Raw genomic sequence first — 45174 nt, 5'->3', positions numbered from 1 at the left:
CTCAAATTCTTCTACTTTGAGTCCAGTCAAGCTTTGAAACACATGAGGTTTATTGTGGATAGCGCCGTAGCTCAACATCGTAAACACCTCGGTCTTCGAGCAACAACCCTTCACTTCTAAACTACTCTATTTCCGATTAAGTCTATTATGTAGGGATTTGTTACACTCGCAAAGGCACCTTCTACGTGGGTCGTGCGAAGAATGGCAAAGGTAGCATTCTTCTCCCTGTTTCTTCTCCAAAGAGGAATGTTTATGTCGCCAAAAACGGTCGGTACACTTATACTCTAAATTTGAATACGAATCAGTTAATTATTACCTTGCCTAATGGCAGACGTTCTATCGAAAGGGTAGTCAAAATTATCGATTCCTAATTTTTTACCTGATGACTTTTTAATTTTGATTGAATCCCTGCCTTTTCACACCCAAATGTCCTCATTTGGGTGTTTTTTCACGATTACGAATGAGTTTCCCGCGTCTGTCCCTCGATGACAGCACTCCAGTCGTCGTTATTCACTGCCGCTTCTAGCTTTTGCTGCCTCTTGGCATCACTTTCCTCGGCATCTGCAAGATCCTTAGTGAGCGTGCTATCTGCCATCGCCTTGCGAAGTTTGAGCTTTTTCTCCTCATAGGCGTTGCGCTCTTCGGGCGACATGGCTGCTTTTGCAACTTCGCCCACCGTGCTAGCCCACATCTCACTGACCTCAGCGTTACCAGGCGGAACGCTGCCGAGTTCGGAAATCCACGCCTCTCGCAAATTTTCCATGTCCGTGCGTTTCGGGAACTTGAACGCCTGCACCCGCACAAACGCGCAAGTTTCTCTCCCATTTTGAGCGACATGACCATTCAGGGAAAGCAGTACATTCCGCGAGTAGCCAATATATTGCGTCTGGTATTGGGTATCTAACACAGCGTACACCCCAGCGATTTTCGCATTCTGGACGCGATCGCACCAATTCTGAAGCGGTAGCACTTCAGTTCCATCGTTTTCAAGATCGACAAGAGTCGCTATCTCTGGGGCAGCGTGTTCGTCGTCGGAGCTATACAAAAAGTCGTGCAGCCCCCGGTGCCCTTCGGGTACATTTTGGTGTTCAACGGGCACATTCTGGTTTGTCTCCACCTGAATTAGTCTCCATTCAATGAATTTGCTGCCGGGAGTCAGCCAATCCTGGGATTTATCCACTCCCGATAACTTGTTTATAGTTTAGGGCGTGGGCAGTGGTGATTTGAGTCCCGCTTAGTATGACTTAGTTCAACGGGTGGTTTGCATATAGCTCAACAGCCAATTCGCCGCTGTTGCCCGACGAGTCTGCCTGGGACCAAATTCACCCAATTTGTAGCCTTTAAAGCCGAGTTGTTCTTTTAGTAGCTGCTTGTTCTCTGCCGGAATCGAGCGAGTCAGCTTCACCGTTGGTGGGCGGTTCTCAATAAAATCAGGCGGTTGTGGATATTCATCTCGCCATTCTGGGGGAACTTCGCTCGCGTCCCATTGATTCGCCCCTGTGTCGTAGCGATAACCCAAGCATTGCCACACCAGTTGGTTCACTGTGGCATCATCAATTTCATCGTTCAGGATAGCCCAAATCGTTTCGGTATTCAGCGGCGGTAAGTTAGACATGAGAATGAACAATTAACAATAAAAGCTGTATCAATAAAATACAACTTTTTTCCTGTAGCAAATATCTCTTGAGAATTCCATTCGCACTTTTTACAAAAATGGTGCGCTCTCACGGCTGTTAACTTGCCAAAAGTTGATTTCTTCTGTTAAGCGTTGATTCTTCCTGGGTGTGCCACACGGGAATCTCAATACAAAATTCTGTTCCTTGTCCAGGTACCGATACGCAATTAAGCGAACCTTTGTGCTTCTCTACTACAATCTGATAGCTAATGGATAACCCTAGCCCAGTACCTTTACCGACAGGCTTGGTGGTAAAAAATGGCTCAAATAATCGGGCTTTAACATCTTCATTCATGCCCTGTCCGTTATCAGCAATCCGCACAAGAATTGTATTAGAAGGAGTAAGTTCTGTGCGAATCGAAATTTGACTGGGTTTGTTGCAAAATTCATCCAAACTGCGAATCCCCGAAATAGAACCTTCCTTGGGGGATTCGCTACTGTAACGCTCTAGCTCATCAATCGCATTACCGAGCAAATTCATAAATACCTGGCTCATTTGCCCTGGGTAACATTCCACCAAAGGTAAATCAGCATACTCTTTAATCACTTCAATTTCTGCATGGTTGCCATGTGCTTTTAGTCGGTTTTGCAAAATCAGCAGGGTATTATCAATCCCTTCGTGAAGGTTCACTTGCTGCATAACCTGTTCATCATTGCGAGAAAAATTCCGCAACGATAGCACAATCTGATGAATACGCTTTGCCCCTATTTCCATTGAAGACATCACTTTAGGCAAGTCTTCTCTGAGAAAATCTATGTCGAGTTCTGCGATTTTTTCTTGCATCAAGCAGCTAGGATTGGGGCACTCTTGCTCGTAAAGCGTCACTAAATCAAGCAAATTTTGCACATAGTCAACTGCATAATTTAGGTTCCCATAGATAAAGCTAACAGGGTTGTTGATTTCGTGAGCCACCCCTGCTACCAAACATCCCAAATTGGACATTTTTTCTTTTTCAACGAGTTGGGATTGGACTTGTTGCAGGTCGTGCAAAGCTTGCTCTAAATGCTTTGATTGAGCAACAGCTTGGGCAGCGGTGGCACAACTTTGCTCGTAGAGTTCCGCTTGATGAATATTAAGGGCGAGTTGTTCAATATCACTTTCTTGTTGATATTGGCTCACCACTGCATCTAGAGCCTCAAGCAGGTTGGTAGAAGACTCTGTAAGAATGTAACGTAGATGCGGATTGTCTGAGGTTAGTTCTTCAGGGGTTGCTTGGGCGATCGCTCTTGCTTGCGCGATATATTGGCGTATGTGCTGGTCTAAATTTAGCGGTGGCTTAAAGTACATTGACCAAACAACGGGTGATGGTTGACCCGGTAGTTTCATCTCCGGATTGCCCTCGATTAAACCACTATGCGACCGTTCCATCAAATCCAGATCAGCTTGCAAAGTAGAGCGCAATTTCTCTTGCTCGGCAATATCTTTTGTACAGACTAGTCTTAAGGCGAACAGTGCCGTGCGTTGAGATAACATCCGCTGACGACCACTGATATTAACCACCGCTGCGTTAATTTCCCGCACTGTATTAATTTCGTTTAAATGTAAATAATTAGCCAAGACAAGTACCGGCAATAATTCAAATAACCTTAAAGATTGCGGAATTATACCATTAGCCGTTTTTTTTGTCATGGTACTTGTTAGATTTTTTTGAAGTGAAAAGCAAAAAAACCGCGAATCTACTGTATAGTCACGTAAATCTATGACTAAGTTCCAGTTTACTTGTAATTTAAAGATGCAGCTTTGACTTCCTCCGAATTGTTGCTTGGCTATTACTGAAAAACTATGAACCAAAGCGGTGCAAACTTTAGTGCATTTTTATACGGATCTAAAAAATTAGCGTCACTTAAAGGCCTTCGTGCATCTCAACCAGCTTCATCTCAGCTTCATCTAATCGTGAGAAGTTTCACAAACTCAGGACAATTTGCTGAATTCTATCTGCTTTTAAATTCATGGAATTGAGAAGATTGGGCAAGCCCTCAATCAAGAATTCCAGATCGATGGCTTCAGCTTTTTCCTAAGTTTCGGTTGTTGGGTTGGCGTAGTGCTGTTGATAGAGGCGTAAGATTTCAAGAAGGTCTTGGATATAATTATTGGTCTGAAGCAGGTTGCCACCGATAAAATTTACCGAGTCGTTAATTTCGTAGGCGATACCGACAACTAGACAGCCGAGGCTGGGCATTTTTTCGGTTTAAATTCAGTTGCGTTTGGGTTCGTTGTAACTGTTTTACTGACTACAAACAAGGCTTGGCGAGCAAAACGGGACTGGCAGTTCAAGAAGACTTATGTATACACAGTAGCCCAAAGAATAAAGAACCCCAAGAGATAGCTTTCTTGGGGTTCCGGGAAATTATGGAAATTTAGTGGACATGATATGACTCAGCAGCGGGGGAAGCGGGAAGTTTTTAGCGATTACCGATTACCGATTCCCTTTCCCCAACTCGGATGTGCGAATCATTCCTCAGCCTTAGCACCTAGACGGAGGAAGACTTTACTGCGGCGAACCCCGTCATCGCTGCCGTAGCTGCTAAAGGCAAGCGAATTTAGCTCGTTAAATAACGGTTTTGCCACCAGTTCCACTACTCTGACAATGGGCAGCTGACGCTCTAAAAACGCCTGACTAGATGCCCAGTCTAGATACAAATAGCCGTTATTTGGCTGGGGTAAAGAGGTGATGTTTGCCTGGAAGCGATCGCTCTTGACGAGAGAATTATCAGGAGCCTTAATCGCTTGATTCATTGCTTCGATCGAAGTGGTGAAAATCTCGTACTTGCCGATACTGGCGTGAACTCCTTTCACCTGTGCCTCTAGCTTGACTGAATCTTGGTCTTCACCCTGATTCTTATCGGCAGTGGTTGTGAGTTGTGTCCAGGCAGAGATCGGTTGATTCTCCAGGGTAAATGAGCTAACGCTCAACCCTTGCTGTTTGGCAACAGCATCTAGACGATCGATTGCCGCTTCTGCCTTTGTCGTTGCTGATTTCTCGGCGACAAAAATCCAATCTGAATCTTTGCGGTCGGCACGAGGTAGCATTCCTAAAGCGTACTCGCCTTGCACCCAACTAAAGATATCTTGCTTTAAATCAATGCCCCAACGAGCTTGGAGATTCGCGATGGGTTGATCGATCAGTTGGACAAGGCTATCATCGCTATCTAATCCAGAAGTGAGTTGAGTCCACAGTTGCTCTAAGTTACTACCAGAAGCTGCGATCGCTATTTTCTCTGGTAGATACTGCAACGCTCCGACTGGTTGAGATAGGCTGGGAGTTGTCGGGGGGATTTCCTGTCCGGTAGCCGCTAATAAAGCGGTTTCTGCCAGCAATCCTTGAGTTTTTGGAGAGATGGCGATGGCTAAACTCTCATAGGTTGGGTCAATTTCCATCTGTGAATTGTTCCCCAGCAACTTCGCCAGCGCGGGTAGATTTACATAAGTCAGACCAATTTTCGGCTGAGAGATGCTTTCGATTGCCCGCTGATAAGAAGTTGAATCGCTGAGGCTGAGATTGGGCGCTTGCACATTATTAATGGCTTCTTTCAGCACCCTAGGATTATTGGCAAACAACACAAAGCGATCGCCAACAACTGCGGTAGCAACCGAGTTTTGAGCTGAGGCGCGGTTTATTGCGTCTTTTGGCAATGCCGATCTATCGCGGTTGTAAAAGCCTTTATTTCCAGCATCTTGAGTTTTGACGACCGACTCTTGATTCTTATAAATCAGCTTGACACCTTTATAAGTCTCAAAGACTAAATCTGTCTCAACATTTGCTTGCTTCTGCCAGAACAAATCCACAAACTCGCGGCTGCGTTGCGGATTTTTGGTGGTGACAGCCAGTAGCAGCCCGCGCTGCTCTCCATTGTCACGGGTGCGATCGATATCCAAGCTGGTGAGAGCCAGCGTGATTTCATCCCCCAGCCAGGGTTGGATATCTCGGCGATAGTCCAGATCCGTGTTCGCGAGTAAGCTTTGTTTAAATTGGTTGAGTTCTGCACGCGATCGCTTGCGGTTCGCGGGACGCGCTACAGCCTGCCGCAACCCTTCCAACCGATCTGGATTCACAAGCAATGACACCATTACGGGTGCCTTTTTCGGCACAAATATGGTGGCAGATGGGTTCGTCACCTCCCCACCCCCTAGAAGGGCGAGAGGACTGTTTGCCCTCAGCCAGTAAAAGCCACCGGCACCAATTAACAGCAGCACTAAAACGCCAGCTGCCAGAACGTAGAAAAACGAGCGTCGCTTCATGGTGAAATGTAGACCTTGGGTGAGCGCGATTCAGCTAAGAACACTAATCCCGATGCCAGAACCTATTATTTCAGCTCATCGGACTGCCAACTATTAAAATCTTAGTTAATCTCCAGCGTTGCACAACCTCATGTCTGCTCAATCTTTTCGCCAAGATATTCCCCAGATTAGCGTAGAAGAACTTGCCAGCCGTCTTGCCGATTCCCCTGAGAGTCTGCAATTGGTGGATGTGCGAGAACCACAGGAAGTTGCGATCGCCAGCATTGAGGGTTTTGAAAACCTCCCCTTGTCGGAATTTGCCGACTGGGCTGACCAAATCCAGACCCAGTTCGATCCGCACGCCGAGACGCTGGTTCTCTGTCATCATGGCATCCGTTCGGCGCAGATGTGCCAGTGGCTACAAATGCAAGGCTTCACCAATGTCAAAAATATTGCTGGTGGCATCGATGCCTACTCAATCCGAGTCGATCCGACAATTTCCCAATACTAATGATCCCAGTACAAAACTATCTTGAAGCTGGAACCTCTTCCCCAACCCCGCTCCTGCAACAAGAGGGCAGAAATTCTCTTTCTTCCCTACTAAGGAAAAAGGCTGGGGTTAGATTTTTTAATTAAATACGGTTCACGATATTGTTTTAATTTTTACTAGCGAAATAAGTATTTAGAGGTTTTGGCTGACAAACTTCGATGCAGTCGAGTAGACTACAGACAATCCTGATAGAGACTGTGGACTCTAGAGTTACGGGTAGCGATAATGTCCTAACTCTGCGCTCGATCGTCATGGTATGTCTAAGGTTGGAGTTCGGCGGCTGTTATGCTTCTACTGGCTGGGTGTGGCGAACCGGCAGGCAGAAGGCAGCATCTGCTATTCTGTTTTAACCTATCCTATATTTAATCGGCTGCTTGCTTGACAAGAGCGCCGGACTTACTGAGAAATTCATCATCAGAAGTCCAGGAATTTCCAATTGTTTTTAAAACCCTATCCAATTCGGCTTTCGTTTAAATGGCTAGGCAAGTAAGTCTGACTGACCGTCAACAACGTATTCTCTGGGCAACTGTCCGTCACTATATTGCGACGGCTGAGCCAGTCGGCTCAAAAGCTTTGGTAGACGAGTATAATCTGTGCGTCAGTCCAGCGACGATTCGCAATGCAATGGGCGTCTTAGAGAAAGCGGGGTTGCTCTATCAACCCCATACCTCGGCTGGACGGGTTCCCTCTGACTCTGGCTATCGAATTTATGTCGATCAATTAATTAAGCCTTCTGAAGCCTTGGGGCGTCAGGTAGAGCAGTTATTCACAAACCGTTTGAGCTTGGAACATCAAAGCTTCGAGACTGTGTTGCGGGGTGCAGCGCAAATTCTGGCAACGCTCAGCGGTTATATTACCCTGATCACGATGCCGCAGACTCGAACTAATCGTTTGCGGCATTTGCAACTGGTGCAGCTCGATCCGGGAAGGGTGATGCTGATTGTGGTGACGGATTCTTATGAGACGACTAGCGTCTTAATGGAGTTACCGCTCTCAGAATCGGAGGATGAGCAACCGGATGCAGAAATTGTAGATCGGGAGTTGCAAATTTTATCGAATTTTTTGAATAGCCACTTGCGGGGGCGATCGCTCAGTGAACTGGCAACTTTAGACTGGAGCGAACTAGACCGAGAATTTCAACGATATGTTGATTCTTTGCGAAATCTCCTCTCCGACTTGATCCGTCGCACTTCCCAACCTGCCACAACTCAAATTATGGTTCGTGGCGTCGCTGAAGTATTGCGTCAGCCAGAATTTTCCGAATTACAGCAAGTGCAGACGCTTATACACCTATTGGAAGAGGAACAAGACCAGTTGTGGCCTTTAATCTTTGAATGGCCTAGACCAGATGTCACGGCTATTTCAGATGTCACCTCTGGTTCGCGAGTGACAGTGCGGATTGGTTCGGAAAATCCTTTAGAACCGATGCGTACCTGTACGCTGATTTCTGCAACTTATCAGCAGGGTTCAGTACCCGTGGGAAGTGTAGGTGTTTTGGGGCCAACGCGGATGGTGTACGAAAATGCGATCGCACTCGTTGAAGCTGCCGCCGATTATCTCTCTGATGCTCTTACGCAACCCGCTTAATTTAGAAAATGGCTAATAGCTAATCGCGATTAGCTAATGGGTAGCCGTTCACTACGAACCACGAACGATAAACATGGCTAATTTCGATTAGCTCTAATTTTTACTTTTCATTTTTCATTGATATTGATATGGTTAGAAAAGTTGGCTTTTGGTCGCTTTGGGCAGCATTTATTACCTATGCCTTTCTATTAGCACCTCCTGAACAACCAGGCACGTTTGAACTGATAAAAAACCTCTCTACAGGTCAATGGGCGGGGATTAACCCCCTAGTTGTCGCTCTATTCAATCTGCTGGGCATCGTACCGATGATTTACGCCTGCCTAATGTTGATTGATGGCAAACAGCAAAAGGTAAAAGCTTGGCCTTTTTCGGCGTTCTCTTTTGGAGTCGGAGCGTTTGCTTTGCTACCTTATTTAGCATTGCGAGAACCCAACCAAGAATTTCACGGACAAAAGAATTTATTTCTGAAAATACTCGATTCCCGGTGGCTTGGTCTTTTGCTGACATTGGGCGCTGGGAGTTTGGTTGTTTATGGCTTGTTGGGCGGTAATTGGGCAGATTATATTCACCAGTTCCAGACAAATCGCTTCGTTCATGTCATGAGCTTGGATTTCTGCTTGCTGTGGTTAATATTTCCTGCACTTCTGGGAGATGACATGGCGCGTCGGGGAATCAAGAATTCTGCACTTTTTTGGATAGTGGCACTGATTCCTTTGTTTGGCGCTTTAGCTTATCTTTGCCTGCGTCCTCCCTTACCAGAAACTAATGCCGAAGCTTTCTCCACGGAACGGCAACCCGCACAATCTAGAAATTAAAATTTGATGGAAATATGGCTAGAAAAACAGCACTTTGGTTATTATGGGCTGGATTTATCTCCTATGTTTTGCTGCTGGCACCGCCAATTACGCCAGACACACTGAGGCTCATTAAAAATATATTGACGGGTCAGTGGACCCAGGTCAACCCAATTATCCTTTCTATATTTTCCCTGATTGGCATCTGGATACTCATCTATAGCTGTCTTTTGTTCGTCGATGGGAGGATGCAAAAGATTCGTTTCTGGCCTTTTGCTTTGGGTTCAGCGGGAACGGGAGTGATTAGCCTAATACCTTATTTAGCATTGAGGGAACCGAATCAAGAGTTTTCCGGGCAAAAGGATACCTTGCTGAAAGTTTTTGATTCTCGCTGGACGGGTATTATCCTCAATTTCAGCACGCTTTTCTTGCTAGCATTTGGCTTGCTTGCGGGTGATTGGGCAGGGTTTATTCAACAATTCCAAAGCGATCGCTTTGTCAATGGCATGAGTTTGGCTTTTTGCCTGTTCTGTCTGTTGTTTCCGACCGTTCTCGGCGATGATATGGCGCGTCGAGGGTTCAATATTCCCCCAGTTTTTTGGGCAGTATCGCTGGTTCCTCTGTTGGGACCCCTTGCCTATCTCTGTATTCGTCCACCTTTACCAGAAGCCGGTGCTGGTTCAGCACCAGAGTCTGTTGCGAACACTACACGAGTGTGAACAATTTTCGAGGTTTTTAGGAGAGAACAAACCGCGGAGGTCGCAGAGGACGCGGAGGAAAGAAAGGAGAGGCTGTGGCTTTCTTTTGAATGCAAGTTGGTGTGACTTAAGACGGAGGTAAGTGCTGTTATCGGACTTTTAAAGTTAAATAATTGATGTATAAAGTTATGGGTCAAGATTATGGGCAGAAAAATTGCCTTGTTCTTGATATGGATTACATTTCTTGTCTATACCGTATGGTTAGATCCACTTGCTCAACCAGAGACGTTTTCACTGGTTTGGAAGTTGTTAACATTCCAGTTGGCAGATGTGAATGCAATTCTTGTGGCTATCTTCTGGCTCATGGGCGTTTGGCCTATGATTTATGCTTGTCTGATGTTTGCTGATGGCACAACGCAACCGTTTCGCTCATGGCCTTATTTCATTGGGGCAAATGGAACGGGTGTGATTTGCTTTATCCCCTATTTAATTTTCCGAAAATCGAATCAAGAATTTCCTGGACGGAAGGATAAATTACTAAAAATTCTAGATTCCCGTTGGACAGGAATTTTCCTACTGTTAACAACGATTGGCTTACTTGCCTACGCAATATTTGCTGGAGATTGGGGAGATTATATTCAACAGTTTAAAACCAGGGAATTCGTTCACCTCATCAGTTTGGATTTTTGTCTGATGTGCCTGGTGTTTCCATTAACGTCACTGTTTGACGATGATATGGCTCGTCGGGACATAAAGGATGCTCGAATTTTCTGGGCGGTGGCGCTAGTACCATTATTTGGACCACTTGCTTATCTTTGCCTGCGTCCACCTTTGCCAGAATCAAGTGCTGACGTCAGCTTTCAAGCGTCTGATTTGACAGCTTAGCTTGCGAGTTGTGCCAGGAGAATGTGAAAGGAGAAAATGAAAATATAGAGGGGTGCTGTAGCGTCTCTGGGAGGTGGAAAGCATGATTGCCACTTTTCCTGTATTTTCTTTTATAGCAATTCTCGTTTGGACGCAGTACCGTTTAACCCCACCCCTGCCCCTCCCCTCAAGCAGGAAGAGGTTCAATACTGTCCCCTCACCGAAAAGTGGAGAGAAGGGTTTGGGGGTGAGGTTCCGAGTATATTGCAACAAAGTGAGAATTGCTATACAGGCAAGTTAAAGGTGCTATAGCCGATCGAAATGCCAAAGAATCCTTACGCTTGGGTAGAGCAATCCCTCGCCACCATTCACCGCGCAGATTGGTATCGGTCGGTGCAAGCGATCGCTAGTCGTCCGGGTGCGACGGTGTTGCTGGAGGGGCGTGAAGTCATCAATTTTGCCAGTAATGATTACTTGGGACTCGCGGGGGATGAACGCCTCATCCAAGCCGCAGTAGCGGCTACTCAGACATTTGGCACGGGTAGCACGGGTTCTCGGTTACTCAGCGGACATCGGGAACTGCATCGGGAATTGGAAAAAGCGATCGCATCCCTCAAACAAACTGAAGATGCCTTAGTTTTTAGTTCTGGATATCTGGCAAACTTAGGTGCGATCGCTGCTTTAGTCGGAAAACGCGATCTGATTGTGTCTGATGGGTACAATCACTCCAGTCTGAAAAATGGGGCGATTCTTAGCGGTGCAATGGTTATTGAATACCCTCACTGCAAGGTTGAGGAGTTAAAAACCCAACTGAATTTACACCGAGAAAAATACCGTCGATGCCTGATTCTCACAGATAGCGTCTTCAGTATGGATGGCGATTTGTGCCCCTTACCGGGACTGTTAGAGCTGGCGGAGGAATTTAGCTGTATGCTGCTCGTTGATGAAGCTCATGCCACAGGGGTACTCGGAGCAACGGGTGCTGGGTGTGTAGAACATTTTCGCTGTAGCAATGTCCCGTTGATTCAAATCGGCACCCTCAGCAAAGCTTTAGGCAGTTTGGGTGGATATGTCGCAGGCAACTCGGCTGTGATTGACTTTTTGCGGAATCGGGCACCTAGTTGGATTTATACGACGGCTCTTTCCCCCGCTGATACCGCTGCGGCATTGGAAGCCGTTCGGATCGTTCAAAAAGAACCGGAACGTCGCGCTAGCTTGTGGCGTAATGTCAATTTTCTCAAACAGCAGATTGCCCAGAAGTTACCACTACAATTACTGCCTTCTGAATCACCCATTCTCTGCTTTCCCTTGGAAAGTGCAGAAGCAGCGCTAAAAATGGGACATCAACTAAAAACATCCGGCATTTTCGCCCCAGCGATTCGTCCTCCCACGGTGCCTACGAGTCGAATTCGGCTCTCGGTAATGGCAACCCATGAAACTGCCCATCTTCAACGATTGGTGGAGGCGTTAATGGGTAATATTCAGCCTGGTTGATTCCCCGTAATATAAGAACCCCTCCCTGCCATCGCCTGCGGCTCCGGTTCCCGTCCCCGTACGCGGGGAGGGTTGGGGGTGGGGTTCCAGGTGGAAAAACTATTGCCGATGGTCAACGATGGTAACGCGATCGCTTACTTGGGTCACGTTATCCTGAGACTTAATCTCATTCACAGCCGTCAGATTCTCCTGAGGTTCGACGATGCGGTTAGTGGAATCGCTTCTCGAAGTTGTAGAAGGCGGTACATCGTAGATAGCCCACTCTTGAATGCCGCGATTGCTCAGAACTGATTCGGCACGTTCGATATCGTCTTCGGTGCCATCTACCATAACCAGATAATCACCGCGAGCCACAAGATTGTTATAAACTTGCGCTCGATCTTCAGGAATTCCTAAACCCAGCAGTGCGCCAATCAAGCCACCTGCGGCTGCGCCGATTCCACTCCCCGCCAGGGTGGTTGCGATCGCAGTTGCGGTAGCACCAGCCAACAAAATCGGGCCAACTCCGGGAATCGCCAATACACCCAAACCGAGTAATAAGCCAGTCAGACCGCCTAAAGCACCCCCTGCGATCGCCCCTGTGGTTGCGCTTTCATCAACGTTATTGTCATCAACGCGATCGCTCATTTCAACGCCAGCAATTTGATCCTGGGGGTCTGCATCTCTGGCAACGACGGAAACTTTACTCATCGGAAAGCCAGAATTACTCAGCTCGTGAAGCGCATCTTCCGTATCCTGACGGCTGACAAAGGCACCAACGGCTCGCTTGTGTCGGCTGAAATCGCTGTCATTGACATTATCTTCTGTAGGAACATAGGTGACGGGAGAGGCGGCACCCAGCGGATTCATTCCTAACGAAGAGGAATAACCCGTCGCCAGGGGATCGAGTCCTAACGGGGAAGGATACGTGCTGCTGATCGGATCGAAGGGGGTTGAGGAAGAAGCGCCATAATTGTCAGGAACCGCCGAAACCCCCGTCACATCGTAGACACCCCAATGCTGAATACCTTGCCGGTTCAAAATCGATTCAGCACGATTAATTTCGTCTTGCGTACCCTCGACAATTACTAAATAATCTCCTTGGGAGACTCGGTGGTTGTAAACTTTGGCTTGTTCTTCAGGAATTCCTAAACCCATCAGTGTGCCGACAATGCCACCTGTCGCAGCGCCAACCGCACCCCCGATTAAAGCATCTCCCAGAATAGAAGCGATCGCACCTCCTGCGATAACCGGACCAAATCCCGGAACTGCCAACGCACTTAAGGCTCCTAGGACGCCAACTAAACCGCCGACCGCACCGCCTGCTAAGGCACCCGCCCCTGCACCCCCACCGGCTTCATTGCCACCTCCGTAAGGGTTGACTTCAACACCAGCTACCTCATCTTGCCGAGTGCTATCCCGTGCCACCACAGAAACTGTGTTCATGGCAAAACCAGAGTCCCTAAGCTCGTTGAGCGCATATTCCGCCTGTTCAGGTGTAGAAAATACGCCGACAGCTCGCTTGTTTTGGTCGAGGGTCATTTTTTTCCTCCTAGAAGTATTCAATAACTTCCGTCAGCACAAATACAGAATCAATTTTTTATTTATGCACTTTGCTTATCTTTCTGTTTTTTTCTACACTTTTCATCAGCCTGGAGATGTAAAATTTTCTCTATCAACAGATGGGTAAAAGATATTCTTCTATCAGCTCCTAATGCATTTTTTGCATCAGTTTTTTTGACGAAAAACTCTTTTTGGTTTTTGCTCATTTTTTTGTATGCCTTTATTCCTTGCCCCTTAGCATGAGTGGAAAGACACTTATACTTTGTCTTATACAGTAAACTTAACCCCAAAACAGAAGCAGCTTCGGGGAAGGGGAAAGAACTTATCTTTTATGAACTTACTTTTATAAGGAGAGGAGTTGCCAAGAGATTAACGGACCTTTATCAGGGAGAACCGGCTCCTAGAGCATGAATGGGGAGATTCTGCCCCGATGACCCTGAGAAATTTTTCCGAACAGAGCGCGGGAATTGCCACTGATTCGTTCGGTTATACCACCACCGATAGAGGGCAACTATCGGTACGCTCATAATCAGAAGTAGTTTAAAGACGCACCGCCAGTTGATTGCCGTTAAAGGGGTGGATCTTTGTGCAAAAAAAGTGGTTACTACCAACCATCAGTGAAATATTAGCCCAGAGCGAACACAGCGAACAAACTGGGGCAAATTCTGTTATGCCTTCTGTAGAGCAGACAGCAGAAAAAGCGCATGGATTGCGCCCTGCCAGCCGGACGGCACGAGAGTACGCCCGTGCCTCGCGGGAGTGGTGTGGAGCGATCGCTGCCTTGGAACAGTTGCTGCTGCAAGTTCTAGAACCTGCCACTGATTCGCTACAAGATTCGCCACAAACCTTGGGCTTAATTTTAGCGGGTCCTGTGCCGGTTCTGAGCCACCCAGCGGTAATGACTCGCGTTCATACCGGAATTTTTACAGCAGAGCGATTTAATCCTCTGGCATTAATGCCATTTCTGCTGCCTCCCGCAACAACTCAGCAAAAGGAAAACGAACCTCAATCCACTTCCAACTTCCCGTTAATCCCTGCCGATCCCTTAACAAGCGAACAGTTTTGCGTAATTTTCACACCACGGTTTAGTTTGGTGATGGTTGTTGGAGAAGATATTACAGGTGCCCCAGCTTTCCAATATTCTTTTGATCCGCAAGTGGTAGAGCAAGCGTGGCAAACTTTGCGATCGCGCTTGTTGCTGACTAGCCTTCATCAGGTGAGTCAGTTAGAAACTTTAGTCGAACGCTTTGCACCCCAAGCGCCCGATTATCGAACCGTTATGCAATTTAGCCGGTTGCTGTTGAAACATTTGCCCGAAGAAATCAGAGGCGATCGGAAAGACGCCGATTTATCCCGTCTTGGGTGTGGGCAAGAAGCAAAAGGTAAAGAGCTAGAAGATAATTCCGAACTGCCAATTTTGAATCCTAAATTAATTGAAAATTCAAAATTTAAAATTCAAAATTCTAATGATGTGGAATTACTTCAAGCGTTTGCCCACGAAGTACGGACGCCCCTGAGTACCATACGCACCTTAACGCGGCTGTTGCTGAAGCGCCGCAACGAATTAGCACCGGACATCATCAGGCGTTTGGAAGCGATCGATCGCGAGTGTACCGAGCAAATTGACCGCATGGAGTTGTTTTTCCGGGCGGTGGAATTAGAAACAGAAACCGTTAAGCGCTCGCCCGTTCACCTGACTGCGATGTCGGTAGCGCAGGTCTTCCAAAACAGCATTCCTCGCTGGCAAAAACAAGCAAATCGTCGCAACTTAACCCTAGAGGTGGTATTACCGCAAAAGCTCCCCGCTGTTGTCAGTAATCCCGCCATGCTGGATCAGGTACTAACTGGGTTAATTGAAAACTTCACTCGCAGCATCCCCGCAGGCGGTCATATTCAGGTGGAGGTGACACCCGCCGGAGACCAGCTAAAATTGCAACTCCAGTCTCAAAACCAACCTGACGAAAGCGGCAACTCGCTAGCCGCAGACAACAACCCACCAACGTGCAAGTCAATTGGTCAGCTATTGATGTTTCAGCCAGAAACCGGATGTTTGAGCCTCAATCTCAACGTCACCAAAAATCTCTTCCAAGCGTTAGGAGGAAAACTGATTGTACGGCAACGACCCCAGCAAGGTGAGGTCATGACGGTTTTCCTACCGTTAGATGTGGATGGTTCCGGCATTTGGAATGCTTAATTGGTAATCGCGGGATAGCGATCGCTATCCCGCCACCAATGCGAGTCTTAACATCTAGCATCCGCTCTTCGTTACAGCCGCGATCGCTGGACAGTATCTTTGTGTCTGGGCTATGACAGTGTAGCTAGTGCCACACATCTACACCTGTTGACCCAGCCATGCGACGCCCAAAAATCGGAGTGATGCTATTCGCCATGCTTCTTGCCAATGGCGTGACGCCAGTTGCCAATCTTCCAGCACCCTTAACAGCACCCCAAGCGTTGGCTCAAACCCCAAATGCAAGGAAAGCGGAAGCAGAACGACTGGATGGGCAAGCATTTGCCCAGTATCTTGCCAATCAACTTGAAGCAGCATTACAGTCTTGGCAACAGGCACTCTTGATCTACCAGGAACTCAAAGACCGCCGAGGCGAGGAGATGGCGCTAGTAGGGATTGAAATGGTTTATGAGACTCAAGCAGACCGCCTACGTAAACAAGGAGCTGGGCAGTATTTTACCAGTCAATGGGAAGCGGCATTACAGTCTTTGGAACAGTCACTCTTAATCTACCGGGACATCAAAAACCGAAAAGGCGAGGCATTGGCGCTAGGAGCGATAGGACTAGTTCATGACTCTTTAGGTGACTATGCCAAAGCGATTGATTACACTCAGCAGCAGTTGGGGATCGGACGAGAAATAGAAGACCCACTTAATGAAAGGGCGGCATTGGCTAATCTGGGAGGGATTTACCTTAACTTGGAAAACTACCCTAAGGGGATTGAGTATTCTCAGCAAGTATTGGCGCTCGTCGCAGCAGATGGATTTCCAGATCCACAAGCTGAGGGAAAGGCACTAGCCAATCTAGGAGCAGCTTACGTTTCCCTGGGAGACTATGCCAAGGCGATTGGCTACCTTCAGCAGCAGTTAGCCAACGCACGGGAAATAGAAGACCGACGAAGCGAGGGGGCGGCACTGGGCAATCTGGGAGCGGCTTACAGTAACCTTGGAGATTATGCTAAAGCGATTGAATACTCTCAGCAGCAGTTAGCGATTGTCCGGGAAATAAAAAATCGACGAAGTGAGGGGTTGGCACTAGCCAATCTGGCAACAGCTTATATTTTTTTAGATGACTATACCAAGGCGATTGATTATACTCAGCAGAGTTTGGCGATCGCACGAGAAATCAAAGATCGACGCAATGAGGGAGCTTTACTGGGTAATCTGGGAGTGGCTTACCGTCGCCTTGGAGACTATGCTAAAGCGATTGAATACTCTCAGCAACAGTTAGCGATCGCACAGGAAATTCAAAACCGTGAAAGCGAAGGGATAGCTCTGCAAAATTTAGGTTTTACTCTCTTTAAACAAGGCAATTTCGTAACCGCAGAGCCAATTTTAATGGATGGAATTAAGGTTCTGGAATCTATTCGAGCGGGCTTAGGCAGTAACGATGCGAATAAGGTGTCAATCTTTGAAAGGCAAATTGGCACGTACCAGATATTACAAAAAGTCCTCATTGCCCAGAATAAAACTGAGCCAGCACTGGAAATTGCGGAGCGGGGAAGGGCACGAGCCTTTGTGGAGTTACTCGCTGCTAGGTTGCAGGATGACAGGTTACAGGTTGAAGGTTCAGCTCCACCTTCTAACCTTCAACCTCCTACCATTGAGCAAATTAAACAAATTGCTAAAGCGCAAACCTCGACACTCGTTCAATATTCGATTATTTACGACACATTCAAAGTTCAAGGTAAACAACAAGCTCAAGAATCAGAACTCTATATTTGGGTCATCAAGCCTACAGGTGAAGTAACGTTTCGCACAGCTGACCTGAAACCTCTGTGGCAAAAACAAAATATTTCTCTAGAAGAACTTGTTACTAGCAGCCGTGATTCCATCGGCGTTAGAGGTCGTGGCCTTGCCGTTGCCTCTAAAGTGGATAAAACCATCACTAATAAACGATTACAGCAACTGCATCAACTGCTGATTCAACCGATTGCTGACCTATTGCCAAAAGACCCCAACGACCGAATTATTTTCATCCCTCAACGTGAACTGTTCCTAGTTCCCTTCCCAGCACTCCAAGATGCCAGTGGCAAATACTTCATCGAACAACACACTATTGTGACAGCACCCGCTATTCAGGTTCTGGAGCTAACCCACAAGCAACGGCAACGTGTATCGGGAAAGGAAGTGCTAGTGGTAGGCAATCCTACAATGCCTAAAATTGCTCCTAAAATTGGGGAGAAACCGGAGCCGTTATCTCAGCTACCGGGTGCGGAACAGGAAGCAAAAGCGATCGCTTCTCTCCTCAAAACCAAACCTCTGATTGGCAAGCAAGCGACCAAAATAGCGATCGCGCAACAGATGCCCAAAGCGAAGATTATTCATCTGGCGACACATGGATTGCTGGATGATTTTCAAGGTTTGGGTGTACCGGGTGCGATCGCTCTCGCTCCATCTGAGCAGGATACTGGCTTACTCACCGCTAGCGAAATTCTAGACATGAAACTGAATGCTGAGCTAGTCGTGCTGAGTGCTTGCGACACTGGCAGAGGCAAAATTACCGGCGATGGCGTTATCGGACTATCTCGCAGCTTAATTACTGCGGGTATACCCAGTGTAATTGTGTCCCTCTGGTCGGTCCCAGACGCCCCTACAGCATCCTTAATGACCGAATTTTATCAAAACCTTCAGAAGAATCCCGACAAAGCGCAAGCGATGCGTCAGGCAATGCTGACAACAATGAAGCAACACCCCGATCCGAAAGACTGGGCGGCTTTTACTCTTATTGGAGAAGCACAATAATTAAATTAAAACAGAAAAATAGAAATTCTTCGGTTTTTAATTCCTTCTCCCATTCGCTAAGCTCCGTGTAGCTGTTGCTCTTCATTTCGCTCAATGGCAGGCTTTAGACGACGGGATGTATACATAGAATCGGCATGAGTTGTCTGTCGGATTGGAATCTGAATTACAAACTCAGTTCCCTCACCGGGTGCGGAAATACACTTCAGCTGACCGCCGTGTTTTTCCACAATCTGATAGCAAATTGATAATCCTAAGCCGGTACCTTTACCCACAGGTTTCGTTGTGAAGAAAGGGTCAAACATTTGACGCCGTACCGCTTCCGTCATCCCAATTCCGTTGTCTTCAATCCTGATAGCTACCTGATTTTTACCTACTAATTCGGTGCGTATCCAAATTGTCGGGGGTTGAGAATCGATACTGTCCTCCCCATGAGCCATCCCCCATGATTCCTTAGCAAAAACCTCTTCAAGGGCATCAATGGCATTACTGAGAATATTCATAAATACCTGGTTAATCTGCCCCCCCAAACACTCCACAGCAGGGAGATTACCATATTCTTTAATAACTTTAATCCCAGAGCGTCCCGCTTTTGCTTCTAGTTGATTTTGTAATATCAGAAGAGTACTATTTATCCCGTCGTGGATATTCACAAATTTCTGTTGCGCTTCATCCAATCGGGAGAAATTTCGTAAGGACAGTACCAAGTCCCGAATACGGTTAGCTCCCACCTTCATCGAGCCTAAAAGTTTCGGGAGGTCTGTCTTCAAAAAATCTAGGTCAATTGCCTCAATTTCTGTTTGAATTTCCGGTTCTGGTTGAGGATGATGCTTGATATAAAGTTGCAGCAGATTCAGTAAATCTTGGACATATTGACCGGCATAGCTGAGATTGCCGTAAATAAAATTAATCGGATTGTTAATTTCGTGAGCAATACCAGCTACCAGTTGCCCTAAACTGGACATTTTTTCAGTTTGAATCAGCTGGGCTTGGGTTTTTTGCAGTTGGTGTAAAGTTTGTTCCAGATGTTCGGCTTGTTGTTGTAGAGACGCGATTAATCCTGTCTTTTGCGCCTCGGATTTCCGCAAAGCCGTCTCTACTGCGACACGCTCAATAATGTCCTTTTTGAGAAGCACATTCGCTTGAGCTAATTCGGCAGTTTGTTCCTCTACTTGTCTTTTTAAGTTATCGTGCGCTTGTCGCAATGCCTTTTCAGCTCGTTTGCGCTCAGCAATTTCACAACGCAATCGTTCGTTGCTATTCTCTAATGCTTTGGTACGCTCTTCTACTGCCTGCTGCAATACCTCAATGACATTGTACATATCCGCCGGATTCAGCACTTGTAGCAGGCTGGTTTGGGAGACAATGCCGAGTAATTCGCCCTGATTGCTAGCAACTACCAGACGTCGCACGCGCCGCCGCTGCATTTCTTGATGGGCAACCCATAGGGAATCTGAGGGTTGCAGACAAAATAAGGGTGTACTCATTACGTCTTTTGCCTGCAATTTCGACAAGTCTAATTCCATCGCCTGAAACTGCACCACATCTCGCTCGGTGACAATGCCTACGGGCATTGGGAATTGAGAATTAAGCGTCTTTATTGGCTTGTTCTCAATTTTGTTTTCCCTCTGTTCTGTAATGACGACACAGCTGACTAGCTGACTCGCCATGATTTGGGCTAAATCGAGAACAGAAGCCGTTATAGGCGCATGAACGACTTGGGATGTCATCACATCCGCAACGTATCGCAATCGCGTTAGAAGATTAACGGGTTGCAACGCTTTGCGAATACTATCGTGCGTGACAATTCCGACTACCCCTGCATTATCGTCAATGATTGGCAAATGGCGAATTCGGTGCTGACGAAACAAGGAAAGAGCCGTGAAAACATCGTGAGCTTCTGATTGTCTGAGGGTAATGGCTGGTTGCGTGACGACATCGGCAATTTTGACGTTAATTAGGGAAGCTCTGGCGGCAGTCAGTCTAACAATATCGCGCTCTGTAAAGACTCCCACAAGCTGCGATCCTTGCATGACTAAGACACAATGACCTGCGGCATCGGCAGTGTCAAAATCGGTCTCCTCTTGTGACAACCAACAGGATGCAGGGTGCGGCAAGGCGGCGTTCATTCCCTCGCTCGCCTCCCAGCTTGGGTCTTCTGACGCTGCACTGGTGTCTGCTTGTGTCCCTCTGGCTTGGGTTCCTCTGGGCAACTCACAACTACTCCGTAACTGGCTCATGAGCGCCAATACATCAAGGAGAGGTGTGTCAGGCGCTACAGTCAGAGGCTGACGGTCAATAGCAGGGTCTAGAGATAGGCAAGGAAGCGGCAGGGCGTTGGGCTGCATTGTGAACCCATCCAGTAATTTCCACAGGGGTACTGTTGGCAATTGTAAACTGTGATACACCCAAACTTCTGCTAATTCTTAGTTATGTGCAATAAATCATTACTTGATTGCAATAAATATTTATGTTTTATGAAAGAAAATAAATCCCTAGATAGAGGGCTAATTCATAAATTGTCTATATAAAATCAGTACAAGTATCCTAAGAGCAAATATTTCCCTTTCTAGAAGAGAGTCCAATGAGTCCAATGGTTCTTAGCTCTTCAAAAATGAGGAATCGAGGGTTATTTTTCTTATCAAAAAAGAATAATAAAAAGGCTCCAGCAACGACTCAAAATTAGGATAACGAGCAAGAACAAATACATTAAACCCAAATTCGTGCTGGTATATTGCACCTAAAATAATTTACAAATAAGCTTAATGATTAGGGTATAGGCTAATTGCTAATTGGGCAAAAAAGGGCTTTGATTAGCGACTAGCCATTCGTTATTCAGGCTTAAACAGCACCAGTATTTTATCAACAATCGCATCACCAGCGCGGGTTTGCAGGATGGAATATGCTAATTCAATGAACGCAAAATCAGGGCGATTGTCTGTTTTAATCAGTTTGCTAGCAGGATAAAAAGTAATGTCATTGACAATGCCTTCATTCGTTATCCCTGTTTGCCAACCTGCTCGATTCCACGACAGCGATTTCCCACGTAAAGTCAACTGAAACCACTCGATATCATCTTCTCGCAGGTCAATAAACAGATCGAAATAAGGTTCTCCACCCTGATACCATACTCTTTTGACGCCATCTCCCTTGGCTGAGGTCAATAGCTTCTGATTGATCCGTCGCAACGAAGCGCCCAGTCCTGCAATCTCATCCCGATCCATAGCCATATCCATTTTTCGCATAGCAGCAAGGTTAATTACGTCACAATCAATCTGGGCGTAGGTTGACAGTTCGTTAAATAAGTAAGGCACGGATTCTCTCTTTAGAACATATTGGTGGATACGAGACTTCTGAGGGTGACTCCGGATTTGAGAATAAGGTTATAGGCTGCAAGCCAGCGATTAACACTAAAAGAGAAAGAACGACTTGTTATAGGTGCAGGTTTATCCATCTAGTTGGCTATTTACAAATATTTGGCTTCAATCCGTCCTTATGCAACTAACAAACTTCATCGTTTTATTTGTCCTGCCTGAACAGAGAGAATTTGAGAAGAATTCAACCACTGGGCATCGAAGGAACCTAAGTGAGTAGTGGTAATCAGGGTCTGAAAGCGGTCTTGGATGGCATCTAACAGTTGATTTTGGCGGTTTGGGTCTAACTCGGCTAGAACATCATCAAGTAGTAACAGTGGCGGTTCTCCAACGACTTCTTCAATCAACTTTAGCTCTGCCAGTTTCAGTGCCAAGACTAGGGTTCGCTGCTGACCTTGGGAGCCATAAATTCTTGCCGGTGTTTGGTTGATGGTAAACTCAACTTCGTCCCGGTGAGGACCGACGAGGGTTGTGCCTTGGTGACGTTCGACGACCCGACGCTGTTGAATTTTCTCTAGAAAAGCTTGTTGCACCGCTTCGGGTTCTTCCTTCTCCAGGGTGACATTGGGGGCATATTTTAATTCCAGCACTTCAGCTCTACCGCTAATGCTAGCGTGCCAAGCCTGAGCGAGAGGTGCCAGCCGTGTCAGGACTCTGGCTCGACGACGGGTAACGCGAGAACCCGCGATCGCTAATTGGACATCCCACAACGCCAATTCTGAGTCACGATTCAAGTCCCCATCGGTGGAAATTTCCTCTTGCCTGTTACTAGAAGAAGGTTGGGCTTTTCTCGCTTCTTGTCTTAATAAGGCGTTGCGCTGCCGTAATACTTGGTTATATTGCTGCAAAATGTGGGCGTAGACGGGTTCCAACTGGGTGAGGATGGAATCTAGCCAGTTGCGGCGTTGTTCGGGGGCACCTCGCACTAGATCTAAATCTAAACTGGAGAATTCTACAGCGTTGAGGACGCCGAGAAAATCCATTTGGCGTCGCAAAGCTTCTTGGTTAATGGCTGCGGTACGACGCCCTTGAGTGCGGAGGGTTAAAGCCAGATCCACTAAGCCGTTAGCGCGTTCCAGCGTGGCTGTAATTTTACCGTCCGCCGCGCCTTCGCGGATCAGGTCGCGATCGCGTCCGGCTCGATGGCTTTTGAGGGTTGATAGTAACTCGACTGCTTCCAAAAGATTGGATTTTCCTTGGGCATTATTCCCCACCAAAATCGTCTTAGGAGCCTCGAAATCAACTCCACAATCCAAGTAGTTGCGAAACTGGCGCAAGTGGAGGGTTTTGAGATACATAGCTAATGGATCATTAGTAATGGAATGGGTAATGGGGCATGGGTGATTATTTTCAGCCTAGATTCTTCCAATAACCAGTCCCTAATTCCCCATTACTTATTACCCATTACCGTCTGCCTTTGTAAAAAAAACGGATAAACAGTTTTTCCATCTCAACCCAAACGAACATTAAGGAACTGAAGGCGATGCAAATACCGAGTTCAGTAAGATTCAGGTAGTGAGTTCCAAAGAAAGAACGCAGAGGAGGTACGTAGACGAGCATTAGCTGCAACGCCGTGGTGACAACCACTGCTCCCCACAAATACAGGTTGGTAAAGGGATTCATCTCGATCGTCAGTCGGCTGTTAGAACGAACCGCCAAAGCGTGTCCCATCTGAGCGAGACACAAGGTTGTAAAGACCATCGTTTTCCAAACCTCTGGATCACCCTGATAGCCTGGTGCATGAGTATAGTTGTAAGCCCATGCCATTAAAGCAATACTGATAATCGCAAAGATAATCCCAATCCGAACCATGTAAGAACCCAGCCCTTGGGCAAAAATACTTTCGCGGGGATTCATGGGAGGACGGCGCATCACATCGGGTTCTGCGGGTTCTACAGCAAGGGCGAGAGCGGGTAAACCATCCGTGACGAGGTTCATCCAGAGAATCTGCAAGGGCGAGAGCGGAACGCCCCCCAAGCCAAGCAGAGGTGCGGCGGCAATGGTCAACACTTCGCCGATGTTGCTTCCCAGAATGTATTTGATAAAGCGGCGAATATTACTGTAAACCGTTCGCCCTTCTTCGGTAGCGGCGACGATGGTAGCGAAGTTGTCGTCCAGCAGCACCATATCGCTGGCTTCTTTGCTGACATCGGTGCCGGTAATGCCCATTGCGATGCCGATGTCGGCTTGTTTGAGTGCTGGGGCATCGTTGACGCCATCGCCGGTCATGGCGACAAATCTACCGCGACGCTGGAGGGCTTGAACAATGCGGAGTTTGTGTTCGGGGGCAACACGGGCGTAGATGCTAACTTCGTCAACGACTTGATCTAGCTCCTCTGGACTAAACTTTTGCAGTTGTTGACCTGTGAGGACGCGATCGCCTTCTTGGGCAATCCCTAAATCTTGGGCGATCGCTTGTGCTGTTAGCTGGTGGTCGCCAGTAATCATCATGGCTCGAATTCCAGCCGCTTTGCATTTAGCGACTGCATCCCGCACTTCCGGACGCGGAGCATCCTGCATTCCGACTAAACCCAGCCAAACTAATTCTTGCTCGTTTGTTTCCTCCGATCCTTCGGGCGGAACGGTCTCTAAAGGCTTGTAAGCAAATCCCAGTACCCGCAAGCCCTTACTTGCCATCTGGTTATTTTGCTCCAGAATTTGAGTTCGTTGCTCATCGCGCAGAACTTCGCTCTGGTCGCCTACCTGAATTTGGGTACAACGCTCCAAAATTAACTCTGGAGAACCCTTCGTAAACATCAGGTGGCTGCTAGAAAAAGGCGTGTTTTGAATCCAAGCGCCCGCTTCGCAGATCGCGCTCATCCGCTTGCGTTCGGAGGAAAAAGGAAACTCGGCAACGCGGCGCATTTGGCGGCTTAGCGGTTCCTTATCAATTCCTCCCTTCCCAGCCAGGACAATTAATGCCCCTTCTGTGGGGTCGCCGAGAATTGCCCACTCATTCTTGTCGTGCTGTAACATGGCGTCATTACAAAGCACGCAGCCAAGCATGAGGATTTGCAGATCCCGATACTGCTCTGCGGCTACCTGCCGCTCGTCGAGATAAAATTCTCCGGTAGGGATGTAACCTTCGCCGGTAACGCGGAAGGTATGGTTTGCCGTGTCTACCCGCTGCACCACCATTTTATTTTGGGTGAGGGTGCCGGTTTTATCCGAGCAGATAGTTGTGACAGAACCGAGGGTTTCTACCGCTGGGAGTTTGCGAATCAGTGCGTGGCGGCGTACCATCCGCTGGGTTCCCAGTGCCAACGTCACTGTAATGACTGCTGGCAAGCCTTCTGGCACTACCGCCACTGCCATCGATAGAGAAACTTCCACAAGGTCTTGCAAGACATTCCAGTTCCAACGCCCCTGGCTGAAGAAATTATGCAGCATTCCGCCGACGATGACGATGGCAACTAAGATCAAAGAACCCGTCACCAGCACGTTGCCCAGCTGGGTCATTCGCTGTTGCAACGGGGTGTCTTCAGCTTCGACGGATTGCAGCATATCGGCAATTTTGCCGAGTTCCGTCTTCATACCAGTGCCGGTGACGATGACCTTGCCGCGCCCTTGGACGACTTCAGTGCCTTGAAAGACTAAGTTAATGCGATCGCCCAATGCGGTTTCTTCACTCAGATGCACCGCTGCCTGCTTACTTGATGGATGAGCTTCGCCGGTTAGTGCCGATTCCCGCACTTGCAGATTTGACTCTTCAATTAGACGCCCGTCGGCGGAAACCTGCACCCCTGCTTCGAGGAGCATGATGTCTCCTGGAACAAGATCCTTGCCGTCCACCTCTAATTGTCTGCCATCGCGGATCGTTCGCACTTTCGGAGAGGAAAGCTTCTTGAGGGCGGCAAGTGCTTTTTCGGCGCGGCTTTCCTGGAGATAGCCCAAGACGCCGTTAAGGATGACAATCAGTAAAATTGCAATTGTGTCCTTGAAGGGAATTTCACCAGGGGCTAATCTGCCAGCGCGTAAATCCACCAGGTCTAGAATCCCGGAAATCAGTGCTACTAGAATCAGCATCAACAACATGATGTTCTTGAACTGATCGAGCAAGATTTCCCAGGTACTTCGACCCGCAGTTTCTTGCAGTTCGTTGGGGCCGTATTGCTGCAACCGCTGTTTGGCTTCCTGGGTCGTCAGACCAACTTCTGGGTCGCTTGCTAGCTGCTCCAGTGTCTTGTCCACTGGTAGAGTATGCCAGACGCTTGCTAGATCGGGTTTTGAATGTGAAGGAGATGGGGTCACGGGAAATGCTTTAACACCTACTAGCACTTAATCATAGGGCTTAAATCCGGTGACTGGGAGGTATTTTAAGGAGTGCGTAGGGGTGATTGTGGAACTAAAACCGATATTGCTTTAGGAATTAGGCGAAATTTGGCAGGGGTGTAAGTGGTGATTTCACCATCAGTATTAATCGGGAGAGGTTTTAGCGTGGATACCTCAATTTCCCGCCCTTGAAGACTTCGCACCTCAGGCCATTCTGCTTGTTTTCCTTTTAGCATGGAAGGTAGCAATCGGACGATCTGCCATGCATTTTGAACTTCCAAGCTGTACAGATCCAAGCGCTGATCGTCAATGGTAGCATCGTCAGCAACGGTCATGCCACCGCCGTAATATCGTCCGTTGCCTACGGCAATCTGAACGGTTCTCACCTGAATAGATTCGCCATTGAGACGAATTTTTGCTAGAAAAGGACGCGATCGCCCAACTACCTGGATGGCGGTGACTGCATAGGCGAAGACTCCCCAGCGTTGCTTAGTTTCTTTGGTTAGCTGCTGAGTAATTTGCACGCTCAATCCGAGACTAGCAACATTGAAGAAGTGCTTTCCATTCACCCAACCTAAGTCAATTCGCTGTTTTTGACCTGTTGCAATTACCTCGCAAGCTTCGGGGAGGGAGACAGGAATTGAAAGGGTTCGTGCCAGGTCGTTGGCTGTTCCTAAAGGCAGGATGCCCAACGGGAGTTGCGTGTCAATCAGACCCTCGGCGGCGGCATTTAGGGTGCCATCTCCGCCACCGATGATAACGAGATCGACGCGATCGCGGTAACGACGGATAATTTCTGGTATCTGCTGGGGCTTTTGTGTGGACTCTTCTTGCAGGTCAAAGCCTAACTCCTGCAATTTGGCAACCGCCTCTGATAGACCTTCTTTTCCTCGGCGTGCGTGGCGATTTAGCAGCAACAATGCTCGCCGGTTCATGCTGAGCCTCTTCCATTAATTGTCAATTATCTTGACAAACCTTTGATAAAAAGAAATCTACCTGGGGAGGCAAGAGGAATTGAAGCTTGAAGGAGAATCTTGAGCTGACCCCCAATCTTAACTTGACAATTTGCCACTTTGTAATTTTGATGATTTTCGCTGTGGTTACAAATATCGCTGAAGGACTTGAGCAGTCGCTTGTCCAGTTTTTGTCCAGCTAAATTGACTGGCTCTAGCAAGACTAGCTTGACGAAGACGCGATCGCAACCCTGAATCCGTCGCTACAGCTTGCATGGCTTCGGCAATTTCCCCCACGTTATAGGGATTGACTAAAAGGGCAGCGTCACCTGCGACTTCTGGCAGCGAGGAGAGGTTGGAAGTAATCACGGGAGTGCCGCACGCCATTGCTTCTAAGACGGGCAGCCCAAAGCCCTCCCAGAGGCTAGGGAAGACGAGAGCGATCGCTTGATTGATTAGCGTCGGCAATACCTCGTAGGAAACGTAATCTAGAAATTTTACTTGATTCTTTATACCTAGCTGTTCCACCTGCACCATCAACACAGGCGTATAACGCTTATCCCCAGCTCCAGCTATCCATAATTCATTGTCACGGCAACTTGGTAAAGTAGCGAATGCGTCAATTAACCGAGCAATATTTTTGTAGGGATCTTGGCGACCAATGTAGAGGAAATAATTGCTTCTAGGAATATCTAGAAACCGAAAATGATTGACGTCATAAGCCAAATGAATTGGCGTAATTTTATCTTCTGGAATGTGGAAGAAATCAATAATATCCTGAGCGGTGGAGCTAGAGTTACAAATAATATGCTCAGCTTGCGCTAAAACCTGGGGAATATAGTAGCGGAAGTAGGGCGTTAGGGGAGAAAAGCGTTTAGGAAACCGCAGCGGGATGAGATCGTGAACCATTACCACTGAACGGCAACCCGCATACAACGGCGCTTCAGGAACTGGGGAAAATATTAAACTAGAATTCAATTTTTTGTAAATTTCGGGCAACTGCCGCTGCGTCCACAGCAGACGGCGAAAATGCCCTTTTGACCCTTGTGCGGGGGTTAGATCCGACGGAACTGGATAGCAGCGATAGTTGGGAAAATTTTGGGCTGTCAGTAAGGTTGGTTCGAGAGGCTGGAGGTGCGGAAAAAGATTTATGGCATAGGTGCTGATGCCAGTCGGTTGGGAAAAAATGAAGGAAAGATTGACTAGGAGTGGAGACAGCAAGGTTAGTATCGCTTTTTTAAATAGAGGAAGACGCCGTAAAGTTTACCAAGGGCGACCGACGGTTTTACTACAAGTAACATAAACGCATGGAAAATAAGACGGAGAAACCGTAGCGATCGCACAGGTTATCCTACCCTATACACATCTTTTGATTTGACACAACAGCAGGTCGTTGAGTCAAGAATAAACGTTTCAAACCTTATCGCGGAGATAGTTTAGTAGCTATTTTGTATTTGAATGAGGAAAATAATAATTATGAAATCAAAAAGACTGAAGTTGAAACTAGGTGTAGGTAATGCTTTACCAATAGCATAGCTTGTCTTCCTATATTACGTAAATATGCGAACTAAATTACACACTAAATGCTATTGAAAGACTTATTTAGCAAGAAAATGTTGTACAAGTAATTGTGCATATATACTTACCCTCTTGGCTATAATTTATTTTACATATTTATTTAAAAATCAGGTTTATTTTTTACAGATAAATGCTTTACCCATATAGATGAGAAAGTAATTCTTTGGCCGATTCTTGCCAAGAGAAAGGTTTATACTCCGTCCTGAGCCGAGTTACTAACTGATTGTAGTACGTGTCTGAACTAAGCAGTTGGCTTAAAGATTTATACAGTTCTTCTGGTTGATTTGGGTCAAAGTAGATACAGAAGTCTCCCCCCACTTCGGGTAAAGATCCACCAGTGCTTGCAATTACAGGTTTGTAATTTTGCAATGCTTCTACGACCGGTAATCCATATCCTTCATAGAAAGATGCTTGAACTAGACAGTAGCAGTTTTCATATAGAAGTCGTAGCTGAGAATCACTAATTGAACCGAAGATGTGTATAAGTTTTCCATAGTTCTTATTTGATTCAATTAGTCTGTCTGTCTCTAAATCCCACCCCCGATTTCCTGCAAAGACTAAATGGACGTTTTCATTTGATTCTACTAATAAGTCAAAAGCTGTAATAGTAGTTTTGATATTTTTATGAGGAACTAAGCTACCCACTACCAGAATATATCGTTTATTCAGAACAGACTTAAGCTGTGTATTCTCACTGTTGTTATCGTTATCATCCATATTCTGAAATTTCTGATGTTTAATAGAGTCGGCTCCCAGGCGAAAACTTGTTACTACTTGATTGGAATTCGTATTAGGCAGTATACCTTTTTCCTTTGCCTCAATGTAATCTTTAGCACTTTGTCTAGATATACCTATAACTTTATCGAATAAAGGAGAATACTGAATAAAAAATTCACTAAAAGTTTTACAAAAATCCTTTGAGCAAAACTCTGGGAATTTTATTGGAATCAAATCGTAGCATACTAATATAATAGTTACACCGTGGCTTTTCAACCGTTGCAAAAAGTTGTAGTACGAATTAGGTAAATCCCAATTTGAATCAACAATCAGGTAAACATCTTCTGGCGAAAGCTTAGTTCCTTCAAATTCATCAGGTTCTTTTGATGTTGAAATTGAAGGTTTGTAAAGCAAATATTTAAAAGGCCACACTCTTCTAATTTTATTATTAGCTTTATAAACTAAAAAATTAAATTTATTAATTATTTTAGTAAGAATTGCGCTACTAGCTTGATTGCTTTCAGCAGGCTGACTGTCATTTTCCGGATATAGAGAAGTTACTCTACTAATAAAGTTTCCGTCAAATTTAACTGAAATCGCTTTTACATCAGAGTTAGCCAAACTAAGTTTTGTTAACTCTAATGTAAGTTGGCGAACTACTCGATGGATACCCGTATTCTTATATGTATGATTAGCTGTATGGGTGCAGTCTATAAAAACTCTCATTTGAACACCAAATTATAAGCAAATAGAACTTTAAATTTTTGAATGAGTTTGTTTAATCTAGATATTATGATATTTCCTGGTTCATTAAATTGCGCTTTTAAATTTGAACCAGGCCTTCCTTAACTTCCAGAATTTGCTACTTTCCATGCCTTCTATTTTACCTTCCAACTCAGCATTTTTTATTTCTATTGCTGTAATCTTGCTTTCTAGCGCAGAAATTAAAACCCTACGCTGCTCGGAAAGTTCTTGGATTTTATGAATAAATTCTTGTAATTCTATAATGCCATCTTGTAATTTTGAAATTCTCTTTTTAACCCAGTAATCGGTTTGAAATAATGGAACTTGATTTTGAATTTTAAACATTTCACTAAGCGTTGCTTTTATATCGCTAGATAATCCTCCTTGATAATAAGAGAAAATTGTTCTAGGATAGTAACATACATTTATTTCTGTATGCTGTATAAGCCTAGCAAACCATTCATAATCTGCTGATATCTTGTAAGTTTCGTTAAACAAGCCTAATTTTGTAAATAAATCTGCATTAAAAAAAATAGCACCTTGAAGAAATAAAGCGCCGTATATCATTGCTTCAGGAATATCGTCTGGAAGCGGAGACTTCCAAACGCTAGTCGCTGTCTCTGTATGTAATTGAGGATTAGGTCGGAGATGTGTATCCCCATAAAGAAATTCACACTTAGGATGTGCTGAGATAAAATCTACTACATCACTAACTACATTAGCGTCGTATAAGTAATCATCTGAATTTAGAAAGTGTATAAAGCAACCTGTGGATAAATTGATTCCTTTATTCATGGCTTCATACAATCCATTATCAGGTTCACTGATGATTTTTGTAATGCTACTATCATAACGAGCAATGATTTCTTTAGTTTTATCTTCTGAATCACCATCAATAACAATATATTCAATATCTTTATAAGTTTGATATATTACACTTTGAATAGTTTGCTCTATGGATTCTTCAGAATTTTTGCAGACTGTAATAATCGAAATTTTCATATTATGTTATTGATAAATGATCTAACTCCTAAATTAATTGTTAAAAATTTTACCCACTAGCATGGATTCAATTCTCAACTGATTAAAAATATTAAACTTTATTAAGCTTAATGACTAATCCTCCCCCTATATAGTTGATTTTAACAGTATATTCCACTCGACCTTTCAAATCTTCATTTAAAAACTTCTCTACCGCCAGTCTTACTTCGTCTCCTTCCACGTCATCAACGAAAATAAATTCAGGTCTAGCTGTAAGAGCTAACTTCAAATCTGCATACTGGTTTTCAAAATCATGAGCAGCATCAACTACTACAAAATCAGAGAAACTAGGCAGATGCACTAATGTTCGTAGATTTACTTTGATTAGCTCATATTTATTAAATCCTCGCTCTTGAAATAACTGCTTGGCGACCTCATAAGGTTGCCAAGGTAAGCCGTTATCGTGCCGTATACCTTCCCCAAACATATCAAGACCAATATACGATGCACTAGGACTAGCGCTTATATAAGCATCAGCACTGGAACCAGCATGCGTTCCTATCTCTAAAATCTTTTCAGGCAATATTGTTTTGGAAACAGCAAAAAAGCAACGATACTTGTGTTTAAAAGCTTCTTCTTGTTTTAAGTAGTATTCTTGATCGTACTGCGTGAAAACACTATATTTGGAATTAGGCAGCCAATCACAAATAAAATAGTTTTCGTAGAATCTATTCAGGAAAATTTCTGAGCTTGTAGGGTTTCTTGTTAGGCCTAAATCTTTAATTTTTTTGCCTATCTTCTTAATGCTTGAGATCATGGTTTAAACTTTGATACTACTTGGAATTGGGTTAAATAGAGTAGCTGAGGTTGCTAAAATCTTCGCTCTTTCTATCAATTAGGGTGTTCATCATTGTCCCGAAAATTATTTTACTCTTTATTGTCTTAATCAAATTTAGCAAAAGATTCCTTTCTTGCTGAAGCTTTTGCCGCAACGCCTAATGCATCAGTTTTCTCAAGTTGTACTACACGTTTCAGGTAATCTATCCAACGTTCACCCTGAGCTTTAAGCGTAAACTCCTCTTCTACTATCGTTCTTCCTGCCCTACCAAATTCTTGACATTTAGCTGGACTTTTCATAAAAAAATCAATTTCATTAAGCAATGCTTTGGCGCTAATCTCATTTGCTAATCGTGCATTGACATCATGCCGCGCTATTTCAGGTATACCCCCAATATTGAAGGCTACTACAGGTAAGGAGCAGGCTGCCGCTTCGCAGAAAGTTTGACCAAATGCTTCTTCCAAAGAAGTTCCCACAAAAATATCAGCAGCACTGTAAATGAGCGGCATTTTTCGGTAGTCTCGTAGTAGGCCAGTGCCCTGAACACCCTTAATTTGATGAGATTTAGCACCAAAAACGACAAAATGTGCTTTCTGTTGAAGTTGGGATACTATTTCACAAAAGAGCTGTCCACCTTTACGATTGTCACTCATATTGACTGCTCCACCCAAAATAACAAAGCAGTCTTGGGGAATCCCCAGTAACTGACGAGCTAAGGACTTATCTATTTTCCTAAACAGCTGCTCATCCAATCCATAGTAGACACAATCAGCATAGTGAAGCCCTGTCAGAGCTTGTCGTGCCATCTTGAGAGTCCACTGGCTATTGGCTGCTAAAGGAACTCCCTGAGAACCGCAAAATATTTCTCGCCGCAAAACCCATTCATCAAAAATTTTGTCTGGAGCAAGAGACGGGTACTGCTCCCAGGTAGGGCAGTTGTCATTACAACCAATTTCGTAGCGATGGCACTCTCCAGGGTAGGCACATCGACCCGTCATTAGATAACAGTCGTGCAAAAATGCAATTACTACGCACCCAAGTGATTGTAGTGCGGGAAGTAGCCTAAGCGACCACCCAGCACCGTGAAGGTTCCCTAAAATTATCACATCAGGATATCTAAGACTTGCTTCCAGTACAATACTATCGATAATCGATGACTGACTTACACCGTAATGGGAGTGCAGGTAAGGTAAACCACTCATGCCTAGCCAAGAACCAGTTGCTTTAGCTGGGATAAAAGGCACATTCTCTTCTTCAGCACCAGGCGTCCAGCAGAGAGCTGCAACATCATGACCCATTAGAAGAAACGATTGAATTTGACGTAAGAGAGCAAGCCCTGCTCCATACTGAAAACCTAAATCGTTAATGAATAGTATACGCAGACTCTGACCACTCGAAAGTTTATTTTTAATACTCTGTAGGCTCATCATTCAGTTAGATATCCTGTTCTTTTTCAAAGAAAATGAGAGTAATAACTTAATTTAAGATTCCCTTAACCTATAAACTTTTATAATTAATCTTGATAAATGACTTAATTTTTTTTATATTAATACTGGTTGAATGAGTTGCCTGCTAATTCAATCAATTGAGGAACAAATTGAGCTATTACTTCTATTAATATAGCCCTCTATACAAGGTTCTTCAAAAAGTAATATTCCTCTTTTGGAGAATGCCACACTAGGAGCGAATATTTTTTATACATTATTTACATGATGTAAAAATGAGCGCCTAAGTATGGCTGATAAGACACCTTCTGGAAATATAGAGACTAACTTACACCTTGATTAGCATTTAGGTAGGGTAAGCCAGTCATATCTAGCCAAGAACCAGTTGTTTTAGCTGAGATAAACGGCACGTTCTCTTCTTCAGTGTTTTTGGGTTTTCATCTGAGGTTTGTAGGCGTTTTAAACTTTAATTCAACTATTTGTCTGAGATATTCTGGATAGCCAATTTTTTGACGATTCTGTTCGATCTCTGTCGTGTCAATTGCGTAAAGAATATGATAATGGTCAGATGGAGCTTTATAGCGTTTGACTTTGTAAGGCGGTATTCCTACTAAATTGAGAAAATCCATTATCAGCCCATCTGTCATCTGAAAGCTGTGATAAACTAGGTTGCCACTTTGGCTTTTCCAACCCGAGTGGAGATCCAAACGATGCTCGTTTATGTCTACAGCACCTGTATCAAAAATGACCATTTCTTTGGCTAAGTTAATAACTCGGAGCAACCCGAAAAAGGGAAACAAAAAATGGTTATGCACTTCTGATAAGAAAACAATATCGTGCTTGGGAATAGTCAAGTCTAGTAAAGCATCTGTATTAATGAATGAAACGTTTTTGTGTCCTAGTATATCGGCTGACCATACGGCACTTTCATATTGACGCTGAATGATTTCTACTCCGGTTACGTGAGATGCACCCAGCTCAGCAAATCGAAAACTAAAAAATCCATTTGAACTACCTAGTTCTAGTATCGATTTTCCGACAACATTGGGCAATATATCTTTGATGTATAACCATTTAGGCCAAGGACGCAAAATAGAAGCTTCCTGACTAGTGAGTTTTTTCCCTAGAGTATTAACACCCCCTTCATCTATAAAAGCCCAATTATGATTGGAAGTGGACGTTATGTTGTGATTTGGATAATCGATTCTTTGAAACCAATGAGGACAAAAAGATTGAATGCGTCTTGCTATTTCTCCTTTTAGGGCCTCCTTTGTTTGAGGAAAATCATCTTTTTCCAAGATTTTCCTAAGGGTTACTACAGCCTCTTCTAATTTCTCTTCGGAGAATAGAGGTATTACTGGACTATCTTCAAAAGGCTCACTTTGGTTGCTTGTATTAACTGCTCCAGTACGATGTATATAATTCCCAAAGTCTAACTCCTCTCTAGTCATATTTTTTTACTCTTGCAAGATTTTGTTTGAATTTAGCATTGAATTCTTTTAGCTCATCTATAAAAGGTAGATGATCACCATATGTTTTCTGCTGTTCGTGGCGTCTAAAAAGTGACAGGGAATCTGGAATGTGAACTATATTAGCTCCATAATAGGCCATTCGCACCCAAAGTTCATAGTCCATGCTGTAAAACAGGCTTTCATCAACTTGGGCACCGGAGCGTTCCCAAATTTCTCGTGTAAAAAAAACTTCTGGTTGATAGAAAAAGTCTGCTTTTTGCCAAGAACCATCAATGTCTAGTAGTCGCTCAAGAGGCAGAGAAACTACCTTGCCAACTGGCATAGCGTTATGATGCGTTTTGAAGGGTCTTTGGTTATTTCCTAGAGTAAGCAGACAGCCTCCAGCTACTATGTCTGTAGTATAAGTGTCAAAAGCCATAGCTACTCGGAAAAGCGCCCCCGGTAAATATCGATCATCACTATTAAGCCATGCCAAGATATTACCAGTGGCACGACTAAAACCTTTATTAAGAGCATGAGATTGCCCTCGATCGGGTTCGCTTACACAATAAGCTAGTTCACAACGGTATCGCTCTAGAATAGTCGGAGTATTATCGCTAGATCCACCATCAATCACTATGTATTCAAGGTTGGGATATCCTTGCAAAAGTACAGAGCGCAAGGTTTCTTCTAGATAAGCTCCTTGATTGAGGCTGACTGTAACAACGGATATTTTGGGCCAAGGTTTTCCAGACGGCAAGGTTGAAGGAACTTGAGGAACGGAGTAATTCCAAGGCCACTGTAACAACTGTGCATCTAAGGTTGATTCTTCACGAAATGCATTTAGCCAAGCCTCTGGGGGGGTGTCATAAAGGTGTAATCCTTTGACTATAGTATGTGGAGATTCCCATCCTAATTTAAGTAGGCGATCGTTTGAAGTAACACCAAAAACCATAACTTTATTTTTGGGCGACAAACGGCCTTTAAGCAGCAGGAGAGTTTCTTCTGGAATCTGTGTATTTAGCAACAAGCAGTCATAATCACCAAAATTTATTCTGTCTGTTGCAATCATCCACTCACTTAGTTCTATAGAGAGGGTTTCAAAACCATAGGCGAGAAAATTGTTTTGATAACCTTTAGAATTTATACACGTTACCTTCGAATTGGTTTTTGAAAGTAGATTTAAAAAATGTAAAGTCTCTTCTGATGGATCGATACAAAGAACTTTATTAATTTCCGCTAAGCAGTTAGATAAAAACTCAGATGTTTCTAAATTAACATGCTCTCCAAGAATCCTGGCATTTATAAAAGCTTCAATACTAGGTGAGTCAGTCTCAATGCTAGCATTCACTAGGTCTTGTCCGGAAGTTTGAACTTCGGAAAATGGGGAAATACTGATAGAGGCGTTGGAACGAAAAATTGTAGATGGCTTCCAGCGATCGCGGAATAACAGATTATAAATAGGAACAAATAAGTTATAATTTCGGTAAATAAAATTATATAAACCAGTTTTATTCAAAAATGTCTTAATTAGTTTTCTAATAGCTGCTTTATTAGTTGTTAGAAAAGCAAGTTCTTCTAGTAAATGGTTGTTAGTAAATTGCAATCCATTAGCTGTATTCTGCAAGTGGTTGTTAGAATCTTGTAGCTGAGCAATTGTATATTTTAAGTGGTTATTCGACTGATATAATTCATCGATTAGGCGCGCTCGCACCACATTAAGTGAGTGCAGCTGTTCTTTTAGGTGACTAACTAACTGCTTTTGCTCGGCTAAGGATACTTCTAATGTAGAGTTTTTATCCTGTAACTCCTGTCGAGCAAACTTTTCCTGTGCTAAAGCTACGTCTAAACGTTGCAGCTCTTGACTACGGTATTCTATATCTACTTGAGATTGGTGCCACTGAGATTGAAAATTTTCTAACTCTGCCTGAGTCTGCTCTAGTTGTGATTGAGTCTGCTCGAGGAGGGACTGATTCTGCTGCCATTGTTCCTCAATCTGGTGCCGTAAATCAGTTGCTTGGCTAAGCGCTTTGTCACGAAACTCAATGATTTTCCAAAGAGCATCGACTTTTTGTTCAACTTCCATATTTTCATAACCTAACAACTTATCTGCTTGCTGGCAGTCTGCATCTAAACTAGCTGCAAGATAGGCTTCACACTCATGGTTGCTCTTCATGACAGTTATCTTCTCCAGTTTATTTCCTCTACTAGAAGTGAGAAGAGTGTTATCTCCCGTGCAATACTCAAATTTACTAAATTCGGTGAGAAAAGAATCATTATAGTTAATATCAAGAGTATCACATATTCGTTTCAGCTCTTTTTCCGGTTCTCGGCAAAAATTTTCGTAGTGAAAGACTGGATACGTCGATACTGCTTGTGCATAAGCTAAGTAATAAGCCCCAAATTCTTGAACGGATAAGTTTCGGAACTGTTCAAAGGTGCGTGTTATAGATTCATAAACATCAGCAGAACGACGTGTTAACACTATAGGACGACAGCTAAAACCATAATGTGAGAGATACAGTTCTTGCTCTAAAAATACGCTAGGGACGTATATGTCATTGCTGGCCTTAGCCAAAAAGTTCAAAGTTACCCAGTCTCGAATAATTAAATGGCTGCCCTGCTGTTGCACAGATGTTGTTAGCCACTGTATTTTTTCTGCATAGCTTTTCTTAGCAAACTCAGGAAAATCTATGGGTGACAACAACTTGAACCAGTCTCGTGCCTGAACTTCAATGGGGACAACTGAGGCATGAGGATTCACTTCTGAGAGAACAATATTACCTGGTATACAGCCCAAACAACGGTTGATTAAGGTTCCCCCAGAGCGGGCAAAAGCGTATATGACTGCTAGATTGATAGAAGAATCCATAACAATTAAAATAAAGCTAAAGCTATGCTTATGATATTTTGCATTCGTTCAATCATTAAACCCCTTCAACAAAATTTTAAACTTATTTGTATGTAAATTTATATTTTTTTATTCGTTGTGAAAAGCATAACAAAGATCGATCCTTCGTTATGAATTACATGACACTACAAGTATGCCAATAGCGTAAATACTGAGACCATATTTCTTGAATATTCCTTTTTTCGGCAATAGGAATGTCTTCTAGTAATGGCAGTATTTTCTCATATATGCCCTCTAAATCATGTAGGTGTTCTTCTGCTGCAAGCCTTTTAGAATCACTAGTTGGATATTCTCGCTTTTCTACAAGAGCTTCTGAAACATAGGCAAACTGAGCTTGCTTTGCTAAGCGTACAGTGAGATCAAATCCATCATATTTTGGGAACCTTTCATCCATGAAACCAACTTTTTGTAGCAGTGAGTAATCTATGACCATGCTTCGGAGTATGCCAAACGTTCCTTTTGCAACATAATGAAAAATGTCGCCCGAAGGTTGCTCCTCGCGATCGCGCAAGTTAATTGGCTTACCCTGAGCGTCAATAAAAAGTAAATTACTATACACACACTTGGCTGCTGGATTTTTTTGTAATGCTGCTAACTCCCTCTCCAGCTTGTGAGGAAAGAAACGATCGTCACCATCCAGAATAGCAACATAATTTCCCGTGACTTGTCGCAGAGCAGCGTTTCTATTTTTTGGAATTCCAAGATTCTTCTGCTGAAAGACTCCTTTGATCCACTTAGGATAGTGGTTCATGTAGTCTAAAATCAATTCTACTGAACCATCGGTTGAATAGTCATCAGCAATAATAATTTCATGGGGCTTTATTGTCTGATGAATGACGCTTTCGATAGCTTCAATCAAGTAGTTCTTTTGATTCAAGGATGTGATGATCGTACTAACACGGAAATGAGCAGGTTTTATGTTCGATGCTCTTCTGATAAACCTTTTGGATTTCCCAGCTCTCAACCAATCCAACAATCCCTGCATCTATCTTTACCTAACGATTTAATAAGAGTAGTTGGCAATTTTGACTTTGTTATAACGAGGTGTAGGCTGTTATTCTGCACAAGTAACCAATATAGCAACTCTGATAGCGTGAACTTTACGATTTAGCACTACCAGACTCTACTAAGTTATAAACTCGACGATAGGCATCATGACCCAACTCTATCTGACGCTTCGCAGATTCCAATAACTGCGGTCTTATTGTTTCCGATAACCTCCACGCATTATCAATAGCGCTCATTAGCTTGTCTCGTAGGCGCTCGTCTTCCAAAAGAATAACATCACACCCTGCCCCAAATTGATCTGCTAGTCCTAGAAACTTGTCTTTGTAGTACTGAGACTTCGCTAAACCGATAACAGGTATTCCTTGAGCTAGGGCAAAGACACCTGCATGGTAGCTTCCAGTAACGACGACACGGCAATGTTTTACTTGTTCAATAACTTTAAGGGGCGTATCAAGGCTCTGTCCCCCATCAGATGTATCATCATATTCTGCCAGTAACATCTGAATTGTCTTGGCATCAAAAACTGTGTGTGAAATAGGGACTGGAATCAATGGAGCACCTTTTTTCCTAGCGCTATCCTGTACAGATGCACGAACTATTTCCAGAAGATTGCTATTCACTTCTGAGTATTTAGCTATCCGCAGGTTAATGCCAATACCATTTTCTAGTTTTTGACTTCGTGCCTCATATGCCAACTCAATTGCATCGTCCCCGGTAGTGACAATCCGCTTAGGGGATACACCCAGTGAGTTAAGCAAGGGAATGGCAGCACGACTCTCCCGAAGGCTAATTAGATTTATATGGGGAAGCACTGCCTTTGCCTGAAGGCGTAGTTTTGGATTTTGAAGTGGCCCTAAGCCCTGCCCAAGCATGACTGTTGGCTTACCAAGTGCTGTCGCCAAACCCAAAAATCCTAAAACTGAAGTAACTTTTTCTTCAAATACATCAGTGATATAGCCACCTCCACAAGCAACTACTAGGTCAGATGCTTTAACCGTCTGTAGCAATGAATTAAAATTCTTATTTTCTATCTGTTGAGCTTTAAGATTGAATTGGATGATGGACGTCACTAATAAAGGTGATATATAACGAAGCTTCCATTCAAGTTTCAGAAAATTTTGAACAACCGAATTAGGTATATTTTCATAGAGTTTGTCAAAAAGCGGATGCGACCAAATATTATGACCAGCAGGCCATAGAGAATATGCATCCGAACAAAAGTTTGAGAGTCTATCTGGTACAGTTGTAAAAATTTCAAACACAGCACTAGGCCACAAACTCCTTAATCTTGCTACCGTAACTTGAAGCATTGCTATATCACCCATATTCCCCAAGGGATGACTGCCTTGCTCGATAAGTATCTTCATTGCAGTTATTTTAATCGAAAAAAATGTGTATTATTAGGCAAACTTTTTTTGTTTTGACTATCAAAACTAATTTCTATACTTTTACCTCCTTTTCCAAACATTCTATTTGCAAATTAAACCACCCTAAAAATGATTTGCGGCTTGAACGCATTATGTCAAACGATAGTACGTTTGCTTGTCTATCTATAATAAAAAAGCTACTGTCAGATTTGCGCTCTTCAAGTTTTATCGTTAAAAAGTAAGGACCTTCCGCCAGATTAGCGATAAAAGAGCAAATCACAGTGGATTTATATATGCCATTAATTCTGGATTGGTTATAAATATGAAATAGTTCTCCACCAACGTTAATACTTCTATGGTTTATGACGTTTAAACTGAGACAAGGATGTTTAATAGAATCGCTAAATTCGACTTCTACTTCAAACTGAATTAACTCTCCAATTGTAAAAACTGAATGTGAACCGACGATGCTTGTAAATTTTACATTTACAATTCTACCTTCATCTGTTCCATATGCAATTCCTTTAGTTTCTCTAATAGAGTGTTTTAATTTTATAGGTGAATTGCCTGATAGAGCTTGCTTCTGTTCAGCACTCACATCTAGAAAGTATAATTCAGCCATTTCATCTGTTGCTCCAGAAGCTCTCTCAATGCCTTTAGCAAGATAAAGCACATGTTCGCAAAGCAGTTTAACAGCTCCAATATCGTGAGAAACGAATAGAATTGTGACTCCGGATTTAGTTAAACGCTCTAATCTCTCAAAGCATTTAAACTGAAAAGGGGCATCGCCCACCGCCAACGCTTCATCAATAATTAAAATATCAGGTTCTATATTGACAGATACAGCAAAGGCAAGGCGCACTATCATACCGCTGGAATAGGTTTGAACTGGCTGATCGATAAAATCACCAATGTCAGCAAAAGCAGCAATTTCATCAAATCGCTGCTCCATTTCCTGGCGGCTCAGCCCCAGGATAGCTCCATTTAGGAATACATTCTCTCGACCAGTGAACTCAGGATTAAAGCCACTGCCTAATTCTAGCAATGCGCCAATCCTGCCATTTACCTCAATGCTACCCGAAGTTGGAGTCAGAGTGCCTGCAATAATTTGTAATAAGGTACTCTTACCAGAGCCATTACGACCAATAATTCCAACAGTTTGCCCCTTAAGGACCTCTAGATTAATGTCTCGCAACGCCCAAAAGTCTTGGGCATAAATGTGACCTGGTAACAAAATTTCCTTCAATCGATCTACAGGATGTGCATACCGTTTGAAACACTTTGAAATATTCTTCAAAGAAATGGCAATCTCACTCATGACACAACTGCCGCAAACACCATAACTCCTACATTCAGCTACAACTAGAGTACATCAGCAAATGCCGGACGTAATTTTCTATACACCCATAAGCCTCCAGAAAACATCACAACAGAAACTACTGTAACGACTATCCATTCTTGCCAGTGCTGCACCTCTCCTACCAGCACCAAATCTCTATATACCTCTGCGATCGCTGCCATAGGATTCAACCAAAACACCCAGCCTCGCCATTGCTCTGGAATTGCTGAAGCTGGATAGATCAGGGGTGTCATGTAAAACCAAAGATTTAAGATAACTGTCAGCGTTTGAGGAATATCCCGCAAAAACACTGTCAGTCCTGCCACTAAATAACCCAAGCCAGCCGTTAACAATAACTGCGATATCCAAATTAGAGGCAACAGTGCCAACGTCGTGTGTAGAGTTCCAGCCGACACCGCCACCAGCACAATCAATGCCATCAATCCAAGCGAAATTTCAATAAACGTTGATAAAATTGGCACCAGCGGTAATAAAGCCAGCGGAAACACTACCTTTTTCACCAAATTTGGCTGTCCTATCACTGACCTCGCTGCCTGGGTAAGCCCACTGTTAAATGCAATCCAAGGAAGCAACCCCGCAAATAGCCATAAACCATAGGTAATATTATTTGCTGGCAAACCCTTCAAGCTTAGCTTTACCTGCAAGACAATCGAAAAAACATAGGTGTAAATCAGCAACTGCGACAGCTGATTAACTAAAGGCCAAAAATTGCCTAGAACTGAACCCTTATATCGCGCTTCCAAATCCCGCCGCACCAGGGTTCTCAACAAATCCAGCTTTGCCCACCACAGGTCATTAACCGGCAGCCAACGCCTCACTCTGCCAGCTTTGCGAACAACTGCTTTCATCGACTTCAACAAATCCCGCTACTCTCTCACAACCAAAACACGAAGCCACTTTTTTCTATGAAGCTGAGTCAAACCTTAGAGTTCCCATTGTCGCTTTTTGGCATTTGTTGGATTTTGTAACAAGTCTAGTCTATTAAGTTAAAGATGATATAGGAAATTTGCTGCAATACAAGCAGAAGTTTTGCGAGTGGCAAGCTTCTGCCGAGGTAAAGCTTAGCAGCCTCAAGGTCATCTTGGTGCTATGCCAAAGCGGTAGAGCAACTAGAGTTCGGGTCTAAATACCGTCCTTGGGTATTGATTCAGAGGTGATCTGAACCAAAAGAAAACGAGGTCCTAAGAGGACGACCTTCGGTTCGCCACCACTTAAGCAAACCAATCTCCGAGGTTTTGCCCTAAACTGTGGAATGATTCGGAATGGTTCATTTGCATCGGAGCAGCAATGGAGATCGGTCAGAAAGTAAAAGTATACCGCCTCAGAGACAGGGTTTCTCCCGCCGTTGTTAATAAACTGGGGAAAGTTGGCACCATCAAAGGCTACAAAATGACGGATGGTAGTGGCGTTGGGGTCGTCGTGCAATTTGACGACAACTCGACCACTTGGTTTTTTGAAGATGAACTGAAACCCGCACAATAAGAACAGATGGCCCTGATTTTAACGTTTTTGGGCAAAGGCGGCACGGGTCGCACCACAGTCGCGATCGCCGCCGCCAAACAACTGGCAAGCAAGGGAGCGCGAGTGCTACTTGCCGGACAAGACCCCGGCCCCACCCTCGGATTGCTCCTGGGGGCGTCCCCTAGCCCTGATCCCCAGGAACTGGCTCAAAATTTACAGGTAGTACAGTTCCAGTCTGCCGTGCTACTCGAACGCAGCTGGGAAGAAGTCAAAAAACTGGAAGCGCAGTATCTACGGACGCCTCTGCTGAAAAATGTCTACGGTCAGGAGTTGGGCGTTCTGCCAGGGATGGACAGCGCCCTGGCTCTCAACGCCATCCGCGAGTACGAAGCCAGTGGCAAGTACGACGTCATTATCTACGACGGCAGCGGCGACCAGACCACCTTGCGGATGCTGGGGATGCCAGAGATACTCAGCTGGTATATTCGCCGGTTCCGAAAAGTGGTGGAAGATTCCGACCTGTGGAGAACCGTTTCACCCTTTATTCAACCCATCAGCAGCGCTGTTCTCAATGTGTCATGGACTGGGGATAACTTTGCCCAACAGCCCACCAATGAGGTGAACAATCTGCTAGAGCGAGGGAGAGCCGCAGTCGCCGATCCCAACCGCGTTGCTGCCTATTTGGTAACGACGGGTGCGCCAACTGCTGTTGCCACCGCCCAGTATTTTTGGGGCAGTGCCCAACAAGTCGGGCTGACCGTGGGAGGCGTTCTGCTCAACCAAGAATCGGTCACAGAAGCCATTTCAGAAAACTTTACCCCACTTGCGGTCAGCGCCCTTCCCAGCTCACCACTGGGTGACTGGCAACCACTAATAGACGCCCTCCCGGATTTGCGTCAAGTATCCGGGCTGCCCAAACCTATTGAGATTGACATTCCAGGTCGTCAGGTACGTCTATTCTTGCCTGGTTTTGATAAAAAGCAGGTAAAACTCACCCAGTACGGCCCTGAAGTCACCATCGAAGCGGGAGATCAGCGGCGCAATATCTCATTGCCCCCCCAGTTGAGCGGTCAACCCGTCAAAGGCGCTAAATTTCAAAATAGTTACTTGGCGATTTCGTTCTAATTGGTCATTGAGAATTGGTAATGGGTAATGGGTACTTGATAATGACCCATTACCCGTTACCCATTACCTATTACCTATTACCCATTAGCAAATGACAACCGACAAACAACAAACAACCGATAACAACCCATCTGAGCGGAGTGCGAAAACTCGGCAACTGCTGGGCATGAAAGGTGCGGCTCCTGGCGAGACTTCTATCTGGAAAATTCGCTTGCAGTTGATGAAGCCGATTACCTGGATTCCCTTGATTTGGGGCGTTGTCTGCGGTGCGGCTTCTTCGGGTGAATACACTTGGACGTTGGAAAATGTCCTGAAAGCCGCTACTTGTATGCTGCTGTCGGGACCTATTTTAGTTGGGTATACCCAAACTTTAAATGACTTTTACGATCGCGATATCGACGCGATTAACGAACCCTACCGTCCGATTCCCTCTGGTGCCATTTCTGTTCCCCAAGTGGTGACGCAAATTTTGGTACTGTTATTTGCGGGGTTAGGGCTTTCCTACGTTTTAGATAGATGGGCGGGGCATGATTTTCCTACCATCACCTGCATTGCCTTGGGCGGTACGTTTCTCGCCTATATTTACTCTGCGCCACCGCTGAAGCTGAAGAAAAATGGCTGGCTGGGCAATTACGCTCTGGGTGCCAGTTACATTGCTCTGCCTTGGTGGACTGGTCACGCGCTGTTTGGCGAGTTAAACCCTACAATTATTCTTCTGACCCTGTTCTACAGTTTGGCGGGGTTGGGAATTGCGGTGGTGAATGACTTCAAAAGCGTTGAAGGCGATCGCCAACTTGGTCTACAATCGCTTCCGGTGATGTTTGGCGTTGGCACGGCTGCTTGGATATGCGTGCTGATGATCGATATCTTTCAAGCTGGAATTGCCGCCTATTTAATTAGCATCCACCAAAATCTTTATGGGGCAATCTTGATATTACTCATCATCCCCCAAATCACTTTTCAGGATATGTATTTTCTGCGCGATCCCCTGAAAAATGATGTGAAATATCAGGCAAGCGCTCAACCTTTCCTAGTTCTAGGAATGCTTGTTGCTGGTTTGGCGTTAGGTCACGCCGCTTATTAGAGGATGTCTGAAAAGTAAAAAAGCTCTCATAACGATACCCTGTCAATAGCAATATGTTGATTCGACAGCGTTAAGAGAGCGATGTCTCAATCCTATCCCAGTGACTTAACT

General features: G+C 44.7%; 35 protein-coding genes. 12 read left to right on the top strand and 23 right to left on the bottom strand.

Translation table 11 applies throughout. The features are described 5' to 3' along the window. Window positions 1–454: 454 nt before the first annotated feature. The 5 genes from NC996_RS23445 to NC996_RS23425 form a co-directional block, all read right to left on the bottom strand. The gene (locus tag NC996_RS23445) at window positions 455–1117 is read right to left on the bottom strand and encodes a GIY-YIG nuclease family protein (protein ID WP_190684792.1); all 663 of its coding nucleotides are present in this window, start codon (window positions 1115–1117) and stop codon (window positions 455–457) included. A 132-nt stretch (window positions 1118–1249) separates the two neighbouring features. Continuing rightward, window positions 1250–1615 (bottom strand): DUF1823 family protein, encoded by a 366-nt coding sequence (locus NC996_RS23440; RefSeq protein WP_190684782.1) that lies wholly within the window; start codon window positions 1613–1615, stop codon window positions 1250–1252. Between the two features lie 118 nt (window positions 1616–1733). After that, a complete protein-coding gene (locus tag NC996_RS23435; protein ID WP_190684779.1) occupies window positions 1734–3305 on the bottom strand; it encodes an ATP-binding protein in 1572 nt (523 codons plus the stop codon). Window positions 3306–3690: 385 nt separating this feature from the next. Beyond that, entirely contained in the window at window positions 3691–3855 is a 165-nt protein-coding gene (locus NC996_RS23430; protein WP_190429114.1) for a hypothetical protein, read from the bottom strand. Window positions 3856–4127: 272 nt separating this feature from the next. Then, window positions 4128–5915: a DUF3352 domain-containing protein gene (locus NC996_RS23425; protein ID WP_190677293.1), complete on the bottom strand. Its 1788-nt coding sequence runs from the start codon at window positions 5913–5915 to the stop codon at window positions 4128–4130. 130 nt (window positions 5916–6045) lie between these two features. Here NC996_RS23425 and NC996_RS23420 point away from each other — a divergent pair, with 130 nt between their 5' ends. The 7 genes from NC996_RS23420 (at window position 6046) to bioF (ending at window position 11881) form a co-directional block, all read left to right on the top strand. Continuing rightward, on the top strand, window positions 6046–6405 hold the full coding sequence (locus NC996_RS23420; protein ID WP_190525349.1) for a rhodanese-like domain-containing protein: 360 nt from the start codon (window positions 6046–6048) through the stop codon (window positions 6403–6405). Window positions 6406–6602: 197 nt separating this feature from the next. Further along, window positions 6603–6794, top strand: a complete 192-nt coding sequence (locus tag NC996_RS23415; RefSeq protein ID WP_190531523.1) for a hypothetical protein — start codon at window positions 6603–6605, stop codon at window positions 6792–6794. A gap of 124 nt (window positions 6795–6918) precedes the next feature. After that, complete coding sequence (gene hrcA, locus NC996_RS23410) at window positions 6919–8031, top strand: heat-inducible transcriptional repressor HrcA (protein ID WP_190684776.1); 1113 nt, start codon at window positions 6919–6921, stop codon at window positions 8029–8031. A gap of 128 nt (window positions 8032–8159) precedes the next feature. Continuing rightward, window positions 8160–8846, top strand: a complete 687-nt coding sequence (locus tag NC996_RS23405; RefSeq protein ID WP_190684773.1) for a DUF2834 domain-containing protein — start codon at window positions 8160–8162, stop codon at window positions 8844–8846. Window positions 8847–8860: 14 nt separating this feature from the next. Beyond that, complete coding sequence (locus NC996_RS23400) at window positions 8861–9544, top strand: hypothetical protein (protein WP_190684771.1); 684 nt, start codon at window positions 8861–8863, stop codon at window positions 9542–9544. 180 nt (window positions 9545–9724) lie between these two features. Next, a complete protein-coding gene (locus NC996_RS23395; protein ID WP_190684768.1) occupies window positions 9725–10408 on the top strand; it encodes a DUF2834 domain-containing protein in 684 nt (227 codons plus the stop codon). Between the two features lie 300 nt (window positions 10409–10708). Further along, a complete protein-coding gene (gene bioF / locus NC996_RS23390; RefSeq protein ID WP_190684765.1) occupies window positions 10709–11881 on the top strand; it encodes an 8-amino-7-oxononanoate synthase in 1173 nt (390 codons plus the stop codon). Window positions 11882–11980: 99 nt separating this feature from the next. Here the strand turns inward: bioF and NC996_RS23385 are convergent, their stop codons facing one another. Together NC996_RS23385 and NC996_RS23380 are read right to left on the bottom strand one after the other, a co-directional pair. Then, window positions 11981–13402, bottom strand: a complete 1422-nt coding sequence (locus NC996_RS23385; protein ID WP_190684762.1) for a general stress protein — start codon at window positions 13400–13402, stop codon at window positions 11981–11983. 62 nt (window positions 13403–13464) lie between these two features. After that, window positions 13465–13629 carry a hypothetical protein gene (locus NC996_RS23380; RefSeq protein WP_190426155.1) on the bottom strand — a complete coding sequence of 55 codons (165 nt, stop codon included), beginning with the start codon at window positions 13627–13629 and terminating at the stop codon, window positions 13465–13467. A gap of 380 nt (window positions 13630–14009) precedes the next feature. Between NC996_RS23380 and NC996_RS23375 the strand changes: the two genes are divergently transcribed. Further along, window positions 14010–15617, top strand: coding sequence for a HAMP domain-containing sensor histidine kinase (locus tag NC996_RS23375; protein WP_190426159.1), 1608 nt, complete (start codon window positions 14010–14012; stop codon window positions 15615–15617). Window positions 15618–15775: 158 nt separating this feature from the next. Then, window positions 15776–18397, top strand: a complete 2622-nt coding sequence (locus tag NC996_RS23370; RefSeq protein WP_190684759.1) for a CHAT domain-containing tetratricopeptide repeat protein — start codon at window positions 15776–15778, stop codon at window positions 18395–18397. A gap of 56 nt (window positions 18398–18453) precedes the next feature. Here NC996_RS23370 and NC996_RS23365 read toward each other — a convergent pair whose 3' ends face one another. The 16 genes from NC996_RS23365 to NC996_RS23290 form a co-directional block, all read right to left on the bottom strand. After that, the gene (locus NC996_RS23365; protein ID WP_190684789.1) at window positions 18454–20742 is read right to left on the bottom strand and encodes a CBS domain-containing protein; all 2289 of its coding nucleotides are present in this window, start codon (window positions 20740–20742) and stop codon (window positions 18454–18456) included. 483 nt (window positions 20743–21225) lie between these two features. Then, window positions 21226–21708 carry a hypothetical protein gene (locus tag NC996_RS23360; RefSeq protein ID WP_339380271.1) on the bottom strand — a complete coding sequence of 161 codons (483 nt, stop codon included), beginning with the start codon at window positions 21706–21708 and terminating at the stop codon, window positions 21226–21228. Window positions 21709–21905: 197 nt separating this feature from the next. Beyond that, on the bottom strand, window positions 21906–23066 hold the full coding sequence (recF, locus tag NC996_RS23355; protein WP_190433608.1) for a DNA replication/repair protein RecF: 1161 nt from the start codon (window positions 23064–23066) through the stop codon (window positions 21906–21908). 106 nt (window positions 23067–23172) lie between these two features. Next, on the bottom strand, window positions 23173–26019 hold the full coding sequence (locus NC996_RS23350) for an HAD-IC family P-type ATPase (RefSeq protein ID WP_190684756.1): 2847 nt from the start codon (window positions 26017–26019) through the stop codon (window positions 23173–23175). Between the two features lie 65 nt (window positions 26020–26084). Continuing rightward, window positions 26085–26975: a lipid kinase gene (locus tag NC996_RS23345; protein WP_190525338.1), complete on the bottom strand. Its 891-nt coding sequence runs from the start codon at window positions 26973–26975 to the stop codon at window positions 26085–26087. 165 nt (window positions 26976–27140) lie between these two features. Then, the gene (locus NC996_RS23340) at window positions 27141–28214 is read right to left on the bottom strand and encodes a glycosyltransferase family 1 protein (protein ID WP_190684753.1); all 1074 of its coding nucleotides are present in this window, start codon (window positions 28212–28214) and stop codon (window positions 27141–27143) included. 492 nt (window positions 28215–28706) lie between these two features. Beyond that, window positions 28707–30014: a glycosyltransferase family 1 protein gene (locus NC996_RS23335; protein ID WP_190684750.1), complete on the bottom strand. Its 1308-nt coding sequence runs from the start codon at window positions 30012–30014 to the stop codon at window positions 28707–28709. An 84-nt stretch (window positions 30015–30098) separates the two neighbouring features. Beyond that, the gene (locus tag NC996_RS23330) at window positions 30099–31034 is read right to left on the bottom strand and encodes a glycosyltransferase family 2 protein (protein ID WP_190684749.1); all 936 of its coding nucleotides are present in this window, start codon (window positions 31032–31034) and stop codon (window positions 30099–30101) included. 91 nt (window positions 31035–31125) lie between these two features. Continuing rightward, on the bottom strand, window positions 31126–31830 hold the full coding sequence (locus NC996_RS23325; protein WP_190684746.1) for a hypothetical protein: 705 nt from the start codon (window positions 31828–31830) through the stop codon (window positions 31126–31128). Window positions 31831–31955: 125 nt separating this feature from the next. Further along, a complete protein-coding gene (locus NC996_RS23320) occupies window positions 31956–33281 on the bottom strand; it encodes a glycosyltransferase (protein WP_190684743.1) in 1326 nt (441 codons plus the stop codon). A 452-nt stretch (window positions 33282–33733) separates the two neighbouring features. Next, complete coding sequence (locus tag NC996_RS23315; RefSeq protein ID WP_190684740.1) at window positions 33734–34747, bottom strand: class I SAM-dependent methyltransferase; 1014 nt, start codon at window positions 34745–34747, stop codon at window positions 33734–33736. Then, a complete protein-coding gene (locus NC996_RS23310; RefSeq protein WP_199303028.1) occupies window positions 34740–37619 on the bottom strand; it encodes a glycosyltransferase family 2 protein in 2880 nt (959 codons plus the stop codon). Before NC996_RS23310 ends, NC996_RS23315 begins: the two co-directional genes overlap by 8 nt. A 154-nt stretch (window positions 37620–37773) precedes the next feature. Then, on the bottom strand, window positions 37774–38643 hold the full coding sequence (locus tag NC996_RS23305; RefSeq protein WP_190684737.1) for a glycosyltransferase family 2 protein: 870 nt from the start codon (window positions 38641–38643) through the stop codon (window positions 37774–37776). Between the two features lie 115 nt (window positions 38644–38758). Beyond that, a complete protein-coding gene (locus tag NC996_RS23300; protein WP_190684734.1) occupies window positions 38759–40033 on the bottom strand; it encodes a polysaccharide pyruvyl transferase family protein in 1275 nt (424 codons plus the stop codon). Between the two features lie 73 nt (window positions 40034–40106). Further along, on the bottom strand, window positions 40107–41351 hold the full coding sequence (locus NC996_RS23295; protein ID WP_190684731.1) for an ABC transporter ATP-binding protein: 1245 nt from the start codon (window positions 41349–41351) through the stop codon (window positions 40107–40109). 44 nt (window positions 41352–41395) lie between these two features. Beyond that, window positions 41396–42241, bottom strand: a complete 846-nt coding sequence (locus NC996_RS23290) for an ABC transporter permease (protein ID WP_190684728.1) — start codon at window positions 42239–42241, stop codon at window positions 41396–41398. A 439-nt stretch (window positions 42242–42680) separates the two neighbouring features. Between NC996_RS23290 and NC996_RS23285 the strand changes: the two genes are divergently transcribed. From NC996_RS23285 to chlG, 3 genes are all read left to right on the top strand, one after another. Continuing rightward, window positions 42681–42875 (top strand): DUF2862 domain-containing protein, encoded by a 195-nt coding sequence (locus tag NC996_RS23285; RefSeq protein ID WP_190410406.1) that lies wholly within the window; start codon window positions 42681–42683, stop codon window positions 42873–42875. A gap of 6 nt (window positions 42876–42881) precedes the next feature. Then, window positions 42882–43979: an ArsA family ATPase gene (locus NC996_RS23280; protein ID WP_190684726.1), complete on the top strand. Its 1098-nt coding sequence runs from the start codon at window positions 42882–42884 to the stop codon at window positions 43977–43979. Between the two features lie 91 nt (window positions 43980–44070). Further along, a complete protein-coding gene (gene chlG, locus NC996_RS23275; RefSeq protein WP_190684723.1) occupies window positions 44071–45063 on the top strand; it encodes a chlorophyll synthase ChlG in 993 nt (330 codons plus the stop codon). Window positions 45064–45174: the final 111 nt, after the last annotated feature.

Origin of the sequence: Trichocoleus sp. ST-U2, assembly GCF_039961875.1 — a bacterium.
GTDB lineage: Bacteria > Cyanobacteriota > Cyanobacteriia > Cyanobacteriales > FACHB-T130 > FACHB-T130.
This window is presented reverse-complemented; position numbering and strand designations above follow the sequence as displayed.

Coding starts and splice junctions, on each gene's coding strand:
- NC996_RS23440 (WP_190684782.1), bottom strand. CDS start 1,615: ATGTCTAACTTACCGCCGCTGAATACCGAAACGATTTGGGCTATCCTG.
- NC996_RS23435 (WP_190684779.1), bottom strand. CDS start 3,305: ATGACAAAAAAAACGGCTAATGGTATAATTCCGCAATCTTTAAGGTTA.
- NC996_RS23430 (WP_190429114.1), bottom strand. CDS start 3,855: ATGCCCAGCCTCGGCTGTCTAGTTGTCGGTATCGCCTACGAAATTAAC.
- NC996_RS23425 (WP_190677293.1), bottom strand. CDS start 5,915: ATGAAGCGACGCTCGTTTTTCTACGTTCTGGCAGCTGGCGTTTTAGTG.
- NC996_RS23420 (WP_190525349.1), top strand. CDS start 6,046: ATGTCTGCTCAATCTTTTCGCCAAGATATTCCCCAGATTAGCGTAGAA.
- NC996_RS23415 (WP_190531523.1), top strand. CDS start 6,603: ATGCAGTCGAGTAGACTACAGACAATCCTGATAGAGACTGTGGACTCT.
- hrcA (WP_190684776.1), top strand. CDS start 6,919: ATGGCTAGGCAAGTAAGTCTGACTGACCGTCAACAACGTATTCTCTGG.
- NC996_RS23405 (WP_190684773.1), top strand. CDS start 8,160: ATGGTTAGAAAAGTTGGCTTTTGGTCGCTTTGGGCAGCATTTATTACC.
- NC996_RS23400 (WP_190684771.1), top strand. CDS start 8,861: ATGGCTAGAAAAACAGCACTTTGGTTATTATGGGCTGGATTTATCTCC.
- NC996_RS23395 (WP_190684768.1), top strand. CDS start 9,725: ATGGGCAGAAAAATTGCCTTGTTCTTGATATGGATTACATTTCTTGTC.
- bioF (WP_190684765.1), top strand. CDS start 10,709: ATGCCAAAGAATCCTTACGCTTGGGTAGAGCAATCCCTCGCCACCATT.
- NC996_RS23385 (WP_190684762.1), bottom strand. CDS start 13,402: ATGACCCTCGACCAAAACAAGCGAGCTGTCGGCGTATTTTCTACACCT.
- NC996_RS23380 (WP_190426155.1), bottom strand. CDS start 13,629: ATGAGCAAAAACCAAAAAGAGTTTTTCGTCAAAAAAACTGATGCAAAA.
- NC996_RS23370 (WP_190684759.1), top strand. CDS start 15,776: ATGCGACGCCCAAAAATCGGAGTGATGCTATTCGCCATGCTTCTTGCC.
- NC996_RS23365 (WP_190684789.1), bottom strand. CDS start 20,742: ATGCAGCCCAACGCCCTGCCGCTTCCTTGCCTATCTCTAGACCCTGCT.
- recF (WP_190433608.1), bottom strand. CDS start 23,066: ATGTATCTCAAAACCCTCCACTTGCGCCAGTTTCGCAACTACTTGGAT.
- NC996_RS23345 (WP_190525338.1), bottom strand. CDS start 26,975: ATGAACCGGCGAGCATTGTTGCTGCTAAATCGCCACGCACGCCGAGGA.
- NC996_RS23335 (WP_190684750.1), bottom strand. CDS start 30,014: ATGAGAGTTTTTATAGACTGCACCCATACAGCTAATCATACATATAAG.
- NC996_RS23330 (WP_190684749.1), bottom strand. CDS start 31,034: ATGAAAATTTCGATTATTACAGTCTGCAAAAATTCTGAAGAATCCATA.
- NC996_RS23325 (WP_190684746.1), bottom strand. CDS start 31,830: ATGATCTCAAGCATTAAGAAGATAGGCAAAAAAATTAAAGATTTAGGC.
- NC996_RS23320 (WP_190684743.1), bottom strand. CDS start 33,281: ATGATGAGCCTACAGAGTATTAAAAATAAACTTTCGAGTGGTCAGAGT.
- NC996_RS23315 (WP_190684740.1), bottom strand. CDS start 34,747: ATGACTAGAGAGGAGTTAGACTTTGGGAATTATATACATCGTACTGGA.
- NC996_RS23310 (WP_199303028.1), bottom strand. CDS start 37,619: ATGGATTCTTCTATCAATCTAGCAGTCATATACGCTTTTGCCCGCTCT.
- NC996_RS23305 (WP_190684737.1), bottom strand. CDS start 38,643: ATGCAGGGATTGTTGGATTGGTTGAGAGCTGGGAAATCCAAAAGGTTT.
- NC996_RS23300 (WP_190684734.1), bottom strand. CDS start 40,033: ATGAAGATACTTATCGAGCAAGGCAGTCATCCCTTGGGGAATATGGGT.
- NC996_RS23295 (WP_190684731.1), bottom strand. CDS start 41,351: ATGAGTGAGATTGCCATTTCTTTGAAGAATATTTCAAAGTGTTTCAAA.
- NC996_RS23290 (WP_190684728.1), bottom strand. CDS start 42,241: ATGAAAGCAGTTGTTCGCAAAGCTGGCAGAGTGAGGCGTTGGCTGCCG.
- NC996_RS23285 (WP_190410406.1), top strand. CDS start 42,681: ATGGAGATCGGTCAGAAAGTAAAAGTATACCGCCTCAGAGACAGGGTT.
- NC996_RS23280 (WP_190684726.1), top strand. CDS start 42,882: ATGGCCCTGATTTTAACGTTTTTGGGCAAAGGCGGCACGGGTCGCACC.
- chlG (WP_190684723.1), top strand. CDS start 44,071: ATGACAACCGACAAACAACAAACAACCGATAACAACCCATCTGAGCGG.